The sequence below is a fragment of the Motilibacter rhizosphaerae genome (assembly GCF_004216915.1).
GTDB classification, from domain to species: domain Bacteria; phylum Actinomycetota; class Actinomycetes; order Motilibacterales; family Motilibacteraceae; genus Motilibacter; species Motilibacter rhizosphaerae.
In genome coordinates this window covers 510,669-568,339 of the sequence record NZ_SGXD01000002.1, presented here as the reverse complement: position 1 = coordinate 568,339, position 57,671 = coordinate 510,669, and the positions used below count along the sequence as shown (strand labels likewise).

At 75.2% G+C, this 57,671-nt stretch carries 51 protein-coding genes, 1 pseudogene and 1 riboswitch (2 of these 53 cut by a window edge); of the genes and pseudogenes, 35 read left to right on the top strand and 17 right to left on the bottom strand.

Features of this window, described 5'->3' with window-relative positions:
- On the bottom strand, window positions 1–287 hold the beginning of the coding sequence (locus EV189_RS08145) for an ABC transporter substrate-binding protein (RefSeq protein WP_231116187.1). Its footprint begins 718 nt before the window's first position; only the first 287 of its 1,005 coding nucleotides appear in the window; it begins with the start codon at window positions 285–287; its stop codon lies beyond the left edge, outside the window.
- A gap of 189 nt (window positions 288–476) precedes the next feature.
- Between EV189_RS08145 and EV189_RS08140 the strand changes: the two genes are divergently transcribed.
- From EV189_RS08140 to EV189_RS08115, 6 genes are all read left to right on the top strand, one after another.
- Window positions 477–1,418: a cobalamin biosynthesis protein gene (locus EV189_RS08140; protein ID WP_231116186.1), complete on the top strand. Its 942-nt coding sequence runs from the start codon at window positions 477–479 to the stop codon at window positions 1,416–1,418.
- Window positions 1,415–2,959, top strand: a complete 1,545-nt coding sequence (locus tag EV189_RS08135; protein WP_130492412.1) for a cobyric acid synthase — start codon at window positions 1,415–1,417, stop codon at window positions 2,957–2,959. The genes EV189_RS08140 and EV189_RS08135 overlap by 4 nt, the downstream gene beginning before the upstream one ends.
- Complete coding sequence (gene cobN / locus EV189_RS08130; protein ID WP_231116185.1) at window positions 2,956–6,555, top strand: cobaltochelatase subunit CobN; 3,600 nt, start codon at window positions 2,956–2,958, stop codon at window positions 6,553–6,555. The genes EV189_RS08135 and cobN overlap by 4 nt, the downstream gene beginning before the upstream one ends.
- Window positions 6,556–6,726: 171 nt before the next feature.
- Window positions 6,727–7,302 (top strand): hypothetical protein, encoded by a 576-nt coding sequence (locus EV189_RS08125; protein ID WP_130492411.1) that lies wholly within the window; start codon window positions 6,727–6,729, stop codon window positions 7,300–7,302.
- 29 nt (window positions 7,303–7,331) lie between these two features.
- Window positions 7,332–8,021, top strand: a complete 690-nt coding sequence (locus EV189_RS08120; protein WP_165400194.1) for a response regulator — start codon at window positions 7,332–7,334, stop codon at window positions 8,019–8,021.
- Window positions 8,014–9,408, top strand: a complete 1,395-nt coding sequence (locus tag EV189_RS08115; protein WP_130492409.1) for a sensor histidine kinase — start codon at window positions 8,014–8,016, stop codon at window positions 9,406–9,408. Before EV189_RS08120 ends, EV189_RS08115 begins: the two co-directional genes overlap by 8 nt.
- A gap of 135 nt (window positions 9,409–9,543) precedes the next feature.
- Here EV189_RS08115 and EV189_RS08110 read toward each other — a convergent pair whose 3' ends face one another.
- The 6 genes from EV189_RS08110 to EV189_RS08085 all read right to left on the bottom strand — a co-directional run bounded on the left by EV189_RS08110 (window position 9,544) and on the right by EV189_RS08085 (window position 15,306).
- Window positions 9,544–10,986 (bottom strand): glycosyltransferase family 2 protein, encoded by a 1,443-nt coding sequence (locus tag EV189_RS08110; RefSeq protein WP_130492408.1) that lies wholly within the window; start codon window positions 10,984–10,986, stop codon window positions 9,544–9,546.
- Complete coding sequence (locus EV189_RS08105; protein ID WP_130492407.1) at window positions 10,983–12,122, bottom strand: HEAT repeat domain-containing protein; 1,140 nt, start codon at window positions 12,120–12,122, stop codon at window positions 10,983–10,985. The genes EV189_RS08110 and EV189_RS08105 overlap by 4 nt, the downstream gene beginning before the upstream one ends.
- Before the next feature lie 57 nt (window positions 12,123–12,179).
- Window positions 12,180–12,554, bottom strand: a complete 375-nt coding sequence (locus EV189_RS08100; protein WP_130492406.1) for a response regulator transcription factor — start codon at window positions 12,552–12,554, stop codon at window positions 12,180–12,182.
- Window positions 12,555–12,627: 73 nt separating this feature from the next.
- On the bottom strand, window positions 12,628–13,494 hold the full coding sequence (locus EV189_RS08095; RefSeq protein WP_130492405.1) for a glycoside hydrolase family 10 protein: 867 nt from the start codon (window positions 13,492–13,494) through the stop codon (window positions 12,628–12,630).
- Window positions 13,495–13,651: 157 nt separating this feature from the next.
- The gene (locus EV189_RS08090; RefSeq protein ID WP_165400193.1) at window positions 13,652–13,981 is read right to left on the bottom strand and encodes a cupin domain-containing protein; all 330 of its coding nucleotides are present in this window, start codon (window positions 13,979–13,981) and stop codon (window positions 13,652–13,654) included.
- Window positions 13,982–14,103: 122 nt separating this feature from the next.
- On the bottom strand, window positions 14,104–15,306 hold the full coding sequence (locus EV189_RS08085; protein WP_130492403.1) for a citrate/2-methylcitrate synthase: 1,203 nt from the start codon (window positions 15,304–15,306) through the stop codon (window positions 14,104–14,106).
- A gap of 82 nt (window positions 15,307–15,388) precedes the next feature.
- On the opposite strand from EV189_RS08085, the gene EV189_RS08080 reads away from it, so the two are divergent.
- Window positions 15,389–16,567, top strand: a complete 1,179-nt coding sequence (locus EV189_RS08080; protein ID WP_130492402.1) for a citrate synthase — start codon at window positions 15,389–15,391, stop codon at window positions 16,565–16,567.
- 4 nt (window positions 16,568–16,571) lie between these two features.
- Here EV189_RS08080 and uxaC read toward each other — a convergent pair whose 3' ends face one another.
- Entirely contained in the window at window positions 16,572–17,999 is a 1,428-nt protein-coding gene (gene uxaC, locus EV189_RS08075; protein WP_130492401.1) for a glucuronate isomerase, read from the bottom strand.
- A 41-nt stretch (window positions 18,000–18,040) separates the two neighbouring features.
- Here uxaC and EV189_RS08070 point away from each other — a divergent pair, with 41 nt between their 5' ends.
- Window positions 18,041–19,519 carry a mannitol dehydrogenase family protein gene (locus tag EV189_RS08070; protein WP_231116184.1) on the top strand — a complete coding sequence of 493 codons (1,479 nt, stop codon included), beginning with the start codon at window positions 18,041–18,043 and terminating at the stop codon, window positions 19,517–19,519.
- Between the two features lie 7 nt (window positions 19,520–19,526).
- On the opposite strand, the gene EV189_RS08065 is transcribed toward EV189_RS08070, so the two are convergent.
- Together EV189_RS08065 and EV189_RS08060 are read right to left on the bottom strand one after the other, a co-directional pair.
- On the bottom strand, window positions 19,527–19,895 hold the full coding sequence (locus EV189_RS08065) for a hypothetical protein (protein ID WP_130492400.1): 369 nt from the start codon (window positions 19,893–19,895) through the stop codon (window positions 19,527–19,529).
- A gap of 158 nt (window positions 19,896–20,053) precedes the next feature.
- Window positions 20,054–20,653 (bottom strand): YdeI/OmpD-associated family protein, encoded by a 600-nt coding sequence (locus EV189_RS08060; protein WP_130492399.1) that lies wholly within the window; start codon window positions 20,651–20,653, stop codon window positions 20,054–20,056.
- A gap of 89 nt (window positions 20,654–20,742) precedes the next feature.
- On the opposite strand from EV189_RS08060, the gene EV189_RS08055 reads away from it, so the two are divergent.
- The 20 genes from EV189_RS08055 to cobC all read left to right on the top strand — a co-directional run bounded on the left by EV189_RS08055 (window position 20,743) and on the right by cobC (window position 43,944).
- Complete coding sequence (locus EV189_RS08055; protein ID WP_130492398.1) at window positions 20,743–21,156, top strand: SRPBCC family protein; 414 nt, start codon at window positions 20,743–20,745, stop codon at window positions 21,154–21,156.
- A 167-nt stretch (window positions 21,157–21,323) separates the two neighbouring features.
- The gene (locus tag EV189_RS08050; protein WP_165400192.1) at window positions 21,324–25,562 is read left to right on the top strand and encodes a carbohydrate-binding protein; all 4,239 of its coding nucleotides are present in this window, start codon (window positions 21,324–21,326) and stop codon (window positions 25,560–25,562) included.
- Window positions 25,563–26,013: 451 nt separating this feature from the next.
- The gene (locus tag EV189_RS08045; RefSeq protein WP_130492396.1) at window positions 26,014–26,421 is read left to right on the top strand and encodes a VOC family protein; all 408 of its coding nucleotides are present in this window, start codon (window positions 26,014–26,016) and stop codon (window positions 26,419–26,421) included.
- A gap of 100 nt (window positions 26,422–26,521) precedes the next feature.
- Window positions 26,522–27,343, top strand: a complete 822-nt coding sequence (locus tag EV189_RS08040) for a COG4705 family protein (protein WP_231116183.1) — start codon at window positions 26,522–26,524, stop codon at window positions 27,341–27,343.
- A complete protein-coding gene (locus tag EV189_RS08035) occupies window positions 27,340–27,957 on the top strand; it encodes a DedA family protein (RefSeq protein WP_130492395.1) in 618 nt (205 codons plus the stop codon). The genes EV189_RS08040 and EV189_RS08035 overlap by 4 nt, the downstream gene beginning before the upstream one ends.
- 72 nt (window positions 27,958–28,029) lie before the next feature.
- A complete protein-coding gene (locus EV189_RS08030; RefSeq protein WP_231116182.1) occupies window positions 28,030–28,839 on the top strand; it encodes a COG4705 family protein in 810 nt (269 codons plus the stop codon).
- 142 nt (window positions 28,840–28,981) lie between these two features.
- Entirely contained in the window at window positions 28,982–29,902 is a 921-nt protein-coding gene (locus tag EV189_RS08025; RefSeq protein ID WP_130492394.1) for an ABC transporter ATP-binding protein, read from the top strand.
- A complete protein-coding gene (locus EV189_RS08020) occupies window positions 29,899–30,735 on the top strand; it encodes an ABC transporter permease (RefSeq protein WP_130492393.1) in 837 nt (278 codons plus the stop codon). The genes EV189_RS08025 and EV189_RS08020 overlap by 4 nt, the downstream gene beginning before the upstream one ends.
- Window positions 30,736–30,788: 53 nt before the next feature.
- Window positions 30,789–30,940, top strand: a riboswitch (cobalamin riboswitch).
- Window positions 30,941–31,011: 71 nt separating this feature from the next.
- The gene (locus tag EV189_RS08015; protein WP_130492392.1) at window positions 31,012–33,006 is read left to right on the top strand and encodes a putative cobaltochelatase; all 1,995 of its coding nucleotides are present in this window, start codon (window positions 31,012–31,014) and stop codon (window positions 33,004–33,006) included.
- Window positions 33,006–33,620, top strand: coding sequence for a cob(I)yrinic acid a,c-diamide adenosyltransferase (cobO, locus tag EV189_RS08010; protein WP_130492391.1), 615 nt, complete (start codon window positions 33,006–33,008; stop codon window positions 33,618–33,620). Before EV189_RS08015 ends, cobO begins: the two co-directional genes overlap by 1 nt.
- Window positions 33,614–34,969 carry a cobyrinate a,c-diamide synthase gene (locus EV189_RS08005; RefSeq protein ID WP_130492390.1) on the top strand — a complete coding sequence of 452 codons (1,356 nt, stop codon included), beginning with the start codon at window positions 33,614–33,616 and terminating at the stop codon, window positions 34,967–34,969. Before cobO ends, EV189_RS08005 begins: the two co-directional genes overlap by 7 nt.
- Entirely contained in the window at window positions 34,966–35,703 is a 738-nt protein-coding gene (cobI, locus tag EV189_RS08000) for a precorrin-2 C(20)-methyltransferase (RefSeq protein WP_130492389.1), read from the top strand. Before EV189_RS08005 ends, cobI begins: the two co-directional genes overlap by 4 nt.
- Entirely contained in the window at window positions 35,700–36,518 is an 819-nt protein-coding gene (gene cobM, locus EV189_RS07995; RefSeq protein WP_130492388.1) for a precorrin-4 C(11)-methyltransferase, read from the top strand. Before cobI ends, cobM begins: the two co-directional genes overlap by 4 nt.
- Before the next feature lie 59 nt (window positions 36,519–36,577).
- Window positions 36,578–37,669 carry a cobalt-precorrin-5B (C(1))-methyltransferase gene (locus tag EV189_RS07990; RefSeq protein WP_130492946.1) on the top strand — a complete coding sequence of 364 codons (1,092 nt, stop codon included), beginning with the start codon at window positions 36,578–36,580 and terminating at the stop codon, window positions 37,667–37,669.
- A complete protein-coding gene (gene cbiE / locus EV189_RS07985; RefSeq protein WP_130492387.1) occupies window positions 37,666–38,856 on the top strand; it encodes a precorrin-6y C5,15-methyltransferase (decarboxylating) subunit CbiE in 1,191 nt (396 codons plus the stop codon). Before EV189_RS07990 ends, cbiE begins: the two co-directional genes overlap by 4 nt.
- Entirely contained in the window at window positions 38,853–40,529 is a 1,677-nt protein-coding gene (cobJ, locus tag EV189_RS07980; RefSeq protein ID WP_130492386.1) for a precorrin-3B C(17)-methyltransferase, read from the top strand. The genes cbiE and cobJ overlap by 4 nt, the downstream gene beginning before the upstream one ends.
- Entirely contained in the window at window positions 40,517–40,696 is a 180-nt protein-coding gene (locus EV189_RS07975) for a 4Fe-4S dicluster domain-containing protein (protein WP_130492385.1), read from the top strand. The genes cobJ and EV189_RS07975 overlap by 13 nt, the downstream gene beginning before the upstream one ends.
- Window positions 40,696–41,271: a precorrin-8X methylmutase gene (locus EV189_RS07970; protein WP_130492384.1), complete on the top strand. Its 576-nt coding sequence runs from the start codon at window positions 40,696–40,698 to the stop codon at window positions 41,269–41,271. The genes EV189_RS07975 and EV189_RS07970 overlap by 1 nt, the downstream gene beginning before the upstream one ends.
- Entirely contained in the window at window positions 41,268–42,173 is a 906-nt protein-coding gene (locus tag EV189_RS07965) for a sirohydrochlorin chelatase (protein ID WP_130492383.1), read from the top strand. Before EV189_RS07970 ends, EV189_RS07965 begins: the two co-directional genes overlap by 4 nt.
- Window positions 42,160–43,944 (top strand): Rv2231c family pyridoxal phosphate-dependent protein CobC, encoded by a 1,785-nt coding sequence (gene cobC / locus EV189_RS07960; protein WP_130492382.1) that lies wholly within the window; start codon window positions 42,160–42,162, stop codon window positions 43,942–43,944. The genes EV189_RS07965 and cobC overlap by 14 nt, the downstream gene beginning before the upstream one ends.
- On the opposite strand, the gene EV189_RS07955 is transcribed toward cobC, so the two are convergent.
- Window positions 43,925–44,674: a putative protein N(5)-glutamine methyltransferase gene (locus tag EV189_RS07955; RefSeq protein ID WP_130492945.1), complete on the bottom strand. Its 750-nt coding sequence runs from the start codon at window positions 44,672–44,674 to the stop codon at window positions 43,925–43,927. The two genes, cobC and EV189_RS07955, sit on opposite strands and share 20 nt — an antisense overlap.
- 159 nt (window positions 44,675–44,833) lie before the next feature.
- Here EV189_RS07955 and EV189_RS07950 point away from each other — a divergent pair, with 159 nt between their 5' ends.
- From EV189_RS07950 to EV189_RS07940, 3 genes are read left to right on the top strand one after another with little or no spacing between them, the layout of a single operon-like run.
- Window positions 44,834–45,334: a single-stranded DNA-binding protein gene (locus EV189_RS07950; RefSeq protein WP_165400191.1), complete on the top strand. Its 501-nt coding sequence runs from the start codon at window positions 44,834–44,836 to the stop codon at window positions 45,332–45,334.
- A 53-nt stretch (window positions 45,335–45,387) separates the two neighbouring features.
- Window positions 45,388–47,064, top strand: coding sequence for an energy-dependent translational throttle protein EttA (gene ettA, locus EV189_RS07945; protein WP_130492380.1), 1,677 nt, complete (start codon window positions 45,388–45,390; stop codon window positions 47,062–47,064).
- Window positions 47,065–47,093: 29 nt separating this feature from the next.
- A complete protein-coding gene (locus EV189_RS07940; protein WP_231116177.1) occupies window positions 47,094–47,513 on the top strand; it encodes an acyl-CoA thioesterase in 420 nt (139 codons plus the stop codon).
- Window positions 47,514–48,023: 510 nt separating this feature from the next.
- Here the strand turns inward: EV189_RS07940 and EV189_RS07935 are convergent.
- The 3 genes and pseudogenes from EV189_RS07935 to EV189_RS07925 form a co-directional block, all read right to left on the bottom strand.
- Window positions 48,024–49,226: pseudogene (locus tag EV189_RS07935) on the bottom strand (arginine deiminase); the annotation flags it as partial.
- 29 nt (window positions 49,227–49,255) lie between these two features.
- Window positions 49,256–50,278, bottom strand: coding sequence for a methyl-accepting chemotaxis protein (locus EV189_RS20965; RefSeq protein WP_269204179.1), 1,023 nt, complete (start codon window positions 50,276–50,278; stop codon window positions 49,256–49,258).
- A gap of 74 nt (window positions 50,279–50,352) precedes the next feature.
- Window positions 50,353–51,234, bottom strand: coding sequence for a sensor domain-containing diguanylate cyclase (locus EV189_RS07925; RefSeq protein ID WP_130492377.1), 882 nt, complete (start codon window positions 51,232–51,234; stop codon window positions 50,353–50,355).
- Window positions 51,235–51,537: 303 nt separating this feature from the next.
- Here EV189_RS07925 and EV189_RS07920 point away from each other — a divergent pair, with 303 nt between their 5' ends.
- The 3 genes from EV189_RS07920 (at window position 51,538) to EV189_RS07910 (ending at window position 54,778) form a co-directional block, all read left to right on the top strand.
- Entirely contained in the window at window positions 51,538–52,989 is a 1,452-nt protein-coding gene (locus EV189_RS07920; protein WP_231116176.1) for a DEAD/DEAH box helicase, read from the top strand.
- A 68-nt stretch (window positions 52,990–53,057) separates the two neighbouring features.
- Window positions 53,058–53,969 carry an ABC transporter ATP-binding protein gene (locus EV189_RS07915; protein ID WP_231116175.1) on the top strand — a complete coding sequence of 304 codons (912 nt, stop codon included), beginning with the start codon at window positions 53,058–53,060 and terminating at the stop codon, window positions 53,967–53,969.
- Window positions 53,966–54,778 carry an ABC transporter permease gene (locus tag EV189_RS07910; RefSeq protein WP_196788538.1) on the top strand — a complete coding sequence of 271 codons (813 nt, stop codon included), beginning with the start codon at window positions 53,966–53,968 and terminating at the stop codon, window positions 54,776–54,778. The genes EV189_RS07915 and EV189_RS07910 overlap by 4 nt, the downstream gene beginning before the upstream one ends.
- 25 nt (window positions 54,779–54,803) lie before the next feature.
- Here the strand turns inward: EV189_RS07910 and EV189_RS07905 are convergent, their stop codons facing one another.
- Together EV189_RS07905 and EV189_RS07900 are read right to left on the bottom strand one after the other, a co-directional pair.
- A complete protein-coding gene (locus tag EV189_RS07905; RefSeq protein ID WP_130492376.1) occupies window positions 54,804–56,363 on the bottom strand; it encodes a glycoside hydrolase family 13 protein in 1,560 nt (519 codons plus the stop codon).
- Between the two features lie 30 nt (window positions 56,364–56,393).
- Window positions 56,394–56,810 carry a globin gene (locus EV189_RS07900; RefSeq protein WP_130492375.1) on the bottom strand — a complete coding sequence of 139 codons (417 nt, stop codon included), beginning with the start codon at window positions 56,808–56,810 and terminating at the stop codon, window positions 56,394–56,396.
- A gap of 51 nt (window positions 56,811–56,861) precedes the next feature.
- On the opposite strand from EV189_RS07900, the gene EV189_RS07895 reads away from it, so the two are divergent.
- Entirely contained in the window at window positions 56,862–57,287 is a 426-nt protein-coding gene (locus EV189_RS07895; RefSeq protein WP_130492374.1) for an OsmC family protein, read from the top strand.
- 64 nt (window positions 57,288–57,351) lie between these two features.
- Here the strand turns inward: EV189_RS07895 and EV189_RS07890 are convergent, their stop codons facing one another.
- Window positions 57,352–57,671, bottom strand: partial view of an SDR family oxidoreductase gene (locus EV189_RS07890; protein WP_231116174.1) — the final stretch only. 1,234 nt of this gene lie beyond the right edge of the window; only the last 320 of its 1,554 coding nucleotides appear in the window; its start codon lies off the right edge, out of view; the stop codon is at window positions 57,352–57,354.

The following is a 57,671-nucleotide window of genomic DNA, read 5'->3' as shown; positions in this document are numbered from 1 at the left end:
GTCAGCGTGCCCTTGCTCTTCACCGCGGCCGGGACCAGCGAGGCGGGGTCCGCGCCGCCCGCGGCGCCGGAGCTGGCGGCCGAGGAGCCGGCGTCGGAGCTGGCGGCCGACGGCGCCATCGAGGCGTCGGCGCCGCTGCTCGCCGCGGTCCCGGCGCTGGCGGCGGTCGAGCCCGCGGGAGCGGCACCGGAGGTGGTGTCGCCGCCCTTGGAGCTGCTTCCGCAGGCGGTGAGGAGCAGCCCGGTGGCGGCCAGCGCGACCGGCAGGGTGCGAAGCGGTGTGCGCACGAAGAACCCTTCCTGTGTCATGAGAGCCACCCCCGCCGGCCGGTGGGCCGGGGCGGGCAGCAGGGATGATCGAACCCGATGCTGCGACCCTATGTGTTGCCGTCCGGTGTCAGGAGCGTGTCGCACGCTCCGCGCGCCGTCCAGAGGTCCTCATTGTGGACCTTTCCGTCGCCCGCAGGGGAGGGGACAGTGGAACCGCGCGTCGCGAGGGCCGTCGGCCTGCTGCTGGGCGCGCTCCTGGACGCCGTCGTGCCCGACCCGCAGCGCTTCCACCCCGTCGCCGGGTACGGCCGGGCCGCCGGCGCGCTCGAGCGCGCCGTGTGGGCGGACTCGCGGGCGCGCGGCACCGCGTACGCGCTGGTGGCGGTGGGCGTGCCCGCCCTCGCCGGCGCGGTCGTCGAGCGGAGGGTGCGGCGCTCGCCAGCGGCGCAGGTGGCCCTCACGGCGGCCGTGACCTGGTCCGTGCTCGGCGGCACGAGCCTGCGCCGCGTCGGGCGCGGCATCGGCCGCTCGCTGGGCGACGGCAACGTCGCGGCCGCGCGCGACCGGCTGCCCTGGCTCTGCGGCCGCGACCCCGCGCAGCTCGACGCGACGGAGCTCTCCCGCGCGACCGTGGAGTCCGTCGCGGAGAACACCTCGGACGCGGCCGTCGCGCCCCTCGTCTGGGGGGCGGCGCTCGGCGTCCCCGGACTGGTGGCGTACCGCGCGGCCAATACCCTTGACGCGATGGTCGGCTCCCGCTCCCCGCGCTACGCGCGCTTCGGCTGGGCCTCGGCGAGGCTCGACGACGTGCTCAACCTCGTGCCCGCCCGGCTGACCGGGGCGCTGGCGTCCGCCGCCGCGCCCGTGGTGGGGGGCTCGGCGCGGACGGCCTGGTCGGTGCTGCTCCGCGACGGCGGCGCGCACCCCAGCCCGAACGCCGGGCGCTGCGAGGCGGCGTTCGCCGGTGCGCTGGGCGTGCGCCTCGGCGGCCGCAACGTCTACGCCGGCAGGGTCGAGCACCGGCCCCTGCTCGGGGCCGAGGGGCGGCCGTGCGCAGGGGCCGACGCGGAGGGGGCGGCCCGGCTGTCGGCGGTCACCGAGCGGCTCGCCCTGCTCGTCTGCTGCGCGGCCGTGGTGGCCCGCCCGTGAGCGGCGGCCTGCTCGTCGCCGGCACCACCTCCGACGCCGGCAAGAGCCTGCTGACGGCCGGCATCTGCCGCTGGCTGGTCCGCCAGGGCGTCCGCGTCGCGCCGTTCAAGGCGCAGAACATGTCGTTGAACTCCTGGGTCACCGCCGACGGCGCCGAGATCGGGCGTGCCCAGGCGGTGCAGGCGGCGGCGGCGCGCGTCGACGCGGAAGCAGCGATGAACCCCGTGCTGCTCAAGCCCGGCAGCGACCGCCACTCGCAGGTCGTGCTGATGGGCCGGCCGGTCGCCGAGGTCGACGCGCTGTCCTACCGGGCGCACAAGCCGCGGCTGCTGACGGTGGCGCTGGAGGCGCTCGAGCGGCTGCGGGCGCGCTTCGACGTCGTGGTCTGCGAGGGCGCCGGCTCTCCGGCGGAGATCAACCTGCGGGAGAACGACATCGCCAACATGGGGCTGGCGCGCGCCGCGGCGCTGCCGGTGGTCGTCGTGGGGGACATCGACCGCGGGGGAGTGTTCGCGGGGCTCTTCGGCACGCTCGCCCTGCTGTCCCCGGAGGACCAGGCGCTGGTCGCGGGGTTCCTCGTCAACAAGTTCCGCGGCGACCCGACGCTGCTCGCACCGGGCCTCGACATGCTGCAGGGCCTCACCGGCCGCCCGGTCATGGGCGTCGTGCCGTGGACGGGTGGGCTCCAGCTCGACCTCGAGGACTCGCTCGGGCTGGACGCGCCTCGCGCTTCGTCGGGACCGCCGGTCGGCCCGGACGAGCTGCGCGTCGCCGTGGTCCGGCTGCCGCGCATCAGCAACGCCACCGACGTCGACGCGCTGGCCTGCGAGCCCGGCGTCGTCGTCTCGCTCGTCGACACCCCGCAGCAGGTGCTCGACGCGGACCTGGTCGTGGTGCCCGGCACCCGGTCGACCGTGCGGGACCTCGCCTGGCTGCGGTCGCGCGGCCTGGACGACGCGATGCGGACCCGCGCCGAGAAGGGCCTGCCGGTGCTGGGGATCTGCGGCGGCTACCAGATGCTCGGCAGCACCATCGACGACCCGGTCGAGAGCGCTGCCGGTGTGGTCCAGGGGCTGGGTCTGCTACCGGTGCGGACCGAGTTCCGCCGGGAGAAGACGCTGCGCCGTCCGGTCGGGGCCGCCGCCGACGGGTCACCCGTGCACGGCTACGAGATCCACCACGGGGTGCTCGCGGCCGAGGGTGGCGAGCCGCTGTTCACCGAGCCCGACGGAACCCCCGAGGGCTGCCGCTCCGGTGCGGTCTGGGGCACGGTGTGGCACGGCTCGCTGGAGAACGACGCCTACCGCCGCGGTTTCCTGCGCGCCGTCGCCGACCTCGCCGGGCGTCGCTTCGTGCCCGCAGGCGATGTCTCCTTCCCGGCTCTGCGCGAGGCCCGGCTCGACGTGCTCGGCGACCTCGTCGAGCAGCACTGCGACACGGCCGCGCTGTGGCGGCTCATCGAGAGCGGACCGCCCGCCGGTCTGCCGTTCGTCCCGCCCGGTGCGCCAGAAGTCCCTGCCAGTGAGAAGGTACGCCCGTGACCCCCGTCCTGATCTCCACCGCCGACACCGAACTGCTGGCGGCGCGGGCGAGCGACGCGGGCTGGCGGACGGCCAACCCGTCGCGGCTGGCTCCTGCTGACGTGCCGGCCGTCCTCGAGGGCGCGGACCTCGTGGTGGTGCGGCTGCTGGGCGGGCGGCGTACGTGGCCCGAAGGGCTGGACGCGGTCCTGTCCTCGGGGGTCCCCGCCGTCGTGCTCGGCGGTGAGGCCGCACCCGACGCCGAGCTGCAGTCGCTGTCCACGGTGCCGGCGGGCGCCGTCACCGAGGCGCTCGCGTACCTCCGCGAGGGTGGCGTCGAGAACCTGCGCCAGCTCGCGGCCTTCCTCTCGGACACCGTGCTGCTCACCGGTGAGGGCTTCGCGCCGCCGGCGACGATGCCGTCGTGGGGGGTGCACGGGGCGTACGCCCTCGAGCCCGCCCGCCCCACCGTCGGGATCGTCTTCTACCGCGCGCACGCGCTGTCCGGGAACACCGCCTTCGTCGACAGTCTGGCGGCCGCGGTGGAGACCGCCGGGGGCAACGCCCTGCCGGTGTTCTGCTCCTCGCTGCGCGCGCCGGAGGTTGAGCTGCTCGAGCAGCTGCGCCGCTGTGACGCCGTCGTCGTGACCGTGCTCGCCGCGGGCGGCGCCCGCGCGGCGGACGCGAGCGCGGGCGGCGACGAGGACGCGTGGGACGTCGGCGCGCTCGCCGAGCTCGATGTGCCCATCCTGCAGGGGCTCTGCCTCACGACCTCGCGCGCCGAGTGGGAGGCCTCGGACGCGGCGCTCTCGCCGATGGACGCGGCGATGCAGGTCGCGATCCCGGAGTTCGACGGCCGGCTCATCACCGTGCCGTTCTCCTTCAAGGAGAGCGACGGCGACGTGCCGGTGTACGCCGCGGACCCCGAGCGCGCGGCCCGGGTCGCCGGTCTGGCGGTGCGGCACGGGCGGCTCCGCCACGTACCCGCTGCGGAGCGCAGGCTCGCCATCGTCCTGTCGTCGTACCCGACCAAGCACGCGCGCGTCGGGAACGCCGTGGGGCTCGACACTCCTGCCTCGGCCGTCCACCTGCTGCGGTCGCTCCGCGACGCGGGCTGGACCGTCGGGGAGTTCCCCGAGGACGGCGACACCCTCATCCACGCGCTGATCGCCGCCGGGGGCCACGACGTCGAGTGGCTCACCGAGGAGCAGCTGGCCGCGGCTCCCGCCCGGGTGCCGCTCGCCGACTACCAGCGGTGGTACGCCGCGCTGCCGGAGTCGTTGCGCGCGTCCGTCGAGGGGGCGTGGGGCCCGCCTCCGGGATCGCTGTACGTCGACGGCGACGAGATCGTGCTGGCCTCGCTGCAGTTCGGCAACGTCGTGCTGATGATCCAGCCGCCGCGCGGGTTTGGCGAGAACCCGATCGCGATCTACCACGACCCGGCGCTCGCGCCCTCGCACCACTACCTCGCGGCCTACCGCTGGCTGGAGGAGTCCTACGGCGCCGACGCCGTCGTGCACCTCGGCAAGCACGGGACGCTGGAGTGGCTGCCGGGCAAGGGTCTCGGCCTCTCCGCGGACTCCGCACCCGACGCCGTGCTGGGCGACCTGCCGCTGGTCTACCCGTTCATCGTCAACGACCCCGGCGAAGGTACGCAGGCCAAGCGCCGGGCGCACGCGGCCGTCGTCGACCACCTCGTCCCGCCCATGGCGCGCGCCGACTCGTACGGCGAGATGGCCAAGCTCGAGCAGCTGCTCGACGAGTACGCCACCGTCGCTGCCCTCGACCCGGCCAAGGTCCCCGTGCTGCGCACGCAGATCTGGGAGCTCGTCGAGAGCGCGCAGCTGCACCACGACCTGCACGTCTCCGAGGCGCCGGACGAGGAGGAGTTCGACGACTTCGTGCTCCACATCGACGGCTACCTCTGCGAGGTCAAGGACGTCCTCATCCGCGACGGGCTGCACGTGCTCGGCCAGCCGCCGGTGGAGGAGGCCCTCGACCACCTCGCCGTGTCCGTGCTGCGCGCCTCGCAGGTGTGGGGCGGGCGGAGTGGTGCGCTGCCGGGGATCAGGGCGGCGCTCGCGGCGGCCTCCGGCCTGGAGGAGAAGGCCCTGCTCGCGGCGCCCGGGGAGGTCGTGCGCTTCGAAGGGCAGGAGCTGCGGGCGTCGGCAGTCGTCGACCGGCTCGACGAGCTGGCGCTGCAGCTGGTGCGCTCCGCTCGTGCCTCCGGCGCAGCCCCTGCGGTGGAGTCCGTGCTCGGTCGCCGGGATGCCGACGTCGAGGCCGTGCTGGAGTTCGGGCTCGCCGAGCTGCTGCCCCGGCTGGCGGCGACCACCGACGAGCTGACCAACGTGCTGCGTGCCCTCGACGGGCGCTTCGTCCCGCCGGGCCCGTCGGGCTCCCCCACCCGCGGGCTCGTCAACGTGCTGCCGACCGGGCGCAACTTCTACTCGGTCGACCCGAAGGCGATCCCCTCGCGCAACGCCTGGGACGTCGGGCTCGCGCTCGCGGAGTCGCTGCTGGCCCGGCACAAGAGCGATACGGGGGAGTGGCCGCAGTCGGTCGGGCTCACGGTCTGGGGAACCTCGGCGATGCGCACCCAGGGCGACGACATCGCCGAGGTGCTGGCACTGCTGGGCTGCGTCCCGACCTGGGACGAGGTCTCGCGGCGCGTCACGGGCTTCGCCGTCCTGCCGCTCGCCGAGCTCGGGCGCCCCCGCATCGACGTCACCGTGCGCATCTCCGGCTTCTTCCGCGACGCCTTCCCGCACGTGGTCGCGCTGATCGACGACGCCGTCCGCGCGGTCGCCGCCCTCGACGAGGCCGACGACGACAACTACGTGCGCGCCCACGCCCGTGCCGACGTCGCCGAGCACGGCGACGAACGCCGTGCCACCACGCGGATCTTCGGGTCGAAGCCCGGCGCGTACGGTGCCGGGCTGCTGCCGCTCATCGACGCGCGCAACTGGCGCACCGACGCCGACCTCGCGGAGGTCTACGCCGTGTGGGGCGGCTACGCCTACGGCCGCGGGCTCGACGGGCGCGAGGCGCGTGCGGACATGGAGACGGCGTACCGGCGCATCGCGGTGGCGGCGAAGAACCAGGACACCCGCGAGCACGACATCGTCGACAGCGACGACTACTTCCAGTACCACGGCGGCATGGTGGCGATGGTCCGCTCGCTCACCGGAACCTCGCCCGCGGCGTACGTCGGCGACAGCGCGGTCCCGGACAGCGTCCGGACCCGCTCCCTGCAGGAGGAGACGCACCGGGTCTTCCGCGCCCGGGTCGTCAACCCGAAGTGGGTCTCGGCCATGCAGCGCCACGGCTACAAGGGCGCGTTCGAGATGGCCGCCACCGTGGACTACCTGTTCGGCTACGACGCGACGTCCGGCGTGGTCGAGGACTGGATGTACGAGAAGCTCGCCGCGTCGTACGTGTTCGACGAGACCAACCGCGAGTTCATGCGGAAGTCGAACCCGTGGGCGCTGCGCGGGATCTCCGAGCGGCTGCTCGAGGCCGCGGACCGCGGGCTGTGGGCCGAGCCGGACGAGGACACGCTGCGCCGGCTGAAGGAGACCTACCTCGAGCTCGAGGGCGACCTCGAGGGCTCCTGACCCCCCTCCAGCCCGTGATCATGCAGATCTCGGGGCGCCCAGGATCTGCATGATCACGGGGAGTCGGTCCTGACAGGACCCGAACACGAGCCCGGCCGTCGCTTCACCTGCGCTGCCGAGACTGCTTCCACCGCCGCTCGTCCGGAGCGGCCGACAGGAGGAGGCAGCGCGATGCGCACCTCGACGCGTACCCGGTCCCTCGTGGCGACCGCTGCAGCAGCGGCAGGCGTGCTCGTCCCGGCGACCGCCCACGCCGACACGACGACGCCCGCGTGCGACAGCACCCCCGGCTACGTGCAGGGCCAGCCGGACACCCTCAAGGCCGGGGCGACCTCGGGCGCCTACCTCTGGGCCGACGCCAGCGGCTGGCACTTCCGGGTCACCCACCCGGGCAAGGCGAAGGTCGTCTTCACCGGCCGCATCACCTCCTCGCAGCCGATGACGGTCACCCGCGCCGCCGACGAGAAGGGCGACCGCGTCTGGCTCTCGTTGGACCGCAAGAGCGCGATCTACCGGTTCACCGACTACGGCCAGCTCGACGGCCTCGACCTCACCACCGCGTGCGGGGCGACCCTGAAGGTCGGCGTGCGGTCCGGCAAGCACGAGCTCGACCCGCAGCACGTGTTCCTCGGCCGGCACGACGCCCGCCCGAAGGCCGTGCCGTTCGTCATCAGGCCCCGCAGCTCGGAGGCGACCGCCCCGGCACCCAAGGCGACCCCGACTCCGAGCGCCACGCCTGCCGCCTGAGCGGACGGGTCTGCGGCACCATGGCCGGCATGGCGGGCGCGCGGGGAGCCGAGGCACGAGGAGTCGTCCTCGTGGTCGAGGACGCGCCCGCCATCGCCGACGTGGAGCGGCTCTACCTCGAGCGCGAGGGGTTCCGCGTCCACGTCGAGACCGACGGACTCGCGGCCCTGGATGCCGTACGCCGGCTGGCTCCTGTCGCCATCGTCCTCGACGTCGGCCTGCCCGGCATCGACGGCACCGAGGTCTGCCGCCGGCTGCGCGCGCAGGACGACTGGACGCCGGTGCTCTTCGTGACCGCGCGCGACGACGAGGTCGAGCGGGTGCTGGGCCTCGAGCTCGGGGCCGACGACTACGTCACCAAGCCCTTCAGCCCGCGCGAGCTCGTGGCGCGGGTGAAGGCCGTGCTGCGCCGCGGATCCTCGCAGGGCGGCCGAGTGCTGCGCGCCGGTGCGGTGGAGATCGACGTCGAGCGCCGGCGCGTACGGGCCGGGGAGCGCGACGTCGAGCTGACAGCGACGGAGTTCGACCTGCTCGCCCACCTAGCGGCGTCGCCGGGGCGGGTCCACACGCGCGAGCAGCTGCTGCACGCCGTCTGGGGTCACGCGACGATCTCCGGCATGCGCACCGTCGACGTCCACGTGGCGCAGCTGCGCGCGAAGCTGGGGGAGGAGAGCCCGCTGCGCACCGTACGCGGCGTCGGCTACTCGGTCGATGGCTGAGCGTCGACCGACCGGCCTCGCCGCCCGGATCGCCCTGCTCACCACCGGCGTCACGGTGCTCGCCGTGCTGGTGAGCTTCCTCGTCTCCGCCGAGCTCGTCCGCGGGGCGGCCGACACGCAGGCGCGCAGGACGCTCGGCCACTACGCGGACCTCCTGGCCGCGGGGACCATCGCCCCCGTGGCCGAGCGGAACCCGCTCCGACGGGGTGCGGCACCGGTGAAGCCGCTGTACGCCGCGGCGCAGATCACGCCGATGGTCGTGCGGGCCGACGGGTCGGTCGGCGGGCGCTACGCCGGGCAGCTGCCGCGCACGGTCGTCGGTGAGGCGGCGGCGGGCAGGCCGGTCGACGCGACGGCCACCTTCGCCGGCCGGGGGTGGTTCCTCGCGGCGCGTCCGCTCGCTGACGGTCGCGGGTCGCTGGTCCTCGCCCAACCCCGGTCGGTCGCGCAGGCCATCGCGTCGCCGCTGCGCGGCCGGCTGGTGCTCGCGCTGCTTGTCGGGCTGGCAGTGGCGGTGTCGGCCGGGCTCGCGCTCTCCCGCCGGCTCGCACGACCGCTGACCCGCGCCGCAGCGGCGGCCGCCGAGCTCGCGGCGGGCTCCCGGGACGTGCGCCTGCCGGAGGAGGGGCCGCGTGAGGTGGCAGGAGTGGCTGCCGCGCTGAACTCCCTGGCCGGCGCGCTCGCCACGAGCGAGGGCCGGCAGCGCGAGTTCCTGCTCTCGGTGTCCCACGAGCTGCGGACGCCGCTCACGGCGGTCTCCGGCTACGCCGAGGCGCTCGCGGACGGCGTGCTGCCGGCGGACGAGGTCCCGCGCGTCGGCGGCACTCTGCTCGGGGAGTCGGCGCACCTGCAGCGCATCGTCGACGACCTGCTCGACCTGGCCCGCCTCGGTGCCGTCGACTTCCGCGTCGAGCTCGCCCCCGTCGACCTCGGCGCGCTCGTGCTCGGGGCCCAGGACGTGTGGGCGGAGCGGTGCGCGCGTACCGGCGCCGTGCTGCGGGTCGAGCTGCCGCCGGTGCCCGTGGTCGTGGTGGCCGACGCAGGGCGGGTACGGCAGATCCTCGACGGGCTCGCGGAGAACGCGCTGCGGGTCGTCCCCCCTGGTGCCCCGCTGGTCCTCGCCGTCCGTGCCGCACCGGGCGCCGGGGTCCTCGAGGTACGCGACGGTGGCCCGGGTCTCACCCCCGACGACATCGCCGTGGCGTTCGAGCGCTCCGCGCTGCACGACCGCTACCGCGGCGTACGTCGGGTGGGCACGGGCATCGGGCTCGCGCTCATCGCCGGTCTCGTCGAGCGGATGGGCGGGCGGCAGGAGGCGGGGAGCGCGCCCGAGGGGGGCGCGCGGTTCACGGTGGAGCTGCCGGCCGCTGGCCCAGGATCTGCATGATCACGGGGGAAGAAAGAGGTGGCCCCCTGCTCCGTGATCATGCAGATCCTGGGTGGGCGCCCCCCACCTCCCCGTGATCATGCAGGACGTGGGGACCCGGACGTGCAGGGCCACGGGGGGCCAGGATCCGCATGATCACGGCAGCGGGGTGGGGCGGGTGAAGCCCGAGCGGGTCATCTGCCCCCACACCTGGCGCTTGCCGCGCAGCGCGGCCCAGAGTCCCTGGAGGCGCCACCACGCCGTGAGCTGCCGGTAGCCGAGGTTCTCCAGGACGGCTGCACCCGCCGCGACGAGCAGGTCGCGCCAGCGCGGGTAGCGGTGGAAGGAGAACTCCTCGATGGCGAGTGCGGCGAGCGAGACGAAGACCGCGTAGCCGTACGCCAGCAGCAGGAACCGCCATGCATAGGTCACGTTCACTGCGCCGACGAGCAGTCCGACCGGCAGCAGCACGGCACCGACGAGCTCGAGGACGGGCGCGCAGAGCTCGAAGACCACGTAGTACGGCACGGCGACGAGGCCGATCCGCCCGTAGCGCGGGTTGCCCATCATGCGGCGGTGCTTCGACAGCACCTCCCACAGCCCCCGGTGCCAGCGGCGGCGCTGGCTGCGCAGGACCTTCGTGCTGGACGGCACTTCTGTCCACGAAACGGGCTCGGGCACGAAGACGACGCGGTAGTCACCGCCGCGGTCGCGCTGGAACCGGTGGATGCGGGTGACGACCTCGAGGTCCTCGCCGATGCAGTCGATGTCCAGGCCGCCGACCTCCACGAGCACATCGCGGCGGAAGACGCCGAAAGCCCCTGACACCAGCAGCAACGAGCCCAGCCGCGACCAGCCGGCGCGGCCGAGCATGAACGCACGGAGGTACTCCAGCACCTGGATCCGCTCGATCCAGCGGCGCGGCATCGCGACCTCGACGACCCGGCCGGCGCGTACGCCGCAGCCGTTGACGGCCCGTACGGACCCGCCGGTCACGACCACCCGCTCGGGGTCGTCGACGAACGGCTTCGTCACGTGCAGCAGGGAGTCCGGGTCGAGGATGGAGTCCGCGTCCACCATGCAGACCAGCGGGTGGCGGGCGGCGTTGAGCGCGGTGTTGAGGGCGGAGGAGCGGCCGCCGTTCGTCGTGCGCACGACGGTGAGCGGCGTCGTCCCGTCGCTGGGGACGTGGACGGAGCGGACCCGCCCGCGCGTCGGCACGTCGTCGGGCAGCGCGCGCGGCAGCGGGGTGAGGTCGAAGGCACTGCGCAGCGCCTCGAACGTCCCGTCGGTCGATCCGTCGTCGACGACGACGACCTCGTGCTCGGGGTAGCGCAGGGCGGTCAGCGCGCGGACCGCCTCGACGATGCCGGCCTCCTCCTCGTACGCCGGGACCAGCACGCTCACGGGCAGCGTCATCGGGCTGGCGAGCGCGTCCTCGTGGCCGGCGAACGCCGCCCGGCGCGACGTCCGCGCCACGTCCGTCGCCGCGACCGCGATGAGCAGGAGGTAGCTCGTGTTGATCGCGACGAAGTAGCAGAGGACCGGGGTGGAGAGCAGCGCGAGCAGGTGCGCGACGAGGTCGTGCGAGGTGCTCACGAAGCCCTCCGGGCGTCGAGCTCCTCCATGAGGTCGCAGTCCTGCGCGGCCAGGGCGAAGCGGCCGAGCGCCTCCTCGGCGTACGCCGCGCTGCCCGCCGTGAGCGCGCCCTCGCCGTCCCGGGGTGCCCCGTCGCCGGCGAGGTCCAGCAGCGCGCCGACGCCGGGACCGCCGACGGCGGCCAGGGCGGCCGCCGCCTCGACGGCGACGAGGTGCGAGGGGTCGGCGACGAGCGTCGCGAGGACCGCGATGCCGTCGGGGGCGGCGACCTCGCCGAGGGCGCGCGCCGCGGCCGCGCGCAGTGCCGCGGGGGAGGTGGCGTCGGCGGCGCGCACGAGCGGCTCGAGGGCCTCGCGCGAGCCGAGCCGGCCCAGGGCACGGGCGGCGCGCACCCGGACGTCGAGCTCGGGATCGGCGAGCGCCGCGGCGATCTCGGCGGTGCAGCGGACGGCACCCAGCCGGCCGAGCACCTCGGCGGCGGTCGCGCGGACGGCGGCCGAGGGGGCGGTGGTGGCAGCGGCGAGCACGGGGGCGACCGAGGGGCCGAGGCGGAGCAGGGCGTGCGACGCCGTACGCGCCGGCAGCCGACGCTCGGCCCGTCCGACCGCATCGAGCAGGGCGGGGGCGACGGAGGCGTCGCCGAGGTGACCGAGAGAGCGGGCGGCGACCGCGCGGACGTCGCGGTCGCGGTCACCGAGCAGGGCGACGAGGACGGAGCGGCTGCCCTCGGGGGCGTCCTCGCCCGCGGCGCCCAGCAGCTGCGCGGACCGGGCACGGACGACGGGGCTGCGGGCGTGCTGCGCGTCGCGCACGGCGGCGTCCAGCACCCCGCGGCGGGCGAGCAGGACGGCGAGCTCGTGGCGGCCGGGGCCGCGTACCTTCGCCAGCAGGCTCAGCACCATCGGCTGCACTGCGGCCCAGTGCTCGGCGTCGAGGTCGGAGAGCGAGGCGGCGGCCTCCGGCTCGTCGCCGGACGCCGCCTCCAGCACGAGGGGGCGCAGGGGGCCGAGGAGCCGGGCCTGCCGGGCCTCGCGCCGGTGCCGGACGAGGCGGCGCAGCACCAGGGCCAGCCCCGGTCCGGCGGCGAGGACGGCGACCGCGAGCAGGGCGAGGCGCAGCGCCTGACCGGCGCTCACGCGCGGTCCAGCTGCGCGCGGTCGAGCCGGGCGCTCACGCGCGGTCCAGCTGCGCGCTCACGCGCTGCGGCGCGCGAGCAGGGCCTGCACCCGGCTGGTGAGCTCGCGCGGGCTGAAGGGCTTGGCGACGTAGTCGTCGGCGCCGGCATCGAAGCCGCGCTGGACGTCGGCGTCCTGCACGTTGGCCGTCAGCATGAGGACGGGCAGCGCGCTGAACTCGGGATCGCTGCGCAGGGCGCGGCAGACGTCGATGCCCGAGAGCTCCGGCATGTTGACGTCGAGGATGACGAGGTCGGGGTGGACCTCACGGACGCGGGCGAGGGCCGTGGCCCCGTCGCCGACCCCGACGACCTCGAGGCCGAGGTTCGCGAGCTTGAACTCGACGAGGTCGCGGATGTCGTCGTCGTCCTCGGCGATCAGGATGACCGGCATGCGGGTGGTGCGTCCTTCCGGGGCCTTCGTGGGGTCAGGTGCGGATCGTCCGTTCCGGTGCCGGGCTTGAGCCTCAGGCCCGCAGCGCCGCCCACCCGCGGTAGTCCTCGACCGCGATCCCGGCGTACGCGGCGGAGCCCGCCGCCCCCGCGTCCACGGCCGCCGCGATCCCGGCGAGCTCGGCGGCGCTGCGGCCGGCGAGGCTCGTGCCCCCCTCGCCGGTCGCGTTGGTCTCGAGCGCGAGCCGCGCCGGCTTCCCGGCGCTGGCGGCGGCCGCGAGGGTCGCCGCGCCGACCGCGAGCACGCCCGCCGCGGTCGTCCGGTAGCTCATGACGACGACGCCGTCGACGCGCGCCAGCACGGCCACGTCGAGGCGGGGACCCGCCCGCCCGGCGTCGACGCCGTCCAGCCAGAACGGCACGTCCGCCGTCAGCGGCAGCGGGGAGGCCGCGTGGAGGGAGCCGAGCAGGGCGAGGTACGCCGCGACCGTCCCCGCGCGGTCGCTGTCCCACCCGGGCAGGAGGTACGGCTCGACGTCGACGTGCACGCCGTCGAACAGCCCGGTCGCGGTCGCCGCCGTCATCCAGGCGCGGGCGCCGGCCGGGTCGGCGAGCCAGCCGGGGTCGCCGCCGAGCGCGGCGACGCGGAGGCCGGCGGCGTGCGCCTTCGCGCTGAGCCGGCGGGCCCAGGGGAGGGCCGGGCTGGTGGCGAGCGCGGGGGGCACCGCGGCGTACAGCTCGGTGACGCCGTGGGCGCGGGCGAACGCGACGACGGTCGCCGGGTCGTCGCGCGTCCAGAGCCACATCGCCCGGCCGGGAGCGCTGGCGCTGGAGGTCGTCACCGCGCGTTGCCGCCCCGCCGCCTGGGCCGAGGTCGCCTGCACGACCGGCAGGACGCCGAGCGTGCCGAGGGCGAGGAGGGTGACCAGGCGGCGGAGCACACCCCCTGCCTCGGCGACGCCAGGCGCCGGTCTGCAGCGCCGTGGCCCCTTCGCAGCAGCGGGGTCACCCGGGCGGCGGCCTCGCCCCCGACGTCGTGGGGCTGGGTGGGGGTCAGGGCGCGCACCAGGCACACGACGTCGTGGTGCTGGGTGGGCGTCAGGGCAGCATGGTGAGCTCGGCGTCCTGGCCGGGCGGGAGCGGGAAGCAGGCGAGGAAGACGACGCCGTCCTCGAGCGCGTCGAAGTGCGGGACGGGGACGTCGGCGGGCTCGTAGAACGGGTCGCCTGCGCGCAGGATCCGGGGCTCCTCGTCGCCGACCTGGACGAGGACCGAGCCCTCGAGGACCGTCCCGACGACGGGGCCGTTGTGGGTGTGGGCGCCGGGGGCGGTGCCGGGCGCCATCGTGATGCGGCGTACCTCGATGCGGTCGACGGTCAGCGGCTCGACGGGGGCGGTGAGGAGCAGCTCGCGGGTCACGGGGTCCATGGGGGTCATGGTGGCAGGGCGGTGGGCCGCGGCCGGTCCCAGTTGATCGGGGCCCTCGATCAAGCAGGGACGATCCCCTGGAGATGTGCTCGGGCTCGGCCCCAGTTGATCGAGGTCCCCGATCAACTGGGTGGCGGCAGCGGGCGGGAGACGGGGACCTCGCGGCCGCGCCAGCGCAGGGGCTCCTCGGCGTACTCCTCCAGCGCGTGCGCGGTCCACCCCACGGTCCGGGACACGGCGAAGACGACCTCGCCGGCGCCGGCGGGCAGCCCTCCCGCCACGGTCAGGGCCGCGAGGCCGAGGTCGACGTTGGGCTCGGCCGGACCACCGCGGCCTGCCGCTGCCGCCACGGCGCGCGCCGCCGCCGCGGCCCGGCGACCGGCCGGGGCCTGCTCGAGCCGGTCGAGCAGCTCCGCCGCCCGCGGGTCGCCCTCGGGGTAGAGCGGGTGCCCGAGCCCGGGTACGCCGCGGCCCGACCGCAGCTGCTCGCCGACCACCGCCTCCGCGCTCCTGCCGGAGACGACGCGCAGCAGCAGCCCGTGCGCCTCGCGGCTCGCTCCCCCGTGCAGCGGCCCCTCGAGCACGGCCATGCCCGCCGACACCACGGCGTACGGGTCGGCGCGGGTCGACGCCGCCACCCGCGCGGCGACCGTCGAGGCGGCGAGCCCGTGGTCGACGAGGAGCACGAGCGCGGCGTCCAGCACCTGCAGCAGGCCGGCCGGCGGCCGCGTCGGTGACAACGAGCGCCACAGCCGGGAGGCGGCGGAGCGACGGCCGGGCGGCTCGGTACCGAGCGCATCCAGCAGGCACCCGAGCAGCCCGCGGGCGGAGGTGACCACGGAGGCGGGGGAGAGGTCGTAGCGCAGCGGGTCCGCCGCGGCCGCCGCCGCAGCGGCGACGCGGAGCCGCACCGCGGGGTCGGCGGGCGGCAGGGCCGCCACGGTCCTGCGCGCGGCCGCGAGCTGCGCGGGCGGCGCGTCCAGCCGCTGGGCAGTGGGCTCCTGCCCCCAGGCCAGCGCCGCCGCCTGCTCGAACGACCGGTCCCGACTGAGCTCGGCCAGGTCACGGCCGCGCAGCAGGAGCCGCCCGTCGCGGATCTCGGTGAGGGCGGAGTCCACGCTGCGGAAGGGGAAGGTCGCGGCGCGGCGACTGGCCCGGCGGCGCCCGCCGGCGAGCAGCTCCTCGACGTCCGCGAGGGCGAAGGTGCTGCCGCCCGCGGGCTCGCGGCGGCTCTCGAGCAGGCCGCGGCTCACATACGCGTAGACCGTCTCCACCTTGACGCCGAGGCGACGAGCGGCCTCCTCGGTGCTGATCCGGCGGTTCATGTGCGCTCCTCCACGTTGATCCGATCAACGTTGACTGCACTCGCGAATGCTGTCAACACTGCACAGGTCGAGAGGAAGCAGCATGACCACCATCGCCGCCGTCCCGTCCACACCGGACCGCAGCGCCCCCGTCCCCACCCTCGCCGCGCCTCCCGGGCTGCAGGGCGTCGTCGTCGCGCGGACGACGATCGGTGACGTCCGCGGCGAGGAGGGGTTCTACCACTACCGGCAGTACTCCGCGGTCGAGCTGGCACGTACCCGTTCCTTCGAGGACGTGTGGCACCTGCTGCACGTGGGCGAGCTGCCGGACTCCTCCGCGAGCGTCGCGTTCGCCCGTCGGGTGCGGGCGATGCGGGAGCTGCCACCGCGTACGGCGGCGCTGCTGCCGTCCCTCGCCCAGGAGCCGCCGGTCCAGGCCCTGCGCACCGTGCTCTCGGCCGCGGGTGCCGAGCTCGGGATGCGCCCGACCTGGGACCTCGACGCGGCCGCTCGCGCCGAGGACGCGCTGCGCCTCTGCGCGCTCGTGCCCACGGCGCTCGCCGCGCTCCACCGCCTCTCGCGCGGCCTCGACCCCGTGGCGCCCGACCCGGGGCTGGGCCACGTCCAGGACTACCTGCGCATGATGCTCGGGGAGGACCCGCGCCCCGAGCACGTGGCGGCGGTCGAGGCGTACCTCATCAGCACGATCGACCACGGGCTCAACGCCTCGACCTTCACCGCGCGCGTGGTGGCCTCGACCGGCGCGGACCTTGCGGCGTGCCTCGTGGCCGCGCTCGGGGCGCTGTCGGGCCCGCTGCACGGCGGTGCCCCCAGCCGCGCCCTCGATGCCCTGGAGGAGATCGGCCCGCCGGACCGGGCCGACGAGTGGGCGCGCGAGCGGGTGCTCGCCGGCGACCGGCTGATGGGGTTCGGGCACGCGGTCTACCGCACGGCCGACCCGCGCTCGGTGCTGCTGCGGGAGGTCGCCGAGGGGCTCGGCGGCGAGCTGGTCGCGCGCGCAGTGGCGGTCGAGGCGACGGTGCTCGAGGTGCTCGCCGAGCTCAAGCCAGGCCGGCGCCTGGCCACCAACGTCGAGTACTACGCCGGCGTCGTCATGGAGCAGTGCGGCATCCCGCGGGAGATGTTCACCCCGACCTTCGCGGTGTCGCGCGTGCTCGGGTGGTCGGCGCACGTGCTGGAGCAGGCGCGCGAGCAGAAGATCTACCGCCCCGCAGCGGAGTACGTCGGCCCGCCGGCGCCGCAGCCCGTCCCGGCGGCCTGAAGGGCTACCCCTGGCGCTGGTAGGCGAGCCGCGGCAGCGTGACGGTGAGGTCCACCGCGGTCTCCAGCGCCTCGTCCAGCCGCAGCTGCCCGCGGCCGACGAGGTCCGCGAGGAACCCGCTGTCCACCCGGCGCGCCACGTCGTGGCGCGCCGGGATCGAGGCGAAGGCCCGGGTGTCGTCGACGAAGCCGGCGCCGTTGTAGAGACCCGCCGTCTCCACGGTCGCCTCGCGGAACCGGCGCATCGCGTACGGGCTGTCGAGGAACCACCACGGCACGCCCAGCCGCACGGACGGGAAGACCCCGGCTAGCGGGGCGAGCTCGCGGCTGTAGGTCGTCTCGTCGATGGTGAACAGCACGCACCTGAAGCGCGGGTGGCGACCGAACGCCTGGAGCAGGGGGCGCAGACCACGCACGAAGTCGACCGGCGTGGGGATGTCGAAGCCCTTGTCAGCACCGAAGAGCTCGTGCACACCGGGGTCGTAGTCGCGGGCGACCCCCGGGTGGATCTGCATGACCAGGCCGTCCTCGGTGCTCATCCGCGCCATCTCGAAGAGCATGTGCGCGGCGAAGGCCCTGGCCTGCTGAGGAGTCACCGAGCCCGCGAGCGCGGACGCGTAGATCGCCTCGGCCTCACCGGCCTCGAGCGGCCGGGAGTCGGCGGTTGCGTGGCCGTGGTCGGTGGACAGTGCACCGCATGCGACGAAGTGGTCGCGCCGCTGCCGTAGGGCTCCGAGGAACCCCTCGTACGTCGTGGTCCCCACCCCCGAGACCTCCGCGAGGCGCTCCACGTCCGTACGCCATGACGGGCGGTCCACGTGCACGAGTGCGTCGGGCCGGAACGTCGGCACCACCCGGCCCCGCCACTCGGACGCGGCGATCGCCCGGTGGTCCGCGAGGTCGTCGAGCGGCGAGTCCGTGGTGGCGAGGACCTCGATGCCGAAGCGGTCGAACAGCGCACGCGGCCGGAACTCCGGTCGTGCCAGGCAGTCCGCGATGACGTCGTAGATCTCGTCGGCGGTGCCGGCGGAGGGCTCGACGCGTACGCCGAAGACGTCGTGCAGCTCCTGCTCGAGCCACAGCCTGCTGGGGGTTCCGCGGTGGAGGTGCCAGCCCGCGCAGAACCTCCGCCAGATGGCCCGTCCGTCGGTTTCGACTGGCCCGCCGTCCGTCCGGAGCACGCCGAGGTCCTCGAGCCGTGCGCCCTGCGACACGAGCATCCGCGTGACGTAGTGGTCGGGGACGACCAGCAGCTGGGCGGGGTCGGGGAACGCCTCGTCACGGGCGAGGATCCCCGCGTCGACATGGCCGTGCATGCTGATGATCGGCAGGTCCCGGACGGCGGCGTAGATCTCCCGCGCGACCGAGCGGACGTGCGGCTCCGTGGGCAGGATGCGGTCGTCGTCCAGGGTCAGCGGTCGCGCGAGGGTCACCCGCCCAGGGTCCACCGTCCGCGCCGCCTAGGGTGAGGCGGGTGGCCCCACGCCTGTCGCTCCGTACGCTGCCGGACGTCGCCGACGCCTCCGCTCCGCCGCTGGACCCGTCTGCGCTCGAGGTCGGCATCATGCACCTCGGCATCGGCGCCTTCCACCGCGCCCACCAGGCGGAGTTCACCCAGGACGCGATGGCGGCGAGCGGCGACACGAGCTGGGGGATCTGCGGGGTCACCCAGCGCAGCCGCTCGGTCCTCGACGACCTCGAGCCGCAGGACGGGCTGTCCTCCGTCCTCGTGCGCTCGGGCAGCGACGAGTCGCTGCGGGTCAATGCGGCCGTCCGCGAGCTGCGCTTCGCCCTCGACACCCCGGACGCGCTCGTCGCGCGGCTGGCGGACCCGAAGGTCCGCGTCGTCACCCTGACCGTGACGGAGAAGGGCTACCGGCACGATCCGGCGACCCGGCGGCTGCGGACGGACGACGCCGAGGTGGCCGCCGACGCCGCGGGGCGTCCACCCCGGACGGTCGTCGGGCAGCTGGTCCGCGGCCTCGCCGCCCGCCGATCCGCTGACGCCGGCTCGGTCTCCCTGCTGCCGTGCGACAACCTGCCTGCCAACGGCAAGGTCCTGGCGGGGCTCGTCTCGGACTTCTGCGGCCTGCTCGGCGATCCTGCCCTCGCCGCCTGGGTGGAGGAGAACGTCGCCTTCCCCTCGTCGATGGTCGACCGCATCGTGCCGGCCACGACCGATGCCGACCGCAGCACCGCGGAGCGGATGCTGGGACTGCGCGACGAGGGCGTCGTCGCCACCGAACCGTTCCGGCAGTGGGTCGTCGAGGACGTCTTCGCCGCCGGGCGCCCCTCGTGGGAGCTGGCCGGGGCGGTGCTGACCGACGACGTCACGCCGTACGAGGCCATGAAGCTCCGGCTCCTCAACGGCAGCCACTCCACGCTGGCCTACCTCGGCGCTCTCGCGGGGCGGGAGCACATCTCGGATGCCGTCGCGGATCCTGCCCTCGCCGAGGCCGTGTCCCGCATGATGCGCGACGAGGTGACCCCGACGCTTGCGGTCCCGGACGGCTTCGACCTGCCGGCGTACGAGCAGGACCTGCTGCGCCGCTTCGCGAACCCCGCCTTGCGCCACCGCACCCTCCAGGTCGCGATGGACGGCTCGCAGAAGCTGCCGCAGCGGCTCGTCGCGGTGGCCCGGGAGCGGCTGGCCACGGGCGCGCAGCCGCGGCTCAGCTGCCTGGGGATCGCCGGCTGGATGCGCTGGGTCACCGCGGGCACGACCGAGGACGGACGGCCCATCGTCGTCGACGACCCGCTCGCCGACCAGCTGGCCGCGGCAACGGCGGGGGCCACGACGCCCGCTGTTGTGGTCGACGGGTTGCTGGGGATCCGCGCGGTCTTCGGCGACGACCTGGGCGTCGACCCGGAGTTCCGGTCGCTGGTCCTCGACTCGCTCCAGGCGCTCACCAGCAGCGGCGTGGCGGTCGCTGTCCGGGAAGCGCTGCGCTGAAGTCGCGTCAGCGCAGGAAGCCCACCGCGCGTACCTCGTCGATGATGTGCGCGGCGCCCGCCGCCGCCCGGAACTTCTCCAGCGCCGACTGGACCTCGACGCGCCGGCAGTAGTCGCGCCCCGACACGGCGAGGACGCCGTCGGCCTCGTCGCGCAGGTTCCACGACCAGCGTCCTGGGGTGCCGGCGACCAGCGACGCGGCGAGGTGGGGGAGGCCGGTCTGCAGCCGGCGTACGGCGTCGGTGCACGCGGCGAGGTCGGTGTAGGGCGCGCTGGCCCGGCCGAGCTCGCGGTTGTTGCCCATGACGAGCCGCCATTCCACGCCCGTCGCGGTGGCGCGGCGGGTGAAGAAGTGGAACCGGGCTGGCGTCGCCATCGCGGGACCTCCGTCGTGACCCTGCACCGGTCGGCGCGGAGGGCGTCCCGAGGATGCCGCGGACGGAGCCGCGGTGCAGCCTGACCCGGTGAGCGGGAGGTTCCCGCCAGATGAACCCCTGCTCAGCATCCGGCGAACGCACCCGAACCAGACGTCCGTCAGCTCCCCGCCGGCCGCTGGCGCTGGGGGTAGGGCGCCTCACCCCGGGCGAGCATCTCGACGAACTGGGCGATCCGCCGGGCGCGCGTGTCCGGCCGCTTGGCCTCCTGCGTGCGGTAGATCAGGGCGAACCGGTTGGTGCGGGTGAGCACGTCGAACATCGCCTGCGCCGCCGGGACCGCCGCGATCGCCGCGGCGAGGTCGGCGGGCACCTCGGCGGAGGCCGACCCGGCGTACGCCTTGTCCCAGCGGCCGTCCGCCTGCGCCGCTTCGACGGCGGCGCGCCCCGCCCCGGTCATCCGGCCCTCGGCCTCGAGCTCGGCCACCCGCTGGACGTTCTTCGCCGACCACGGGGACCGCGGCTTCCGCGGGGTGAAGCGGATCGTGTAGCAGGCCTCGTCGACGGGGCTCAGCTGGCCGTCGATCCAGCCGTAGCAGAGCGCCTCGCGCACGGCGGCCTCGTAGACCAGCTCGGTGACCGTGCCGCCCTTCTTGCCGAGGACGAGCCAGACCCCGGGGGACTCGGTGCCGTGCTCGGCGAGCCAGGCGCGCCAGGCCGCCGCGTCGGGGACCAGCAGCCGGGGGAGCTCTGTCGCCACGCGGGGGACTGTAGCGCCGGCGGGGGTTCGCCGGGGAGGCACGCGGGCAAGCGCCAGGACGTACGCGCCGGAGCCGAGGAGGAGCCCCCGTGGAGTTCGAGAGGTCCAAGGTCGTCGCCGCCCCTGCGGAGCGGGTCTTCGACGTGGTGTCCGACGTCGAGCGCATGCCCTCGTGGCTCCCGACGACGGAGCGCGCCGCGGCCGACGGCGCCGACCACGTGCACGTCGAGGGCGAGCGCGGGTCACAGCCCTACGAGGGCGACGGGCTGTTCCGGGCGCAGCGCGACCAGCTCCGGCTGGAGTGGGGCAGCGACCGCACGGGCGAGTACGCCGGCTGGCTGCAGATCCACCACCAGGCGCAGGACGACCGGTCCGAGGTCGTGATCCACCTGTCGTTCTTCGAGGAGCTCGACGAGCGGTACCGCGCGAGCCGGGCGCAGGCCGTCGAGGCCGAGCTCGAGGAGGCGCTGGACACGCTCGCGGAGCAGGTGGCCGCGGGGTAGCCCCGCGCCGTGATCATGCACGACCTGGGGCAGACCCGGGCGGGGCGGCATGAACCGCGCGAGTAGCGTGAGCCGACTCCGCACAGAGAGGTGCCCCCTCCATGCCGTTGCTCGGCCCAGCACTGCCTCAGCAGCAGGGACGATCCCGCCGCCACCCCCTCCGCACGGTGCCCGTCCTGGCCGCCGCTGCCCTCGCCGCGACAGCGCTCGGAGCGCTGCCGGCGAGCGCCCGGGCCGGCGACGCCCCTGCGGATCCCGCCGACTCCGCCTGGACGCTGAGCACGACCTCGACCGGGTCCGGCTACTCGCCGACGTTCGTGGGCAACGGCTACCTCGCGGCGCGCGTGCCGGCCGAGGGCACCGGCTGGTCGACCGCGCCGGTGGCGACCCAGGCTCAAGTGGCCGGCTTCTACGCGAAGCCCGCCGACAGCGTGCAGATCCGGGCCAGCCTGCCCATGTGGACCAGCCTCGGGTTCTCCGACGGCAGCGCGACCTACGGCAACCTGCCCGCCGGCGCCGGGTGCGCGTACGGCCAGGTGTGCGAGGCCGAGGCGGGCGAGCTGTCCGGCGGCGCCACCCGCGCGTCCGACCACTCCGGCGCGTCGGGCGGTGCGTTCGCCGCCGGCTTCGGCGACCAGGGCCACCCCGTCGTCGGAGCGCGGACGGCGGTCCAGGTCAACGACGTCCCGGCGGACGGCACGGCGACGTTGACCGTGCGCTACGCGAACAACGACGGCGGAGCCGGCGTCCGCACCCGCAGCCTCAGCGTCGCCGTCAACGGCACCCGGACCGGCGCGGTCGACCTGCCGCCCACGGACTCCTGGGACTCCTGGGCCACCGCGACCGTGCAGGTGCCGGTGACGAAGGGCACGGACGCCGTCGCCCTGTCCTGCGAGGCCGGCGACGGCTGCATGGTCAACGTGGACTACGTCGCCCTCACGGCGGGCGGCAGCCCGGCCCTGCCCCCGGGGAACGGCACGACGAGCGACTACCGGCAGACCCTCGACCTGCGGACGGGGGTCCTCACGACGACCCTCACGTGGACGTCGCCCGCAGGCCGCGTGACCGACCTGCGCTACGACGTGCTCGCCGACCGTGCGCAGGCGCACGTCGGCGCCGTGCGGCTCACCGTCCACCCGCACTGGAGCGGCACGGCGACGGCCACCGACGCGCTCGACGGCCGCGCGGCGAACGCGGTGACCGTGTCGGGCAGCGGCGTGGACGCGCCTGCCGGCCGGCTCGCCGAGACGGTGACCGCTGACGGCACCGGCCTGGTGGCCGGGCTCGTCTCGACGCTGCAGGCGCAGGACGCGACGACAGCGACCGCCTCGGTGGGCGACCTGCCCGCGCAGTCCTCCGCGCAGCGGACGACGCTCGCCGTCGAGGACGGCTCCACCTACACGCTCACGAAGTACGTCGGCCTCGCGACGAGCGTCGACACCGACCGCACCGACGGACTGGCACCGCTGGAGGCGGCGACCCGGGCGTCGAGCGGGGCTGCGGCGACCGGCTGGGACGACCTGCTGGCGGCGCACGAGGACGCCTGGGCGCAGCTCTGGTCGTCGGACATCAGCGTCCCCGGCGACGATGCCCTCACGCTCCAGGCGCGGGCCAGCATGTTCTACCTCCTGGAGAGCACGCGGGCCGGCGTCGACTGGAGCACCTCGCCCGGCGGGCTGTCCTCGGACGGCTACTCGGGCCACGTCTTCTGGGACATGGAGACGTGGATGTTCCCCTCGCTGCTCGCGCAGCACCCCGATATCGCGGCGGGGGCCGACGCGTACCGGCAGCGGCTCCTGCCAGGAGCACAGGCCTACGCCCAGCAGACCGGCTGGAAGGGCGCCCGTTTCCCCTGGGAGAGCGCACTGGCCGGCGACGAGCAGACACCGACCTGGGCCGACACCGGCAAGTACGAGATCCACGTGACCGCCGACGTCGCCCTGGCGCAGTGGCAGTACTACGAGGCGACCGGTGACGAGGAGTGGCTGCGGAGCAAGGCATGGCCGGTCCTCGCGGGCGCCGCTGACTTCTGGGCGAGCCGGGTGACCCCGAACGCGGGTGGCGGGTACTCCATCAAGGACGTCATCCCGCCGGACGAGTACGCCGTGGGCGTCGACGACGACGTCTACACCAACGTCGCAGCAGCGACGACGCTGCGGATCGCGACGCAGGCCGCCCAGATCATCGGCGCGACGGCCGACCCCCGCTGGTCGAGCATCGCCGCGGGGATCGTCGTCCCCTACGACCGATCGCTCGGCATCCACCCCGAGTACGCCGGCTACAGCGGCCAGACCATCAAGCAGGCCGACGCGGTGATGCTGCAGTACCCCTGGGGCTACTCGCAGCCCAGCTCGGTCGCGCAGGCGGACCTCGACTACTACGTCGGGCGCACCGACCTCGGCGGCCCGTCCATGACGGACGCGATCCACGCGATCGACACCGCTGAGCTCGGTACGCCGGGGTGCTCGAGCTGGACCTTCCTCCAGCGCAGCGTGAACCCGTTCATGCGCGCACCGTTCGACCAGTTCAGCGAGACCCGCGGCGGTGGTGCCTTCACCTTCACCACGGGTGCGGGCGGCTTCCTGCAGGAGTTCCTGTACGGATTCACGGGTCTGCGCTGGGACACCGCCGCAGTGCAGCTGGACCCGGTGCTCCCGCCGCAGCTGCCCGGTCTCGACCTCACCGGTCTGGCCTGGCAGGGGCGCAGGTTCGACCTCAGCGTCGGGCCGCGGACGACGACGGTGACGCTGCGCTCCGGGGACCCCCTGCCGGTGCAGGTGGCCGGCGGCGCGGCGCAGACCGTCGCGGTCGGGGGGACGCTCGACATCCCGACCCGGCGGCCGGACCTCACCCCGACGTCCGACGAGGCCCGCTGCGCCGCGGTCTCGGCGAGCTCCTCCGACGCGAGCTTCCCCGCGGTCGGCGCGGTCGACGGGAGCGCGGCGACGCAGTGGCGCCCGACGACGGACGGCGCATCGCTGACCGTCGACCTCGGCGCGGCGACCACGGTCCGCCGGGTGCGCGTCGTCTCGGGCAGCGGGGGCACCACGGCGTACACCGTCGCGGTGTCGCTCGACGGCAGCACGTGGAGCGACCTCGGCAGCGTGGGCGCCGGCGCCGACCCCACCAGCAGCGTGGTGGTCTCGCCGACGCAGGCGCGGTACGTCCGCTACACCGCCGCCGCCGGAACCACCCCGCAGGTCGCGAGCCTCGAGGCCACCGACACGTCACCGCCGGACGCGCCCACGGGCGTCACCGGCGTCGCGGGCGACGGGCAGGTCACGCTGTCCTGGACCGCGCCGTCCTACGACGGTGCGCAGCCCGTCGACCACTACGTCATCACGCCGTACGTCGACGGCGTCGCGCAGACGCCTGTCACGACGAAGGACGCCGCGACCTCGTCGGTCGTGACGGGGCTGACCAACGGCACGGCGTACACGTTCACCGTGGCGGCGCACACCAGCGTGGGGGACGGGGTGCCGTCGGCCCGCTCGGCGCCGGTGCAGCCAAGGATCTCCTTGCAGCGCGTGGATTCGGGCCTCGATGCGCTCGTCGCCTCGGGCCACGTCACGCCGAGCGCCGCGCGCGAGCTGCGTCGGTTGCTCGCTCCCGCCATCGCGGCTGACGCGGCCGGGGACGTGGCGGGCACCCTGCAGCGGCTGCAGGCGGTCCGCGCGTACCTCGACACGGCGGCGCCGGCGAAGGTCGACGACACCGCCAGCGCCCTGCTGCAGGACGAGCTCGCCCAGTGGCTGCACCAGCCCGCCGGGCTGGCCGCCCTGCTCCACGAGATCGGGGCGCTCACCCGCAGCGGCGACATCGTGCCCAGCACGGCGCGTCTCCTGCAGGACCGTGTCACGGCGGCGCAGGACGCGGAGGCCGCGGGCGACGCGGTCCGGGAGCGGGCGCAGCTCGACGGCCTGCGCGGCGACGTGCTGGGGGCGAAGCCGAGCAGGGTCACGGCTCTGGCGCGGCAGGCGCTCCTCGCGCTCATCGACCCGCTGCTCGCGCAGACCATCGAGGCCGAAGACGCGACCCTCGGAGGCGGGGCCTGCACGGCCGACGACCACAGCGGGCACAGCGGCAGCGGCTTCGCGGCCTGCTTCACCCGCGTCGGAGCGTCGGTGGCCTTCACGGTCGACGTCCCCTCCGCCGGGACGTACGACCTCGCGCTGCGCTACGCGAACGGCACCGGGGCCGAGCAGACGGCCACGCTGACGCTGGACGGGACGCAGGGGCAGCAGGTCCGCCTGGCGCCGACCGCCGGCTGGGACACGTGGGGGCTGCACACCACGACGGTTCGCCTGCACGCAGGTGCGAACACGGTGGCGTACGCGTACGGGCCGGCGGACAGCGGCAACGTGAACCTCGACGACCTCACGGTGCAGCCGCACGCGGCGGGCTGAGGCACTCGGGGTCGGGCTCGGGGGCACGGGCCGGCTGGCACGGTGCCCACGAGCACGGGACGCGCGAGCACGGGCATCCGAGCAGGGGCCCCCGCCGGCAGCGCAGAGCTGCTGGCCGGGGGCTCCTCCTTCCCGTGATCATGCAGATCCTGGGTGCGCCGAGGCCGCGGGGGAGGTGCGTGCGCTGGAGCGCGTACGAGCAGGTCGGGACCTGCCGCCCGGGGCTGGGGCGCCGTTCGTGGCGACCGCTGACTCGGGGCCGCCCGAGTCCGGGACCGCACGACGTGACCGACCGCACGAACTGACCGCCGGCACGACGAGATCCGGGCCCCTGGGCGACCACCTCGTGCGGCCGGGCTCGAACATGATCGGGCTACCCGATCAACTTCCACCCTGCGCGGCCCGCGCCACGCGCCACCACGCGCCCCGCCCGTGCACTAGCCTCCGGCGCATGACCTCCCGGCTGACTCCGTACCTCGGCTTCCGCGACGACGCGCGGCAGGCGTTCGAGCTGTACCAGCGCGTGCTCGGCGGCACGCTCGAGATCTCCACGTTCGGCCAGTTCGGCGCGGCCGAGGGCCCCGACGCGGAGCTCGTCATGCACGCCCAGCTCACGACCGACCTCGGCCTCGTGCTCATGGGCGCGGACACTCCGTCGGGCATGACGTTCGCCGACGGGGCGCGGGTCGCCGTCAGCATCGTCGGCGACGACGGGGACGCCCTCCGCGGCTACTTCGCCGGGCTGGCGGACGGCGGCGCAGTCACGATGCCGCTGGAGCGGCAGGTCTGGGGCGACGAGTTCGGGATGCTGACCGACCGCTACGGCATCGCCTGGATGGTCAACATCACCGGCGGCTGACCAGCCAGCCCCAGCAGTCAGGCAGCAGTCAGGTACGCGCCCCTACGCTCCCCGGACGGAGCGGGGGAGGTCCTCGTCCCGTCCCGGGAAGGACCACCGCGTGCAGCTGCCCGCCTCCTTGCGTCGCGAACCGCTCACCGCCAAGGTCCCCGAGGTGACCGCCGTCTTCTGGGTCATCAAGGTGCTCACCACCGGCATGGGCGAGGCCGCGTCCGACTACCTCGGGAAGACGAGCATCATCCTCGGCGGCATCGTCGGGCTCGGCGGGTTCGTGCTCGCGCTGTGGCTGCAGCTGCGCTCGCGGACCTACTCGACGTTCACGTACTGGTCCGCCGTCGCCATGGTCGCGGTGTTCGGCACGATGGTGGCCGACGTCCTGCACGTGGCGACGGATTTGTCCTACTGGGTCACCAGTGCGTTCTACGCCCTGCTCGTCGCGGCGTGCTTCGTCGTCTGGCACCGCAGCGAGGGCACGCTCGACATCCACAGCATCACCACCGCGCGCCGCGAGCGCTTCTACTGGTGCACCGTGCTCGCGACCTTCGCGCTCGGCACGGCGGTCGGCGACCTCACCGGCATGACCGTGGGGCTCGGCTTCTTCGCCTCGGGGATCCTGTTCGCCGTCGCCATCCTCGTGCCGCTCGTGGCGTGGCGCCTCGGGGCCAACGCGGTCGCGATGTTCTGGACGGCGTACGTCCTCACCCGCCCGCTCGGCGCCTCGTTCGCCGACTGGATGGGCAAGGAGCACTCGATCGGCGGCGGTCTCGGCTGGGGCGACGGCACGGTGACGCTGCTGGCGCTCGGGCTCATCGTCGCGCTGGTCGCCGTCGTCGCCGTGCGCGGCGGCGACGCGCAGCACGAGACCCGAGCAGACGACACCGACGACCCCCGCGACATCGACGACCTGCCGCAGTACGCATGACCTCCGCGCTCAACCCGCTCGACGCGCAGAGCCTGCTCTCCAGCTTCGGCGCGATCGGCGTCTTCGTGGTGCTGTTCGCGGAGACCGGGTTGCTCATCGGGTTCTTCCTGCCCGGCGACTCGCTGCTGTTCACCGCGGGCCTGCTGTGCACGGCATCCTCGACCTCGAGCGTCCACCTCTCGCTGCCGGCTGTCCTCGTCGCAGCTGCTGCCGGGGCCCTGCTCGGCGCGCAGACCGGCTACGTCATCGGGCGTACGGCCGGGGAGGCCCTGCTCGACCGCCCCGACCGGCCGCGGCTGCAGCACGCCGTGGCCCGGGCGCGTACCACGCTCGACCGGTACGGCGTGGCGAAGGCCGTGGTGCTGGCCAGGTTCATCCCGCTCGTGCGGACGGTCCTCAACCCGCTCGCCGGCACGGTCCGCGTCCCGGTCGGCGTCTTCACGCTGTGGCAGGCGGTCGGTGGTCTGCTGTGGAGCTGCGGGGTGACGCTGGCTGGCTACGAGCTCGGCTCGCGCATCCCCAGCATCGACCGCTACCTGCTGCCCGTCATCGGCCTCATCATCGCGGTCTCGCTGATCCCCGTCGCACTCGAGGCCCGCCGCGCCCGCCGCTGAGCCGAGAAGGTCCGGCGCAGCAGGCGGAACGCAGTCAGGATGTCGTCAGGCGAGGACCCCCACGCTGACAGCATGTCCTCCACCACCTCCCGCGCCGTCGCGGGCCCCACCATGCTCAACAAGGTCCCGGAGATCACGGTCTTCTTCTGGATCATCAAGGTGCTCTGCACCTCCGTCGGCGAGAGCGCGGCCGACTACATCAACGAGACGCTGGGCTTCGGGCTCGGCCCGACGACCGCGCTGATGACCGCGCTGCTCGTCGCCGCGCTCGTCGTGCAGTTCCGCACCCGGGCGTACGTCCCCTGGGTCTACTGGCTCAGCGTCGTGCTCATCAGCGTCGTCGGCACGCTCGCCACGGACAACCTCACTGACGGGCTCGGGATCAGCCTGCTCGTGACGGCACCGGTCTTCGCCGTGCTCCTCGCCGGCATCTTCCTCTGGTGGTACCGCACCGAGGGGACCCTCTCGATCCACTCGATCGTCACCACCCGTCGCGAGGCCTTCTACTGGCTCGTCGTCCTCGTCACCTTCGCGCTCGGCACCGCCGTCGGCGACCTGCTCGTCGACCGGCTCTCGATGTCCCTGCTCGGCGCGGTCGTCGTGTTCGCCGTGGCCCTCGCGCTGGTCGTCGTCGCCTGGCGCACGCGGCTCGTCGCGCCGCTCACGGCGTTCTGGGTCGCGTACGTCCTCACCCGACCGCTCGGCGGCTCGACCGGTGACTACCTCTCGGGCGACCGCAGCGACGGCGGTGCCGGGTTCGGCACGCTGCTGACGAGCCTGGTCTTCCTCGCCGCGATCATCGCGACCGTGGCGTACCTCAGCGTCACCGGTCGCGACCGCACGCCCGTCGAGCGCCGGGACGGCACCGCGACCGCCGTCTGACGCCCCGCCCCAGGATGTGCATGATCACGAGGAGGGGACGGGATCGTGCACGTCCTGGGGCGCCGCACTACGACGACTCAGCGTCGTCACAGCCTCGGGGGCGCAGACTCGCGGCGAACCGCTACCAGGGCGAGGAGCGCACGTGATCGAGGTCCGCGGACTGACCAAGAGGTACGGCGAGAAGACCGCCGTCGACGACCTCACCTTCACCGTCCAGCCGGGGATCGTCACCGGCTTCCTCGGCCCGAACGGCGCCGGCAAGTCGACGACGATGCGCATGGTGCTCGGCCTCGACACTCCGACCTCCGGGACGGCGACGGTCGCGGGCCGCCCGTACCGCGAGCACGACCGGCCGCTCCACGTGCTGGGCGCGCTGCTCGAGGCGAAGGCCGTCCACACCTCGCGCTCGGCGCGCAACCACCTGCGCGCGCTGGCCGCGACGCACGGCATCAGCGACCGCCGCGTCGACGAGGTCATCGGCATGGTCGGGCTGCAGGACGTCGCCCGGCGCCGGGCTGGCGGCTTCAGCCTCGGCATGGGCCAGCGGCTCGGCATCGCGAGCGCGCTGCTCGGAGACCCGGAGACCGTCATGCTCGACGAGCCGGTCAACGGCCTCGACCCCGAGGGCATCCGCTGGATCCGCGACCTGCTCAAGCAGCTCGCCGACGAGGGCCGCACCGTCTTCCTCTCCTCGCACCTCATGAGCGAGATGGCGCAGACCGCGGAGCACGTGGTCGTCGTCGGGCGCGGCCGGCTCATCGCCGACGTGCCGATCGCGCAGCTCATCTCCGGGGCGCCGACGAGCTCGGTGCTCGTCCGCTCGGCCGAGCCGACCGCGCTCGCCGCGGCCCTCGTCCGCCAGGGCGCCGAGGTCGTCGCGGACGGCGACGGGGGCCTGCAGGTGTCCGGCGTCGACGCGCCCGGCATCGGCGAGGTGGCGCTGGCCGAGCGCATCGCCCTGCACGAGCTCACGCCGCACCGCGCCTCCCTCGAGGAGGTCTTCATGGACATGACCCGCGACGACGTGGAGTACGCCGCCGCCGATTCGGAGGCCCGCGCATGAGCACCGCCACCGCCCCGACCGGCACGACCGCGCCGCGCACCGAGCGGGTCGAGGTCCGGCCCGTCACCCTGCCGCGGGTCCTGCGTTCCGAGTGGGTCAAGCTCCGCTCGCTGCGCTCGACCTGGATCACCCTGCTCGTCGCCGTCATCGCCATGGTCGGCATCGGCTGGGCCGTCGGCGCCGCGACCAACAGCCACTGGTCGAGCATCGGCGCCGACGAGCGGGCGGTCTTCGAGCCGATCAACCGCAGCCTCATCGGGGTCAACCTCGCCCAGCTCGCGGTCGGCGTGCTCGGGGTGCTGCTCATCTCCGGCGAGTACGCCACCGGGATGGTCCGGGCGACCTTCGGGGCCGTGCCCACCCGGCTCCCGGTGCTGTGGGCCAAGGCCGCCCTCTACGCGGTCGTCGTCTTCGTCGTCATGACCCCAGCCGCGCTGGTGGCGTTCCTCGGCGGCCAGCACTTCCTGGCCTCGCACGGCACGACACTGTCCGCCCCGCACGCGGCCGCCTCGGTCGTGGGAGTCGGGCTCTACCTCACGCTCGTGGGGATCTTCGCCCTCGCCCTCGGCTTCCTGCTGCGGAGCACCGCCGGCGGCATCGCGGCCCTGGTCGCGATCCTGCTGGTCATCCCGGGGATCGGGCAGGTGCTGCCGGCGTCGTGGCGGGCGCACACCCTGCCGTACCTCCCGGGCGAGGCGGGCGCCTCGCTGTTCTCCCCGCGCCCCGAGGACCCGCACGCGCTGAGCGCGGGAGCCGGCGGGCTGGTCCTGCTGCTGTGGGTCGTGGCAGCGCTCGCCGCGGCGGCCGTCGTGCTCCGCCGCCGGGACGTGTAGCGCTGCCCGTCGGTGCCTGCCCTTAGGATGCAGGAGCACTGCGACGGCAGTGGAGGAAGCCGGTGCGATTCCGGCGCGGTCCCGCCACTGTCACCGGGGAGCGGAGCCTCATCTCCGGCCACGGCTGCGAGGGCGACGGGAGCACCCCGTCGTGCGAGCGGTTGGAAGGCCGAGGCCGAGCGCTGATCCGGGAGCCAGGATTACTCCCGCCGTCGTCCGAGCCGACCAGGGGCGTGGACACCCCGGGAGGGACGTACGGCGTTGGCACTCCCCGAGGTGCGCGCTTCCGACGCGCGCTACCCGTTCTCCGCCGTCGTCGGCCTCGACGACCTGCGGCTGGCCCTGCTCGTCAACGCCGTGGACCCCGCGATCGGCGGGGTCCTCGTGCGCGGCGAGAAGGGCACCGCCAAGTCGACGGTCGTGCGGGCGCTCGCCGCGCTGCTCCCGCCGCTCGCGGTCGTCCCGGGCTGCCGCTTCTCCTGCGACCCCGCCGCCCCTGACCCCGCCTGCCCCGACGGCCCGCACGACCCCCAGGGGCCGGCCGCCGAGCGCCCGGCGCGGCTGGTCGAGCTGCCGGTCGGTGCCTCCGAGGACCGGGTCGTCGGCTCGCTCGACCTCGAGCGCGCGCTCGGCGAGGGGGTCAAGGCCTTCGACCCGGGGCTGCTCGCGGCCGCGCACCGCGGCGTGCTCTACGTCGACGAGGTCAACCTGCTCTCCGACCATCTGGTCGACCTGCTGCTGGACGCGGCGGCGATGGGCCGCGCGCACGTCGAGCGTGAGGGCGTCTCGGTCACGCACGCCTCGCGCTTCCTGCTGGTCGGGACCATGAACCCCGAGGAGGGCGAGCTCCGCCCGCAGCTGCTCGACCGCTTCGGCCTCACGGTCGAGGTGCGCGCCTCCCGCGAGCCGTCCGAGCGCGCCGAGGTGGTGCGCCGCCGGCTCGCGTACGACGCCGACCCCGCGGGCTTCGCCGCAGGATGGGCCGCGGAGGACGCTGCCCTCGCCGGCCGCATCGCCGCCGCCCGCGCGCTGCTGCCCTCCGTCGTGCTCTCCGACGCCGCGCTGCGCCAGGTCACCGCGGTCTGCGCGGCGTTCGACGTCGACGGCCTGCGCGCCGACCTCGTCACCGCGCGGACGGCGATCGCGCTCGCCGCCTGGGACGGCCGCACCGAGGTGCTGCCGGAGGACGTGCGGCAGGCCGCGCTCCTCGCGCTGCCGCACCGGCGCCGGCGCAACCCGTTCGACGCGCCCGGCCTCGACTCCCAGCAGCTCGACGAGGCGCTCGAGTCCAGCGCGCCCGAGCCGGAGCCCGACCCCGAGCCTGCGGGACCTGGTCCTTCGGGCGGCGGCGAGGGCGCCGACGCCCCCGGCGACAGCGCGACGCCCGAGGCCGGCGGGGGCGACCCGGCTCCCGGCAGCCCCACCGGCAGCAGCGAGGCCGTCGCCTCCGCGGCCAGCCCGTACGCCGTGCGTCCCCTCCGCGTCGCCGGTCTCGGCGACGGCGCCGAGGGCCGGCGCTCCCGCGCGCGCACCAGCAACGGGCGGACGGTGCGCAGCGAGCTGCCGCGCGGCCCGGTCACCGCGCTGCACCTCGCCGCGACCCTGCGCGCGGCCGCGCCCCACCAGCAGCGCCGCGGGCGGGACGGCGCGCTCGTCGTCCGCCGCCAGGACCTGCGTCAGGCCGTGCGCGAGGGCCGCGAGTCCAACCTCGTCGTCTTCTGCGTCGACGCGTCGGGCTCGATGGCGGCGCGCCAGCGGATGTCCGCGGTCAAGGGCGCGGTGCTGAGCCTGCTGCTCGACGCGTACCAGCGCCGCGACAAGGTCGCCGTCGTCACCTTCCGCGGCGCGGCCGCCGAGACGGCGCTGCCCGCGACGTGGTCGGTCGAGGCGGGCGCGGCGCGGCTGCAGGCGCTCCCGACCGGCGGCCGCACGCCGCTCACCGCCGGACTGCTCCAGGCCGAGCAGGTGCTGCGCCTGGAGCGGGTGCGCGACCCGCGCCGGCGGCCCCTGCTCGTCGTCGTCACCGACGGCCGGCACACGAGCGGCGAGGCGCCGGAGCGCGCCGCCGCTCTGCTGCAGGCGCGCGGGGTGACGAGCGTCGTGGTCGACTGCGAGTCGGGCCCGGTCCGGCTCGGGCTCGCGGCGCAGCTGGCAGCGGGGCTCGGCGGCGACTGCGTACGCCTCGAGGAGCTCGCCGCCGAGAGCCTCGCGGCGCTCGTCCGCGAGACGACGCTGCCGGGCAGGACCACAGCGAAGGGCAGGGCCGCCTGATGCCGCAGGGCAAGCCGAGCGTCGTCCCCGAGGACGGGCTCACCACGCGCCAGCGCCGCAACCGCCCGCTCGTCGTCGTCCACACCGGCGAGATGAAGGGCAAGTCCACCGCGGCGTTCGGGCTCGCCCTGCGCGCGTGGAACGCCGGCATCCCCATCGGGGTGTTCCAGTTCGTCAAGTCCGCGAAGTGGAAGGTCGGCGAGGAGTCGGCGTTCAAGGCGCTCGGCCGGGTCCACGAGCAGACCGGCGAGGGCGCGCCCGTCGCCTGGCACAAGATGGGCGAGGGCTGGTCGTGGACCCAGCGCCCGGGCACCGAGGAGGACCACGCCGCCGACGCGCGCGAGGGCTGGGCGCAGATCCAGCGCGACCTCGCCGCGGAGACCCACGGCCTCTACGTCCTCGACGAGTTCACCTACCCGATGACCTGGGGCTGGGTCGACGTCGACGAGGTCGTCTCGGTGCTGCGCGACCGCCCCGGCACCCAGCACGTCGTCATCACCGGCCGGGGCGCCGACCCGCGCCTGGTCGAGGCGGCCGACCTCGTGGTCGAGATGACCAAGGTCAAGCACCCGATGGACGCGGGGCAGAAGGGCCAGCGGGGGATCGAGTGGTGAGCATCCCGCGGGTCGTCCTCGCGGCGCCCGCCAGCGGCCACGGCAAGACGACCGTCACCACCGGTCTGCTCGCGGCGTTCGCGCACCGCGGGCTCGCCGTCTCGCCGCACAAGGTCGGTCCGGACTACATCGACCCGGGCTACCACGCGCTCGCCGCGGGCCGGCTCGGCCGCAACCTCGACGCGTTCCTCTGCGGCGAGGAGCGCATCGTCCCGATGTTCCTGCACGGTGCGGCCGGCGCCGACCTCGCCGTGGTCGAGGGCGTCATGGGGCTCTACGACGGCGCGAGCGGGCGCGGGGAGCTCGCCTCCACCGCCCAGATCGCCAAGCTGCTCCGCGCTCCCGTCGTCCTCGTCGTCGACCCGTCCTCGCAGGGCCGCTCGGTCGCCGCGCTGGTGCACGGCTTCGCGACCTTCGACCCGGGTGTGCGTCTCGGCGGCGTCATCCTCAACCGCGTCGCGTCCGAGCGCCACGAGCAGATCGTGCGCGACGCGCTCGAGGAGATCGGCGTCCCCGTCCTCGGGGCGCTGCCGCGCTCCGACGCCATCGCCGCGCCCTCCCGGCACCTCGGGCTCGTACCCGTGGCCGAGCGCTCGGCCGCCAGCGTCTCCACCGTGCGCGCCCTCGGCGAGCTCGTCGACGCCTGCGTCGACCTCGACGCGCTGCACGACCTGGCCCGCACCGCGCCGCCGCTGTCCGCCGCCGCCTGGGACCCGCGCGTCGCCGTGGGTGACCCGGTGCCGGGCCGTCCCCGGATCGCGGTCGCCTCCGGCGCGGCGTTCACCTTCTCCTACGCCGAGACCGCCGAACTGCTCCGCGCGGCAGGTGCTGAGGTCGTGCCCGTCGACCCGCTGCGCGACGAGTCGCTGCCCGAGGGCGCGCGCGGCCTCGTGGTGGGCGGCGGCTTCCCCGAGATGTACGCCGCGGAGCTCTCCGCCAACGAGCCCCTCCGCGCCTCCGTGCTGGCTCTGGCCGCCTCGGGCGCGCCCATCGCGGCCGAGTGCGCCGGGCTGCTCTACCTCGCGAAGCGCTTGGACGGCAAGGAGATGTGCGGCGTGCTCGACATCGAGGCGCGCATGACCGGACAGCTCACCCTCGGCTACCGCGAGGCCGTGGCCGTCTCGGACTCGGTGCTGGCGCGGACCGGCGAGCGCGTACGTGGTCACGAGTTCCACCGCACCGCCTGCACCCGCCCGGCCGTGGGCGGGACGAGCCCGGCGTGGCAGTGGGCGGGCGGTGCCGCCGAGGGCTTCGTCAGCGGCGGCGTACACGCGTCCTACCTCCACGTCCACTGGGCGGGTGCCCCGGGCATCGCGGCCCGCTTCACCGCTGCTGCGGCCGCGGCATGAGTGCGCGTCTCGTGGGGGTGGGCGTCGGTCCCGGTGACCCCGACCTCGTCACGGTCAAGGGCGTCCGCGTGCTCGCGGAGGCGGACGTGGTCTTCGTGCCGGTGATGGCGCTCGACGTCCCCGGCCGTGCCGAGGCCACGGTGCGGGCGCACGTGACGCACGACCGCGTACGCCGTGTGGTATTCGCGCTCGACGACCGCGGTGGCGTCACCCCTCGCCGTGAGAGTGCCTGGGCGGCAGCCGGTTCTGCTGTTGCCGACGCCTTCGCCGCTGGCGCGGGCACGGTCGCCTTCGCCACGATCGGCGACCCCAACGTCTACTCGACGTTCTCCTACCTCGCCGACACCGTCGCCGAGGCCGTGCCGGGGCTCGTGGTCGAGACCGTCCCCGGCATCACCGCGATGCAGGACCTGGCTGCCCGCAGCGGTTCCGTGCTCTGCGAGGGGACCGAGTCGCTGGCGTTGCTGCCGCTGACAGCCGGCATCGCGGCCTACGAGGAGGCGCTGGACGCCTTCGACACCGTCGTCGCCTACAAGGGCGGGCGCCACCTCCCGGCGGTCCGCGCGGTCCTGGAGGCGCGGGGCCGGCTCGAGGGTGCCGTCTTCGGTGCGGCGCTGGGACTCCCCGACGAGGACGTGCGCCCGCTGACCGAGGTCCCCGCGGACGCCGAGGCGCCGTACCTCTCCACCGTCATCGCACCCCCCGCGCGGGGCACCCGAGGAGGCAGGCTGTGAGCACCGGCAAGGTGACGTTCGTGGGGGCCGGTCCCGGCGCCGCCGACCTGCTGACCTTCCGTGCTGCCAAGGCGATCGCGGACGCCGATGTCGTCATCTGGGCGTCCAGCCTCGTCGAGGAGGCCGTGCTCGAGCACTGCCGCGAGGGCGCCGAGGTCGTCGACTCCGCGCAGCTGCCCATGGAGGGCGTGCTCCCGATCTACCAGCGCGCCGTCGAGCAGGGGCTGCGCGTCGCGCGCATCCACTCCGGCGACCCGGCGCTGTGGGGAGCCGTGCAGGAGCAGCTCGACCGCTGCCGCGAGCTCGGCCTCGAGGTCGAGATCATCCCCGGTGTCAGTGCCTTCTCCGCCGTCGCCGCGATCGTGCAGCGCGAGCTGACGATCCCCGAGGTCGCGCAGTCCGTCATCCTCACCCGGCTCGGCGGTGGCAAGACGCCGATGCCGCCGGGGGAGGAGGTCCGGGAGTTCGCGCGCCACGGCACGACCATGGCGGTCTTCCTCTCCGCCGCACGGTCCGGTCAGCTGCAGGAGGAGCTGCTCGAGGGCGGGTACGCCGAGGACACCCCCGTCGTCATCGCGTTCCAGGCGACCTGGCCGGACGAGCTCGTCGTCACGTGCACGGTCGGGACGCTCGAGGACACGGTCAAGGAGCACAAGCTCTGGAAGCACACGCTCTTCCTCGTCGGCCCGGCCCTGGGGGCGCACGGGACGCGCTCGCACCTCTACCACCCGGGGCACTTCCACGGCTTCCGCCGGGCGGACCCCGCGGCTCGGCGCGAGCTGCGGCGGGCGCGTGCCGAGGGCGGGAGCGCGTGAGCGTGCCGGACGACCCGCAGCAGGGGCCCGAGCTCCGCGAGCCCGACCTGCCGCGCACGATGAAGCAGCGTCCCCAGGCGCTGCGTACCGGCTGGACCACGGGCACCTGCGCGTCCGCCGCCGCGAAGGCGGCGGCCACCGCCCTGCGCGACCAGGCGGCCCCGGAGGTCGTGGAGGTCGCGCTGCCCAGCGGCAACCGGGTGACCTTCGTCGTCGACTCCTGCGAGGTGTCCGCCGAGCGCGCGACCGCGGTCGTCGTCAAGGACGCCGGTGACGACCCGGACGTCACGCACGGCGCGCACCTCACCGCCACGGTGAGCTGGCTGCCGGTGCCCGGCGTCGAGCTCGAGGGCGGGGTGGGCGTCGGTGTCGTCACCAGGCCCGGCCTCGGGCTGGAGGTCGGTGGTCCCGCCATCAACCCCACGCCCCGTGCGATGATCCGGCAGGCGGTCGAGGAGGTCGTGGGCGACCGCGGCGCCCGGGTCGTCGTCAGCGTCCCCGAGGGCGAGCTCATGGCGCGCAAGACCACCAACGCCCGGCTCGGGATCCTCGGCGGCATCAGCATCCTCGGCACCACGGGGATCGTCCGGCCGTTCTCCACCGCATCCTGGCGGGCGAGCGTCGAGCAGGCCGTGTCCGTCATGGCCGCCCAGGGCGAGACCACGCTCGTGCTCGTCACCGGAGGCCGTACGGAGAAGGGCGCGATGGCGCTGCTGCCCGAGCTGCCCGAGGTCTGCTTCGTCGAGGTCGGCGACTTCACCGGTGCCGCGCTGCGCCGTGCCCGCGAGAACTCCCTGCAGCGCGTGGTCTTCGTCGGCATGGTCGGCAAGCTGTCGAAGCTCGCCGCCGGCATCCTCATGACGCACTACACCCGCTCGAAGGTCGACCTCTCGCTGCTCGCGGACGTGACGCGCACCGCCGGGGGCAGTGACGCCGTCGTCGCCGAGGTCGTGGCCGCGAACACCGCGCGGCACGCGTACGAGCTGTGGGAGCAGGCCGGGATCCTCGAGGCCGCAGGCACGCTGCTCTGCCGCCGGGTCGCCGAGGTGCTCGAGCGCTTCACCGAGCAGGCGCTCGCGGCCGACGTGGCGATGGTCGACTTCACCGGCCGTACGGTCGTTGCGGCCACCCGCGAGGAGTGGGCGGCGTGATCGCGGTCATCGGGCTCGACGGATCGCCCCCGAGCGGTGATGCCCTGGCGCTGCTCGAGAAGGCCACCCTCGTCGCCGGCGGACAGCGCCACCTCGACGCGGTGCCCGTGCCGCACGGCGCTCGCCGGGTCGTCATGGGGGACGTCACGCGTGCGCTGGAGGAGGTCGAGCGGCACGCCGCCGATCCCACTGGTGGGCCGGTGGTCGTGCTCGCCAGTGGGGACCCGGGGTTCTTCGGCATCGTCCGGGCGCTGCGCGAGAAGGGGCTGCGGCTCCGCGTGTTCCCCGCGCTGTCCTCCGTCGCGCTCGCGTTCGCGCGGGCGGGGTTGCCCTGGGACGATGCGGTGGTGGTCAGCGCGCACGGTCGGGAGCTGCGCCGTGCTGTCAACGTCTGCCGCGCCCGTCGCAAGGTCGCCGTGCTGACCGCTCCCGGCTCCGGCCCCGCCGAGCTGGCGGCCGGGCTCGCCGGAGTGCCTCGCACGCTGCTCGTCGCCGAGCGCCTCGGCAGTGCGGACGAGCGGGTCGTCGAGGTGCCGGCCGCGCGGGCCGGCGAGCACGACTGGGCCGAGCCCAATGTCGTCCTCTGCCTCGCGCCGGAGGAGTCGCGGCGCGGGTGGGTCTTCGGCGCTGCGGCGCCCGAGGGCTGGGCGCTGTCCGAGGACGAGTTCGCCCACCGCGACGGCATGGTCACCAAGTCCGAGGTCCGCGCGCTCGCCCTCCCGCGCCTCGCCCCCGCTCCAGGGCGGCTCGTCTGGGACGTGGGGGCCGGCAGCGGCAGCGTCGGCATCGAGTGCGCGCGCTTCGGCGCCGCCGTCGTCGCCGTCGAGCGGGATGCCCAGCAGCGGGCGAGGATCAAGAGCAACGCGGAGCGGCACGGGGTGGAGGTCCAGGTGGTGGCGGGAGAAGCGCCTGCAGCACTGCAGGACCTGCCGCGACCCGACGCCGTCTTCGTCGGCGGTGGCGGAGTCCCGGCGGTGGCGGCGGTGGCGGAGGCTGGCGCGGAGACCGTCGTCGTCGCGCTCGCGGCGCTCGACCGCTTCGGGCCGGTCAAGGAGGCGCTCGAGCAGGCGTCGTACGCCGTGGCGGGCTCCCTCGTCTCGACCTCGCGGCTCGCTCCGCTGCCGGACGGGTCGTCGCGGCTCGCGGCGGCGAACCCCGTGCTGCTGGTCGTAGGACGTGCACGGTGATCGGGCTCGTCGCCGTCACCGCTGCGGGCCGCCGGGCCGCAGCGTCGGTCGCCGAGGCGTGGCCGGAGGAGACGCGCCACTACCCGCGTCCCGTCGCCGACGCGCTGCGCCAGGCGTGGGGCGAGTGCGACCAGGTCGTGGCCTTCCTCGCCGTCGGCGCCGCGGTGCGCCTCGTCGCGCCCCTCCTGCACGACAAGCACACCGACCCCGGGCTCGTCTGCGTCGACGAGGGCCGGCGGCACGCGGTGGCCGTGCTCGGCGGCCATGCCGGCGGGGCGAACGCCCTGACGCACCGCCTCTCCGCCGTGCTCGGCACTGAGCCCGTGGTGACGACGGCGACCGACGCCACGGCCGTCCCGGGGCTCGACACCCTCGGCTGGCCGGTGGAGGGGGCGGTGGCCGCCGTGACCCGCGCGGTCCTCGACGGCACGCCCGTGCGCCTCGCCTCCGACGCCACGTGGCCGCTGCCCGCGCTGCCCGCCAACGTGGGGGAGGACGGCGAGATGGTCCTCGCCGTGACCGACCGGGAGCTGCCGCTCGACGGCCGCACCGCGGTGCTGCGGCCCCCGTCGCTGGTGCTCGGCGTCGGGTCGAGCCGCGGTGTCGCCGCCGAGGAGGTGCTCGCACTCGTCGACGCGGCCCTCGCAGAGGCCGGTCTCTCCCCGGCGTCCGTGGGCGTGCTCGCCACGGTCGACCTCAAGGCCGACGAGGAGGGCATCCTCGAGGCGGCCCGCTCGCGGGGGTGGGCCGTCGAGGTGCACCCCGCCGCGGTGCTCGCCGAGGTCGAGGTCCCCAACCCCAGCGCCGTCGTCGCCGCGGAGGTGGGCACCGCCTCCGTCGCGGAGGCCGCCGCGCTCGTCACCGCCGGATCCGGCGCAGAGCTGCTGGTGCACAAGCAGAAGTCGCCCATGGCCACCGTCGCCGTCGCCCGGCGCCGCCCCCGCGGCCGGCTCGCCGTGGTGGGCCTCGGTCCCGGCGCCCGCGACCTGCTGACCCCGCGGGCCGCGGAGGAGCTCGCCCGGGCCTCCGTCGTCGTCGGTCTCGACCAGTACCTCGACCAGGTGCGCGACCTGCTGCGTCCCGGCGCCACCGTGCTCGCCAGCGGCCTCGGTGACGAGGAGGCCCGGGCGCGTACCGCCGTCGAGCAGGCGCAGCTCGGGCACGCCGTCGCCCTCATCGGCTCCGGCGACGCCGGTGTGTACGCCATGGCCTCGCCCGCGCTCGACGTCGCGGGCGACGACATCGACGTCGTCGGGGTGCCGGGCATCACCGCCGCCCTCGCCGCCTCCGCACTGCTGGGTGCGCCGCTGGGGCACGACACGGCGTACGTCTCGCTCTCCGACCTCCACACCCCGTGGGAGGCCATCGAGCGCAGGCTCAGGGCGTGCGCCGACGGCGACTTCGTCGTCGTCTTCTACAACCCGCGCAGCCGGCAGCGCGACTGGCAGCTCGGCACCGCGCTCGAGATCCTGCTGTCCCGCAGGCCGTCCACGACGCCGGTCGGCGTCGTGCGCAACGCCAGCCGCAGCGACGAGGCCGTCATCGTCAGCACCCTGGCCGACCTCGACCCGGCCGACGTCGACATGTACTCCCTCGTCGTCGTCGGCAGCAGCAACACCCGCATGGTCGCGGGGCGCATGGTGACACCGAGGGGCTACAAGTGGCAGCGCTGATCGCGCAGGTCCGCGCCTGCCAGGGGTGCGGCGCCTGCCTGCTCACCTGCCCCGAGCACGCGATCCGGCCGCAGGGCAGCACGCTCGTCGTGCTGGAGCGGTGCAGCGGGTGCGGCGAGTGCGTGGAGGTGTGTCCCGTGGACGCGATCGAGCTGGTGGCCCGCTGATGCCGCGCACCGTGCACCCCATCGAGGTCGAGTCGTACGCGCGGATGCGCCGCCGGGTCGACACCTCGGCCCTGCCCCCGCTGACCCGCGCCGTCGTGGAGCGCATCATCCACGCGAGCGCGGACCCCGCGTACCTCGACGACGTCGTCACGGACGAAGCCGCTCTGCAGCAGGGCTTCTCGGCGCTGGCCGACGGCGCCACGATCGTCGTCGACGCCGAGATGGTCGCCGCGGGGATCACGACGAGGGCCAGCGTCTGCCGCGTGCGGCAGGCCGTGGCGTCCGCCGGCCGGACGCGCTCGGCCGAGGGGTTCCGCCTGGCGCTGCAGGAGGTCGGCCCCGGCGCGGTGTGGGTCGTCGGCAACGCGCCGACCGCGCTGGTCGAGCTGCTGGCGCTCGACGCCCGCCCCGCGCTCGTCGTCGGTCTCCCCGTCGGCTTCGTCGGCGCCGTCGAGTCCAAGCAGGCCCTGCGCAAGTCAGGACTGCCTGCCATCAGCAACATCTCGGAGAAGGGCGGCTCCGCGGTCGCCTCCGCCGCCGTCAACGCCCTGCTCTACCACGAGGAGCCCGCATGACCCGCCCCCCGCTCTTCGTCGTCGGCCACGGCACGCGCAGTGCCGAGGGTGTGGCGCAGTTCCAGGCGCTCATCGAGCGGACCGGCCGGCTGCTCGCCCCCCGCGGGATCCCCGTGCGGGGCGGCTTCATCGAGCTGTCGCCGCCGCCGGTGCGCGACGTCGTCGCCGAGCTGGTGGGTGCCGGTCACCGCCACCTCGTCGCCGTCCCGCTTGTGCTGGTCGCCGCAGGGCACGGCAAGGGGGACATCCCCGGCGCCATGCAGCGCGAGCAGGACCGGCACGCCGGCCTGACCTACGCGTACGGCCGACCCCTCGGCCCGCACCCGGTGCTGCAGGACGTCCTGGAGACGCGCATCGCCGCGGTCGCCGGCGACCTGCCGCGCGAGGACACCGCGGTCGTGCTCGTGGGGCGCGGGTCCACGGACCCCGACGGCAACGCCGAGATCGCCAAGGTCGCGCGACTGCTCTGGGAGGGTCGTGGCTACGCGTTCGTCGAGCCGGCCTTCATCTCCCTGGCGCGGCCGAGCGTGCCGGAGGGGATCGAGCGCGCCCGGCGGCTCGGCGCGAAGCACATCGTGGTGGCGCCGTACTTCCTCTTCGCCGGCGTGCTGCCCGACCGGATCGTCGAGCAGACGCAGGCGTACGCCGCCGAGCACCCCGACCTCGACGTCCGCGTCGCCGGGCTGCTCGGCGACTGCGACGAGCTGGCGGGGCTCGTCGCAGAGCGCTACGAGGAGGCGCTGCGCGGGGACATCCGGATGAACTGCGACACCTGCATCTACCGGATCGCCATGCCCGGCCACGAGCACCGCGTCGGTGCGGCTCAGGCGCCGCACGACCACCCCGACGACAGCACGCACTCCCACGGGCACGAGCACCCCCACGCGCATGCCCATGGGTGAGGCTGCGGCCCTGCGCCACCACGGTGACCGGGACGCGGTGCCGGGGCTCGTCGACCTCGCGGTCAACGTGCGCCCGGACGGCCCACCGCCGTGGCTGCACGCGCGCATCGCGGCGTCGCTGGGACGGCTCGCGGCGTACCCCGACACCGCGGTGGCGCGGCAGGCCGTGTCCCGCCGCCACGGCCGGGCGGCCGCCGAGGTGCTGCTCACCTCGGGCGCGGCCGAGGCCTTCGTGCTGCTCGCCCGGATCCTCCGGCCGCGGCACGCGGTCGTCGTGCACCCGCAGTTCACCGAGCCCGAGGCCGCGCTGCGGGCAGCAGGACATGCGGTGCACCAGGTGGTCCTGCCGCCGCCGTTCGTGCTCGACCCTGCCGCGGTCCCGGACACCGCGGACCTCGTCGTCGTGGGCAACCCCACCAACCCGACCTCGGTGCTGCACCCGGCCGACGCCCTCGCGGCGCTCTGCCGCCCCGGGCGCGTGGTCGTCGTGGACGAGGCCTTCGCCGACACCGCGCCGGGGGAGCCGGAGTCGCTGGCCGGACGGCAGGACCTGCCCGGGCTCGTCGTCATCCGCAGCCTCACGAAGACCTGGGGGCTCGCGGGGCTGCGCGTCGGCTACCTGCTGGCCGATCCCGGCCTGGTGCACGAGCTCGGCGAGGCGCAGCCGCTGTGGTCGGTGTCGACGCCGGCCCTCGTCGCGCTCGAGGCGTGCAGCGGGCCGGACGCCGTGCGCGAGGCCGAGGACCGCGCCCGGGCGATCGGCGCCGACCGCGAGCAGCTCTGCGCTGCGCTCGCCGCCGTCGAGGGCGCCCGGGTCCACGAGGGCCAGTCGACGTCGTTCGTGCTGCTGCAGGTTCCGGGCCGCCCGGACGTCCGGGAAGCGCTGCAGGCCCAGGGCTTCGCCGTACGCCGTGGCGAGACCTTCCCGGGACTCGGCTCGGACTGGATCCGCATCGCCGTCCGCGATGCCGCGACCAACGACGCGTTCGTCGCGGCGCTGCGGGCGGTCCTGGCGGGCGAGTCGCGGGAAGCCCTGCCGCCGCGCGGATCTGTCGCGCTGGTGGGCGGTGGCCCGGGGGACACCGGGCTGCTGACCGTACGCGGCCTCGCGCTCCTCGGCGCCGCCGACGTCGTCGTCACCGACCGGCTCGCACCGGCGGTGCAGGGGCTCCTCGCTCCCGGCGCCGTCGTGCTGGACGCGTCGAAGGACCCCAACGGCCGCAGCGTGCCGCAGGAGGAGACCACCCGGATGCTCGTCGAGCACGGGCTCGCGGGTCATCGGGTCGTGCGGCTCAAGGGCGGTGACCCGTACGTCTTCGGCCGGGGCTTCGAGGAGCTCCAGGCGTGCCGCGCGGCCGGCCTGCCGGTCGAGGTCGTCCCCGGCGTCACGAGCGCGCTGGCGGCGCCGGCGGCGGCTGACGTCCCCGTGACGCACCTGGGCCTCGCCCAGGAGTTCACCGTGGTGTCGGGGCACCTCGCGCCCGGCGACCCGCGGTCGACCGTCGACTGGCCGGCGCTGGCGCGGCTGCGCGGGACGCTGGTGCTGCTCATGGCCGTCGACCGGCTGGGCGCGATCAGCGACGCCCTCGTCGAGCACGGCCGGGACCCGGAGACCCCGTGCGCGGTCGTGGCGGAGGGGACGCTCGAGTCGCAGCGGGTGGTGCGCGCGCCGCTGGCCGGGCTCGCGGCGGCGGTGACCGGGTCCGGCGTACGCCCTCCGGCCGTCGTCGTCATCGGGACGGTCGCCGGGCTCAGCGCCTCCGGCCGCTGACGACCGCGCTGCCCCACTCCTCGCTGAGATCCACGTCGGCGTGCAGCCCGGCCGCCTCGAGCAGGGCGACGGCCGCTCCGGCCTGCTCCTCGCCCGTCTCGACGAGCAGGGTCCCGCCCGGCGCCAGCCACTCGCGTGCTTCCGCCGCGATGCGCCGGTGCACGTCGAGCCCGTCGACCCCGCCGTCGAGCGCGAGCAGGGGCTCGTGGTCGCGCGCCTCCGGCGGCAGGGTGGCGACCGCACCGCTGGGGACGTACGGCGCGTTGGCGACGAGCACGTCGACCCGCCCGCGCAGCTCCGGCGGGAGCGCCGCGCAGAGGTCCCCCTGGTACGCCGTGCCGACCCCCGCGAGGTTCCCCGCCGCGCAGGCCACGGCGACCGGGTCGAGGTCGGCGGCCACGAGGCGCACCCCCGGGACGGCCCGCGCGACGGCGAGCCCGAGCGCGCCGGAGCCGCAGCAGAGGTCGACGACGACCGAGCCCGGGCGGGCGAGGACGGCAGCGTGCTCGACGAGGTGCGCGCTGCGCTGGCGGGGCACGAAGACGCCCGGTGCCAGCGCGACGCGCACGCCGGCGAGCTCCGCCCAGCCCAGCACCTGCTCGAGCGGCTCGCCCACGACGCGGCGCGCCACCAGGGGCTCGAGGTCGCGGCCGTCGGCGAGGAGCAGCCGCGCCTCGTCCTCGGCGAACACGCACCCCGCGGCGCGCAGCCGGGCGACGAGGTCGGGCACGTCCACCGTCCCAGTCTGCCGCGCTGTCCACAGGGGCTGGTCGTGCCGCGGTGACCGCTTGTCCCCAAGAGGGGCTCCCGCCCTGTCCGTACGCGGTGGTCGCGCCGCAGCCTCGTGGAGCGGGCGGCGAGCGGCGCCGCCCGGCGAGAGGAGCGGACCGTGAACGACGCGTACGTCACGCTGGTGGGCAACCTGACCTCCGACTGCCGGCACGGCGAGACGGAGGAGGGCGTGCCGCGCACGAACTTCGGGCTCGCGCACACCCCGCGCCGGAGGCTGCGCGACGGGTCGTGGGCCGACGGCGACACGACCTTCTACAGCGTCACCTGCTGGCGCGACCTCGCGGTCAACGCGGCCAACTCGCTGCGCAAGGGCGACCCCGTGGTCGTCCGGGGGACGCTGCGCTCCCGCGAGTGGACCAGCGGCGAGCGCTCGGGCACCGCGCTCGAGCTGAGCGCGGACACGGTGGGGCACGACCTCTCGCGCGGGTCGACCCACTTCCGCCGGGCCGAGCGCAAGGAGCGCACCGCCGAGCCGGAGGCGGTGGCCGCGCTGCCGGTCGAGACGATCGACGCGGCGGAGGCGGCGGACGCCGTGGGCGGGCTGCGCGGGGGCACCCACCAGGGCGAGCTGGTCGGCGCGGCGGCGGCTGGCGGCTGAGCGGCGGGGCGCGGTCGCGGGGCGGGGTGCCGGCGGAGCCCTAGGCTGTAGCCATGGCGGAGTTCATCTACACGATGCGCAAGGCGCGCAAGGCGCACGGCGACAAGGTCATCCTCGACGACGTGACCCTGTCGTTCTTCCCGGGCGCCAAGATCGGGGTCGTCGGCCCCAACGGCGCCGGCAAGTCGAGCGTGCTCAAGATCATGGCGGGGCTCGACCAGCCGTCCAACGGCGACGCGATCCTCACCCCGGGGTACTCCGTCGGCATCCTGCTCCAGGAGCCGCCGCTCAACGAGGAGAAGGACGTCCTCGGCAACGTCCAGGAGGGCGTGGCCGAGACCAAGGCGATGCTCGACCGCTTCAACGAGATCGCCGAGCTCATGGCGACCGACTACAGCGACGAGCTGCTCGCGGAGATGGGCACGCTGCAGGAGCAGCTCGACCACCGCAACGCGTGGGACCTGGACTCGCAGCTCGAGCAGGCGATGGACGCGCTGCGCTGCCCGCCGCCGGACGCCGACGTCACCCTGCTCTCCGGCGGTGAGCGGCGCCGCGTCGCGCTGTGCAAGCTGCTGCTCGAGGCGCCCGACCTGCTGCTGCTCGACGAGCCCACCAACCACCTCGACGCCGAGAGCGTGCTGTGGCTCGAGCAGCACCTCGCGAAGTACGCCGGCACGGTCGTCGCGGTCACCCACGACCGGTACTTCCTCGACAACGTCGCGCAGTGGATCCTCGAGCTCGACCGCGGGCGCGCCTACCCCTACGAGGGCAACTACTCGACCTACCTCGAGACCAAGGCCTCGCGGCTCAAGGTCGAGGGCCAGAAGGACGCCAAGCGCGCCAAGCGGCTCAAGGAGGAGCTCGAGTGGGTGCGCTCCAACGCGAAGGGGCGCCAGGCGAAGTCCAAGGCGCGCCTCGCCCGCTACGAGGAGATGGCGGCGGAGGCCGAGCGGACCCGCAAGCTCGACTTCGAGGAGATCCAGATCCCGCCGGGCCCGCGCCTGGGCTCGGTCGTCGTCGAGACCGAGCACCTCACCAAGGGCTTCGGTGACCGGACGCTCATCGAGGACCTGTCGTTCTCGCTGCCGCGCAACGGCATCGTCGGCATCATCGGTCCCAACGGCGCGGGCAAGACCACGCTGTTCAAGATGCTGACGGGGGAGGAGCAGCCCGACTCGGGCGCGGTCCGCGTCGGCGAGACGGTCAAGGTCTCCTACGTCGACCAGGGCCGCGGCGGCATCGACCCGAAGAAGACGCTGTGGGAGGTCGTCTCCGACGGCCTCGACTTCATCCACGTCGGCCAGGTCGAGATGCCCTCGCGCGCCTACGTCAGCGCGTTCGGCTTCAAGGGCCCCGACCAGCAGAAGCCCGCGGGCGTGCTCTCCGGCGGTGAGCGCAACCGGCTCAACCTCGCCCTCACGCTCAAGGAGGGCGGCAACCTGCTGCTCCTCGACGAGCCGACCAACGACCTCGACGTGGAGACCCTGACCTCGCTGGAGAACGCGCTGCTCGAGTTCCCGGGCTGCGCGGTGGTCATCTCCCACGACCGGTGGTTCCTCGACCGCGTGGCGACGCACATCCTCGCCTACGAGGGCACCGAGGAGCAGCCGGCGAAGTGGTTCTGGTTCGAGGGCAACTTCGAGTCCTACGAGGCCAACAAGGTCGAGCGGCTCGGCGCCGACGCCGCGCGCCCGCACCGCATGACCTACCGCAAGCTCGGCCGCGACTGAGCCCGCACCCGCACAGCCCGGGAGCAGCCGTGCCCCTCCACCGCGTCCGCGTGCCGATGCGGTGGGGGGACATGGACGCCTACCAGCACGTCAACAACGTCGCCTTCCTCGGTTACCTCGAGGAGGCCCGCATCGACCTGCTGTTCCGGGTGGGCGCGGACGCCGGCGTGGCGGCGCTGCGCGAGGGCCTCGTCGTCGCGCGGCACGAGATCGACTACCTCGCCCCGCTCGTCTGGCACCCCCGGGGCATCGACGTCGAGGTGGGGGTCGCGACGGTCGGCGGCGGGTCCTTCGAGGTCGCCTACCGCGTGCACGACGACGCGACGACCTACGCCCGGGCCCGCTCGACCCTCGTGGCCTACGACCTCGCCGCGGGCAGGCCGCGCCGGCTCAGCCCGGCCGAGCGCGCGTTCGTCGAGGCGCACCGTACGGAGCCCGAGACCCCCTGACCGCTGCTCGCGGCCGGCCCGCAGCCGGTGCGCCGGTGCTGCTCGCCCGGCGCGCCCTGCTGCGCCCGCCGCCTACAGGTCGTCCTGCGCCAGCCGGGCGGCCGTGTCGCCGTCGGCGCCGCGCCCGAGGTTGTCGGCCTCGTCGACCGAGATGTACTCGGAGGGCGCGCCGGCCACGGGCGCGGGCGCGATGTCGCCGCTCTGGTCCGACCCCGAGACCGGCGAGTCGCGCGGCGCGTCCGCGCCGATGGTGGAGTCCGGCACCTCACGGGCGTAGCCCTCGTGCGGGGCCGCGTCCTCCGCACTGCCGCTGCCGTCGTCCGCGCTGGAGGCCCGGACGGACGCAGGTCCGATGTCCCCGCCCATGTCGTGGAGGCGGGACTCGTCGACGGCCCCGTCCGGCACGCGGGTGGCGGAGTCGTCGGGCATCTCGTCGGGTGCGTGCTGCTCGCTCATGGACCAGACCGTGCCCCGGCCGGACCCCGCCCGAACCCCCGGCACCCAGCTCGCCAGCGGCTCGCGCTCCAACGGGCACGACATGCAGCGCGGGCCGCCCCTCCCGCTCCCGAGCTCGCTGCCCGCGATCCGGACCACCTCCACGCCCGCCGCTTCGAGCCGGTCGTTGGTGCCGGTGTTGCGCTCGTACGCGACGCAGACCCCCGGGGCGAGGGCGAGGGTGTTGTTGCCGTCGTCCCACTGCTCGCGCTCCGCGACGACCGGGTGGAGCATGCCGGTGTCGATGACCCGCAGCTTGTCGAGGCCCATCGCGGCGGCAGCGGCCTCGAGCAGGGGCGCCGGACCCTCGACCCGCAGCCCGCCGCCCTCGGCGGCGGTCACCGTGTGCGCGACCAGCCCGTCGGCCGCGCCCGGGTACATCACGACGGTCTCGGCGTCGACCATGGTCATCAGCGTGTCCAGGTGCATGGTCGCGCGCCGCTGCGGCACGGGCACGGCGAGCACCGTGCTGACGAGCCCCCTCCCAGCCGCGTGCCGGCCCAGCAGGGCGCGCGCCAGCCGCTCCACGCCCGCAGCGGTCGTCCGTTCGCCCGTGCCGACCGCCACGACGCCGGGCGACAGGAGCAGCACGTCACCACCCTCGAGCGGCTCGTCGCTCCGGTCGTAGAGGTGCCCCGTGCCCGCGAAGCGGGGGTGGTGGGTGAAGACGAGCCGGGTCAGCGCCGTCTCCCGGCGGCGGGCGGGCATGGCGAGCCGGGTGACGGCGACCTCCGACCCGACCCAGACGCTGGAGTCCCGGGTGAACAGCAGGTTCGGCAGCGGCGCGACGAGGAACTCCTCGGGCGCGAGCAGCCGGGCGACGAGGCCGTCGCCGGCGTCCAGCTCGTCGCGGGCCAGGCCGGCCACGAGGGCGGTCGCCAGGTCCCGGGGGTGCAGGCCGTGCAGGTGCGCACCGACGCGCGCCGCGAGCACGTCGCCCAGCCGGCCCGGCGCCAGGGCGGAGGCGACGGCCTCCTCGCGCGCTGCTGGGACCGCGAGCGCCTCGGCGAGCAGCTCGCCGAGCAGCAGCACCTCCACGTCGCGCCGGCGCAGCTCCTCGGCGAACGCGTCGTGCTCCTCCTGCGCGCGGGACACCCAGGGGACCCCGTCGAAGAGGAGGGCCCCGCTGTTGCGCGGTGTGAGGCGGGCGAGCTCGAGGCCGGGCCTGTGCAGCAGCACGCTGCGCAGCGGGGCCACCTCGCTGTCGACGTAGGGCACGGGGGCGGCGTACCCGCCGCCGAGCGGTCCTAGCGCCCGACGCCCGGCGGGCGCTGCTCCAGCACGCCGTACCAGCCGAGCCCGCGGTAGGTCTCGTACCCCGGCGTGAGGCAGTAGCCGACGACCGTGCCGTCCGCGCGCCGGTAGTGGCCCTGCTTCCCGTGCACGTCGAGCGCGACGACCTCCTCGAGCTCGCCGCCGCCGCTGCTGGCGGCGAGCACGCGGGCGGCCGAGTCGACCACGAGGCAGCGGGTGCGCGTGCGCTCCTCGTCGCCGAGCGGGATGCCCGCGAGCACGGCGGCGGCCTGCGGCTCCCAGTCGAAGAAGATCCCCAGCGCACCGACGACCGCCCCGTCGGCGGCGCCGCCCGCGCGCACGGCCGTCGCGTACGTCGCCACGGCGCGCCCGCCCAGGGCGGGGTTGCGCTCGACGTCGACGACCGCGAACTCCTCGCCGCTGCGCGTGGCGACGGCCTGGCGGAACCACGGCTCGCGCGAGACGTCGAGCCCGGCCACGGGGTGCTGGCCCGGCCGACCGCTGGCGATGACGCGACCGTCGGCGTCGGCCAGCCAGAGGTCGAGGTAGACGGTGTACGAGTCGAGGATGACGCCGAGCCGCGCGCTCGCGTGGGCGCGGTCGCCGTGCGGGGAGCACGCCGCGACGACGGCGGCGTCGGTCGCCCACCAGCGCACGTCGCAGGAGCGCTCGTAGAGGTTGCGGTCGACGATGTCGATGGCCATCCGGGCGAGGTCGGCGAGCCGGGTGCCGCGCACGTCCGCGACCAGCTGGTCGCCGAGCTCCTGCAGCCGGGCCACGCGCGTCTCGAGCTCGGCGGTGAGCGTCCCCGTCAGCTCGTCCACGGTCCGGCTGACCGCCCCGACCTCGTCGGCGACGACCCCGAAGCCCAGCCCCGCGCTCCCGGCGCGGGCGGCCTCGATCCGGGCGTTGAGCGAGAGCAGCTTGGTCCGCGCGGTGACCGCGGTGATCCCCGCGACGCCCTCGCGGGTGACCTCCGCGAGCTCGCGCGCGAGCTCGGCGACGCGTTCGGGCACGGCGCACCTCCTCGACTGGCCCCGTACGTCGGTCATCGGCCGTCCGCCGCCCGGCTTGAGCCCGTCCCCGCACGTCAGCGCCGGCCCGCCTTCGCCCGGAACATCGCCTCGTCCGCCCGGCGCAGCACCTCGTCCGCGTCGTCGCCGGGCCGGCCCATGGCGATGCCGGTGCTGACCCCGAGGCGCAGCGCGCCGTGCTCGACGAGGACGGGCTCGGCCATCGCGGTCTCCACCCGGCGCGCGATGGCCCCGGCCGACGCCGCGGCGCGCGGTCCGGCGCACACGACGACGAACTCGTCGCCCGCCAGCCGACCGACGGTGTCCCCGGGGCGTACGCAGCGGCGCAGCCGGCGCGCGACCTCCACCAGCACCGCGTCCCCGACCACGTGGCCGAAGCGGTCGTTCACCCGCTTGAACGCGTCGACGTCGAGGAAGAGCAGGGCGACCGAGACGTCGCCGCGCGACGCGGCGGCGAGGGCGTGCGCCAGCCGGTCCTGGAGCAGGAACCGGTTCGGCAGCCCGGTGAGCGGGTCGTGCGCCGCGCGGTACGCGGCGCGCACCTCGCTCTGCTTGCGCTCGGTGATCTCGAGGTACGACAGCAGCGCCCCGCTCCCGCTCAGCAGCGGCACGGCCGACGCGCTGAACCACAGCCGGCCGAGGGGCGTGTCGCAGGCGACGTCCATGGTGAACTCGCGGGTCACCCCGTCGAGCACGGCGCGCACACCGGCCGCGGCGAGGGCCGCCTCGCCGGCCGCCGCCCCCTGCGCGCGGGCGCAGACCCCGAAGAAGCTCGTGCCCGGGCCGCACTGCGCGCCCCCCGCGCGCTCGGCGAACTCGCGCCAGGCCCGGTTCACCAGCAGCACGACGCCGTCGGCGTCGAGCACCGCGACCTGCCCGGGGAGCGACTCGAACACGGCGTCGAGCAGCCCCTCGCTGGTCGTGCCGGTCCCGGGCACCGCCGCCCCCCTCCGTGCGGCGGGAGCACCGGTACCGGCGACGTCCCGCGCCGCTGATCATGGGCCTGTCGGCCGGCAGGGCGGAAGTCCTGCAGTCCGCTCCTCCGCCGTCCGGAGGAGGGGTGGGCGGCTGCTGCGGCGTCCGCGCAGCGGTGCGGCACGCCTGCGCCCGCCGGGCGGATCATGCACAATGGTGACGAGGACGCCGCACTGCTGCGCGTCCGAGGTCGTCGCACCGCCCACCGGGGCGGGTTCCCATCGTCGGGCAGCGCGCGCAGCGGCCACACCCGATGAGGACGTCCCTTGACGCAGTCCAGCATGCCCCCGCGCCAGCACGCCCCCCGCCCGTCCGGGCGCGGCTCCGGCCCCCGCCCCACGGGTGGCCGCCCGGTCCCCGCGGCGCGCACCGCTCCCACCGGCCAGCGCGCCCCGCGCCCGGCCGCCCCCCAGCCGGGCGCGCAGCCCGCCGCGCAGCCGGCGGTCGCGGAGCTGCCGACCCGCACCTTCGCCGAGCTCGGCGTGCCCGCCGCGCTCGCCGCCGAGCTGGTCCGGCAGGGCAAGACCACGGCCTTCCCGATCCAGACCGCGACGCTGCCGGACTCCCTCGCCGGGCGCGACGTCCTCGGCCGCGGCGCGACGGGCAGCGGCAAGACGCTCGCGTTCGCGCTGCCGCTGGTCGCCCGTCTCTCCGGCGCCCCCCGCAGCCGCCCGAGCACCCCGCGCGGCCTCGTGCTCGTGCCGACGCGCGAGCTCGCCAACCAGGTCGCCGACACGGTGGCGCCGCTGGCGACCGCCGCCGGGCTGCGCACCACGACGATCTTCGGTGGCGTCCCCCAGGGCCGCCAGGAGCGCGCCCTCCAGGCCGGTGCCGACATCGTCATCGCCTGCCCGGGCCGGCTCGAGGACCTCGTCCGCCAGGGCCTGTGCGACCTCGGCTCGGTCGCGGTGACCGTGCTCGACGAGGCCGACCACATGGCCGACCTCGGCTTCCTGCCCGGCGTCAAGCGCCTGCTGGACAAGACGCCGGCGCGTGGCCAGCGGCTGCTGTTCTCGGCCACGCTCGACAACGGCGTGGACGTGCTCGTGCAGCGCTACCTCACCGACCCCAAGCTCCACGCCGTCGCGCCGCCCGTCGCGCCGGTCCAGACGATGGAGCACCACGTGCTCGAGGTCGTCGAGGAGGACAAGGGCGCGGTCGTCCGCGAGCTCGCCTCGGGCCTCGGGCGCCGGGTGCTGTTCACCCGCACCAAGCACCAGGCGAAGAAGCTCGCCAAGCAGCTCACCGCGGCCGGCGTGCCCGCCGTCGACCTGCACGGCAACCTCTCGCAGAACGCCCGCGAGCGGAACCTCCAGGCGTTCTCCGAGGGCGGTGTCCGCGTGCTGGTGGCGACCGACATCGCTGCGCGCGGCATCCACGTCGACGAGGTCGAGCTCGTCGTCCACGTCGACCCCCCGGCCGAGCACAAGGCCTACCTCCACCGCTCCGGGCGCACCGCCCGGGCGGGCGCGAGCGGCGCGGTGGTCACGGTGATGACGCCGGACCAGCGGCGCGACGTGCAGCTGCTCTCGCGGCAGGCGAAGATCACGCCGGCGCAGCACCGGGTGCGGCCCGGCGACCAGGTCCTCGCGGGCCTCGTCGGCGAGCACGCCCCGCTGGTCGTGCCGCAGCCCGAGCCCGTCGTCCAGCCCTCCGCGCCGCGCCCGCCGCGCGCGGGTGCCGGCCGCCCGCGCCGCGGGGGCCCGCGCAGGGGCTGAGCGGAGGAGCGGCAGCCGGGGCGGAACTCGGCTGCACTCCGTCGGTGCCCCGCCGTAGGGTCGGCGCCGTGACGACGCGAGCGGCGATCTCCCTGTCCGGCGTGCGCAAGGCCTTCGGCAGCGTGCAGGCCGTCGACGGGCTCGACCTCGAGGTGCCGGAGGGGTCCTGCTTCGGCCTGCTCGGGCCCAACGGCGCGGGGAAGTCGACGACGATGCGGCTGCTCACGGCGCAGGCCCTCGCCGACGCCGGGGAGATCCGCGTGCTCGGGCTCGAGGTGCCGCGCGAGTCCAAGCGGGTGCGTGCCGCGATGGGCGTCGTGCCGCAGCGCGACAACCTCGACGAGCAGCTCTCGTGCGAGCAGAACCTCCAGGTGTTCGCGCGGCTCTACCGCGTCCCCCGCCGCGAGCGCGACGCGGCCGTGGCCCGGGCCCTGGGGGTCGCGCAGCTGACCGACCGCGCGGACACCCGCGTGGACAAGCTGTCGGGCGGCATGCGCCGCCGGCTGCTCATCGCCCGCGGGCTGGTGCACCGTCCGGCGCTGGTGCTGCTCGACGAGCCGACCGTCGGGCTGGACCCGCAGGTGCGCCAGGAGCTCTGGTCGCTCATCGACGGGCTGCGCGCCGAGGGGGTCACCGTCCTCATGTCCACGCACTACATCGAGGAGGCCGAGCGGCTCGCCGACCTCGTCGCCGTCGTGGCCGCCGGCCGGGTCGTCGCGCAGGGCCGGCCGGCGGACCTGCTCGCCGAGCACGCGGGGGAGCGGGCGTACGAGTACTACGGCCCGCCGCACCGGCTCGAGGAGGTGGCCGAGCGCGTGCACGGCGCGGGCCTGCCGACGCGCCGCACGGGGCCCTCCGTGTCGGTCCTGCGCGCGGAGTCGATGCCCGCCGAGCTCGCCGAGCAGCTGGGCGAGCGGCTCGAGCGGCCGGCCAACCTCGAGGACGTGTTCGTGGCGCTGACCGGGGAGGTGGTGGCGTGAGCACGGAGACGGCGGGAGCCGCACGCACCGAGCCCGCGCGGCTGCGCGCGGTCGAGCTGCCCGCCCTGGCGGGGGTGTGGCGGCACGAGGTGACGCTGTTCACCTACTACTGGCGCTCGACCAGCTTCTCGGCGGTCGTCGAGCCGACGATCTACCTGCTGTCGTTCGGCACCGGGTTCGGCTCGCTGGTCGGCCGCATCGCCGGCTACCGCTACATCGAGTTCCTCGGCACCGGCGTGGTCGCGACCACCGCGCTGTTCGTGTCCGCCTTCGCCGGCATGTTCCAGACCTTCGTGCGCCGGGTGTACCAGCACGCGTACGACGCGCTGCTCGCCGCACCCGTCGACACCCACGAGGTCGTGCTGGGGGAGGCGCTGTTCATCGCGGTCAAGGCCGGGGTCTACTGCCTCGCGCCGCTGGCCGTCGCGATGTGCTTCGGGCTGGACCCCGCACCGGGGATGGTGCTCGTCCCGCTCATCGGCTTCCTCACCGGTCTCGGGTTCGCGCTCGCCGGCATCCTCGCGAGCGCGCTGGTCCCCTCGATCGACTCGTTCAACTACATCATCTCGGGCGTCATCACCCCGCTGTTCCTCGTGGCGGGGACCTTCTTCCCCGTGTCGCAGCTGCCCGGCTGGGCGCAGGGGCTGGCCACGCTCAACCCGCTCTACCACTGCGTGGAGCTCGTCCGGCACGCGGTGTTCGGCCTGCACCCGCTCGCCGACCTGGGCCACGTGGCGGTCCTCGCGCTGTTCGCGCTGCTCGCGGGCTGGCTCGCGGTGTGGCGGATGAGGGCCAAGCTCGTCGACTAGGCCGACGGCCGAGGGCGCCGGCGGCTCAGTCGACGGCGTACCAGACGGCCGTCGCGCCGGGCAGCACGCCGTCGTCGGGCAGCTCGCCGCTCGCGAGCAGCACCCGGCCGGCGACCGGCGCGGGGGCGGGGGAGTCGCCCGTGTTGAGCGCGCAGACGAGGCCCGGCTCGCGCCGGAACGCGAGCACGCCGGGCGCCGCGTCGAGCCACTCGAGCGTCCCCTCGCCGAGCGCGGGGTGCTCCTTGCGCAGCCGCAGCGCGCGCCGGTAGAACGCGAGCGTCGAGCCCGGGTCGGCCTCCTGCGCCTCGACCGTGAGCGGCGCCCAGGACGCGGGCTGCGGCAGCCACGGCTCGCCGCCGAAGCCGAAGGGCGGCTCCTTCCCGGACCACGGCAGCGGCACGCGGCAGCCGTCACGGCCGACCTCCTCGCCGCCCGTGCGCGCGAACGTCGGGTCCTGGCGCAGCTCGTCGGGGAGGTCCTGCACCTCCTCGAGGCCGAGCTCCTCGCCCTGGTAGACGTACGCGCCGCCGGGCAGCGCGAGCATGAGCTGCGTCAGTGCGCGGGCGCGCGCGAGGCCGGGGGCACCGCCGCCGAGCCGCGTCGGGTGCCGGACGACGTCGTGGTTGGACAGCACCCAGGTCGCCGGCGCGCCGACCTCCTCCAGCGCCGCCAGGCTGTCGTCCACGACGCGGCGCAGGTCCTCCGCGGTGAACGGCGCGAGCAGGAAGCCGAAGCCGAAGGCCGTGTGCAGCTCGTCGGCGCGCAGGTAGAGCGCGAGCCGCTCCGGCGAGGCGACCCACGCCTCGGCGACGAACGTCCGGTCGCCGGCGTACGCGTCGAGCACCTGCCGCCAGCCGCGGTAGACCTCGTGGACCTCGTCGAGGTCCCAGTGGGGGTGGCCGAACGGCGCGGGCCCGGCGGTGGGGAAGCGGCCGGCGAGGTCGGGCATCGCCGGGTCCTTGGCGAGCCCGTGCGCGACGTCGATGCGGAAGCCGTCGACGCCGCGGTCGAGCCAGAAGCGCAGGACGTCGTGGAACTCCTCGACCACCTCGGGGTTGGTCCAGTCGAGGTCGGGCTGGGTGCTGTCGAACAGGTGGAGGTACCACTGGCCGTCCGGGACGCGGGTCCACGCCGGGCCGCCGAAGACGGACGTCCAGTCGTTGGGCGGCTGCGCGCCGTCCTCGCCGCGGCCCTCGCGGAACAGGTAGCGGGCGCGCTCGCGGCTGCCGGGCGCCGCGGCGAGCGCCGCCCGGAACCACGCGTGCTCGCTCGAGGTGTGGTTGGGCACGAGGTCGACGAGCACCTTGAGCCCGCGCGCGTGCGCCTCCTGCAGCAGCCTGTCGGCGTCGGCGAGCGTGCCGAAGCGCGGGTCGACGTCGCGGTAGTCGGAGACGTCGTAGCCCGCGTCGTTCTGCGGGGAGGGGTAGAACGGGTTGAGCCAGATCGCGTCGACGCCGAGGTCGCGGACGTGGTCGAGGTGGGCGATGACGCCGCCGAGGTCGCCGAGCCCGTCGCCGTCGCTGTCGGCGAAGCTGCGCGGGTAGACCTGGTAGATCACGGCGTCACGCCACCACGGGGAAGTCACCCCCGCATGCTCGCACGCACCGCTGCGCCCTCAGGCGAGCGGGAGCCCGCGCTCGGGAGCCGCGTTGACCATGCTCTGCGCCGCCATCACCAGGTACGCCCACAGCTCGCGCTCCGCCTCCGGCTCGAGGTCGAGCTCGTCGACGGCGTCGCGCATGTGGCGCAGCCAGGCGTCGCGCTCGCGCTCCCCGATGGACCAGCCGCCGTGGCGCATCCGCAGCCGCGGGTGCCCGCGCTGGTCGGAGTAGGTGCGCGGGCCGCCCCAGTACTGCTCGAGGAACATCCGCAGCCGCACCTCGGCCGGCCCGAGGTCCTCCTCGGGGTAGAGCGGGCGCAGCACCGGGTCGTCGGCCACCCCGGCGTAGAAGCGGGCCACGAGGCGGCGGAAGGTCTCGCCGCCGCCCACCCGCTCGTAGAACGTCGGGCTGCTGTCGCCGGTCGTGCTCACGTCACCTATGGTCGCAGGAGAAGCAGTGATCACCGTCAGGGAGGAACCCGCATGGCCACCACCCGCGTCGCCAACGCCCACTGGGAGGGCTCGCTCATGGAGGGCCAGGGCGAGGTCTCGCTCGACTCCTCCGGCATCGGCGAGTTCCCGGTCAACTGGCCTGCGCGCTCGGCAGAGCCGAACGGCGTGACGAGCCCCGAGGAGCTCATCGCGGCGGCCCACTCGACGTGCTACTCGATGGCGCTCTCGCACGGGCTCGCCCAGGCCGGGACCCCGCCGCAGACCGTGGACACCAAGGCCGAGGTGACCTTCCAGCCCGGCACCGGGATCACCGGCATCCACCTCACCGTCCGCGCGACGGTGCCCGGCCTCACCGCCGAGCAGTTCGAGGAGGCGGCCCAGTCCGCCAAGGAGGGGTGTCCTGTCAGCAAGGCCCTCGCCGGCACGACGATCACGCTCGACGCCGCCCTGTCCTGACCCCCAACGTCGTGTGCCTGGTTCGCGCTAGGACGCCGAACCAGGCCCACGACGTCGGGGACCGTCAGCGGCGCGGGTCGCCCAGCGCGTCGAGGGCCCGCACGTCGACCGACGAGGGGTCGTCGTGGTCCCGCTCGAGCCGCTCGGCCGCCTTCGCGATGTTGCGCTGCATCTCGCCGAAGATCACGCCGTGGAAGGGCCAGACCGACCACCAGTAGAGCCGGCCGGAGAGCCCCTGCGGGCGGAAGACCGCCCGCTGGTGGAAGAGCGTCGCGCCGCTGCCGGCCTTGCGCACCCGCAGCTCGAGCCAGGCCAGCCCGGGCAGCCGCATCTCGGCGCGCAGCCGCAGCAGCTCGCCCTCCTCGACCGCCTCGACCCGCCAGA

Bases quoted from the DNA above. Each gene is read 5' to 3' on its own strand.
- EV189_RS08080 (WP_130492402.1), top strand. From the start codon at position 15,389: ATGACCACCATCGCCGCCGTCCCGTCCACACCGGACCGCAGCGCCCCC.
- cobC (WP_130492382.1), top strand. From the start codon at position 42,160: ATGCCCATGGGTGAGGCTGCGGCCCTGCGCCACCACGGTGACCGGGAC.
- EV189_RS08115 (WP_130492409.1), top strand. From the start codon at position 8,014: ATGGCTGAGCGTCGACCGACCGGCCTCGCCGCCCGGATCGCCCTGCTC.
- EV189_RS08090 (WP_165400193.1), bottom strand. From the start codon at position 13,981: ATGGACCCCGTGACCCGCGAGCTGCTCCTCACCGCCCCCGTCGAGCCG.
- EV189_RS07895 (WP_130492374.1), top strand. From the start codon at position 56,862: ATGGCCACCACCCGCGTCGCCAACGCCCACTGGGAGGGCTCGCTCATG.
- EV189_RS08125 (WP_130492411.1), top strand. From the start codon at position 6,727: ATGCGCACCTCGACGCGTACCCGGTCCCTCGTGGCGACCGCTGCAGCA.
- EV189_RS08045 (WP_130492396.1), top strand. From the start codon at position 26,014: ATGACCTCCCGGCTGACTCCGTACCTCGGCTTCCGCGACGACGCGCGG.
- EV189_RS08030 (WP_231116182.1), top strand. From the start codon at position 28,030: ATGTCCTCCACCACCTCCCGCGCCGTCGCGGGCCCCACCATGCTCAAC.
- EV189_RS08020 (WP_130492393.1), top strand. From the start codon at position 29,899: ATGAGCACCGCCACCGCCCCGACCGGCACGACCGCGCCGCGCACCGAG.
- EV189_RS08035 (WP_130492395.1), top strand. From the start codon at position 27,340: ATGACCTCCGCGCTCAACCCGCTCGACGCGCAGAGCCTGCTCTCCAGC.
- EV189_RS08120 (WP_165400194.1), top strand. From the start codon at position 7,332: ATGGCGGGCGCGCGGGGAGCCGAGGCACGAGGAGTCGTCCTCGTGGTC.
- EV189_RS08085 (WP_130492403.1), bottom strand. From the start codon at position 15,306: ATGAACCGCCGGATCAGCACCGAGGAGGCCGCTCGTCGCCTCGGCGTC.
- EV189_RS07970 (WP_130492384.1), top strand. From the start codon at position 40,696: ATGCCGCGCACCGTGCACCCCATCGAGGTCGAGTCGTACGCGCGGATG.
- EV189_RS08100 (WP_130492406.1), bottom strand. From the start codon at position 12,554: ATGCCGGTCATCCTGATCGCCGAGGACGACGACGACATCCGCGACCTC.
- EV189_RS08065 (WP_130492400.1), bottom strand. From the start codon at position 19,895: ATGGCGACGCCAGCCCGGTTCCACTTCTTCACCCGCCGCGCCACCGCG.
- EV189_RS07990 (WP_130492946.1), top strand. From the start codon at position 36,578: ATGAAGCAGCGTCCCCAGGCGCTGCGTACCGGCTGGACCACGGGCACC.
- ettA (WP_130492380.1), top strand. From the start codon at position 45,388: ATGGCGGAGTTCATCTACACGATGCGCAAGGCGCGCAAGGCGCACGGC.
- cobI (WP_130492389.1), top strand. From the start codon at position 34,966: ATGAGTGCGCGTCTCGTGGGGGTGGGCGTCGGTCCCGGTGACCCCGAC.
- EV189_RS07965 (WP_130492383.1), top strand. From the start codon at position 41,268: ATGACCCGCCCCCCGCTCTTCGTCGTCGGCCACGGCACGCGCAGTGCC.
- cobO (WP_130492391.1), top strand. From the start codon at position 33,006: ATGCCGCAGGGCAAGCCGAGCGTCGTCCCCGAGGACGGGCTCACCACG.